The sequence below is a fragment of the Photorhabdus caribbeanensis genome (assembly GCF_018448885.1).
Taxonomy (GTDB): domain Bacteria; phylum Pseudomonadota; class Gammaproteobacteria; order Enterobacterales; family Enterobacteriaceae; genus Photorhabdus; species Photorhabdus caribbeanensis.
The window spans coordinates 1-57,671 of record NZ_RCWB01000003.1 but is presented as its reverse complement, the minus strand read 5'-3'; the positions used below and the strand labels follow the sequence as shown (position 1 = coordinate 57,671).

The following is a 57,671-nucleotide window of genomic DNA, read 5'->3' as shown; positions in this document are numbered from 1 at the left end:
TATATTTGCTCGACCACAATTAGGCTTAATAATCACACCATATGGAACAGAATCATAAAATTCTTCTAATTGTTTAATATCATTAATAAAAGTATATCGAGGCGTCTTAATATGTTGCGCCGCAAGCAGTGGTAATATCCGAGTTTCTTGTTGACGAAATTGATATTTTTCAATACCTGCAAAACTTAATTCGGGATCATCACCATAAACGTTTAATTTCTTCGCGATAACAGCCGCATACCCAGATACCGCATCCATAAAGGGGAGAATAGCCGCACATGTCATATTAAGTTCAGCAAGAACTGCCATCACACGATCAACATAATTTTCTGTTCGTACAGGAATATGATAGACAAATGGTGTGATATCTTTCTCCTCACCGGACAACATATCGCTAATAATCACCAACTCAAGAAAGTAATGATATCGAATATAGTCACGAATATTAACGATTTCACTCAGCCTTGCCGGAAGATAATCAAGCACTAATAAATATTTTTTTGAACTCATATTTCCTCCATTATTGACTATTATGCAGATTAAATTTAAGTGAACGATAAGGATTAATAATGAAAAACATTAATAAAACAAATGCAGAGAATATCAGATAAATACTATTGTAGGAAAAATAATTCAGTAAATTAGCACAAATGAAACTGGTTAAAGGTGTGGCTAACTGATTCAAAACCAACACCACACCAAGATACTGAGAAAAACTCTGCTTCGGAATAAGACTTGCTCGATAAGAGCGGGAAAAAAGATTAAAACAACCTTCCGCACCAATAACCAGTAAGAAACCTAATGTGTAAACCACAAATAACGGCCCAGTAGCAAATAGTGTTAGACCACATAATGCAATCAGAAAAGCCGTTATACCAACGATACGTACATCAAAAATTCGGCACAATTTTGGCGCAATAAAAAATACACAACAATTCACCAGCCCCGCATAAGCCAAAAGCTGAGCATAACTCCCCTCCGGCTGTGAAAAAACGCTGGTGATAACATAAACTGCCGTTGACAGAATAGCGCCTTGCATCACATTCATCAGAAATGTCAGGCTAATGACGCGTAGCAAGGATGGATTTCCCATCAAGAATTTAAAAATGGCCGGCAGATTATAACTTTCTCTATTAGCGTGTTCTTCAATCTGGTTTTTCTTTTGTAGCTGAAACCATATCAAGCTACTGATCAAAAAAGGAAAAAATGCAAATGCAAATACGGCATAAATACTGAATTTATAAACCAGCAAACCGACAACCGCCGGAGCTGCAATATAAGTAAACTGTTCAACAAATTGTAAACGAGAGTTAACAGAAGGTAATTCTACTGCACTCATGTTCTTAGAGACAAAACCTTCAAGGTTGACATATCCCGCCCCACTAAAAAAGGATAAAACACATGAGAGAGGAATAATGATATATACAATGCTATTATCAGAATATATAAATGAAAGGATAAAAAGAAATAAGCAAACTAATGATCGAAGAATATCACTCAGGAATAACATAATCAACGTATGCATCCTGTCGCCCATCCAACCAGAAATGGGGAGTGAAATCACCCTGAATAACCGTTCAAGCCCAAAAGCAAAAGATGAAAGTGAAGCGCTATTAGTTGAGGTAAATACTAATACAGGCACAGCGAACATAACAAATGCCTCTGAAAAAACAGAAAAAAAACGAGCCAATATGATCCTATGTATCATTAATATTACCTCAACCTTATTATCTATCCCATTAGGCTATTCTATTTATCAATTTAGCACTGAGCAAGGCTCAAATCGATTACATCAACTACGCCTATTGGGATAGATTTTTACTATGCAATAATTAATGAATAGATTTAATCAAATAATTCCCCAAAACTAAATAATCAATATTTGTTTTCATGAAAGTTTTAATGGCATCATCAGGTGAACAAACGATCGGCTCGCTATCGTTATAAGAGGTGTTCAGCAGCAAAGGCACACCCGTTTTCAGATAAAATGCCTCAATCAACTTGGCATAATCTGGATTTGATGCACTATCTACCACCTGAACTCTGGCAGTGCCATCTACGTGAACCACAGCCGGAATTTCCGATGCTTTATCCACTTTAGCATCCATCGCTAACAACATATATTTTGCAGCTTCCGGTAATTCTTTCCGAACATGGAACCAATCAGCAACATGTTGACGTAATACACTCGGCGCAAATGGTCTAAACATTTCACGATGTTTAACTTTACGATTCATTAAATCCCGAATATCTTCATTTCTCGGATCGGCCAACAAACTACGATTACCCAATGCCCTCGGCCCAAATTCCATCCTCCCCTGGAACCAGCCAACAACATTATTTTCAGCCAACAAGTCTGCGACAACTTCATGAATATTCTCTTCATATGTCCAGTCCAAACCATGAGCCTTCAAACTACGCTGGTAATCATCTTCACTATATCCCAGACCCCAATAAGTATGAGTCAGAGGATAACGTTGATTATTTTCAAGAATATGATGCCAAATAAATAGTGCGGCGCCTGTGGCAGTCCCGCCATCATGTGCAGCAGGCTGAACAAAGATATCTTCAACATCTAGTTCTTCATATAATCGCTTATTGGTTATGCAATTCAATGCAACACCACCCGCAAGGCAGAGCTTATTCGTTGCTGTTTCCTGCAAATAATGACGAGCCATATTTAACACTATTTCATCAGTTATTTGCTGGAGAGAAGCAGCAATATCATAATATTCTTGCGCCACCTCTCCACCTGGGACTCTTTTCACAATACCAAACAAGGATTCCAATTGAGAAAATTCTTGGGTGCGGAAATTGAGAGTAGTGTTATCGATCGTAAACTCACCTTTCTCATAAATCTTAACTAATTGTCGGAACGCCGGCATAAAACTCTCAGGCTTACCATAAGCAGACATTCCCATCACTTTACAAGCATCGTATACAGAGAAACCTAGGAATTCTGCCAATTTCTCCCACATAAAACCAATTGAATTAGGATATTCAATGGTTTTAATTTTTTCCAGACTATTACCATTGCCCAGATATACCCCTGCGGTATTATCCTCTCCAACACCATCAAGTGATAAAGTCAGCGCTTTATCAAATGGCGAAACAAAATAAGCAGATGCCGCATGAGCAGTGTGATGCGGAACCCAATGAAATTGACCACGGAATCCCATTGACTGCAAAATTTCGGGTACTGAAGTCGTTTTGCGATAGAAAATAGATTCACCCGATACACTTCCCCAACTTCCTTCATGAGTGACTTCATCAATAAAGATTGATTTTCTTCGTTCTATCGGATCGATAGAAAACCCAATATGACTCACATCTTCTAGGCTAATACCCGCAAAGTCTAATGCAACTTCAATAGAAGCCAATGGCAACTCATCAGGATTATCAATATTTGCTGGTTTTCCGTGTTTTCTTCTATTTAAACGCTCTTCTTCGATGGCAAAAATAGTTTCTCCATCTTTTAATAGGCAAACAGCCGACTCATGGTAAACTGAATTTATACCTAAAATATACATGACTTATTATCCTCCCATTATAATTATTTAATTTTTAATACTAAGCAGCGCAAACTACCACCACTCTTTAGGAATTCACTCATATCGCATTTAACCACATTGTAACCATAATTATGTAATTGACGCTCAACTTCTATAGAACAATCATGCATGAGAATATCCTTACCTATTGGGATATTATTACAGGAAAATAATTCCCTAGCGTCATGTTCTGATATTGATATCCTACGTTCAAACGTTTCAATAATATAATCTTGGCTCTCTTTAGTAAATGCCTCTGGATAGTAAATAACGGTATCTTTATCAATAAATGAGAATGCCAGAGCCACATGAAAGAAAGTCTTATCCTGAATATGCAGTTCACCTTTAACTTTAAGTTCTGGGTAGACTTTCTGAATTGTATTTACTGCTTCTTTATCTGAGCGAGGACCATAACCAAATATGATATCATTCTCCCAATAGATAACATCTCCAAGCCCTTCAAAATAGATACCTTCATCAACACGATATATCTCATAACCGAGATTTTCCAGATAATCGATATAATACTGGCTTTCCCCTTGGCGTTCAGCGTGCCGGAAATTACTAGCAAGGAATTTATTATTATGCACCATACCACAATCACCTGAGAAAGTCATATCAGGTAAACCATTAACAGGATCAATAGTGCGGATAGTGATGCCACGTTCAGTCAACCGTTCATAAAGAAAATCCCATTGTTGCTGTGCCAATTTTTTATTGACTCTATTATTAGGGTCCATCCAATCATTGATAACGTATTCAATATCGTAAAAGTCAGGTTTACACATTAATAATTCTTTAATCATAACATTTGCCTCATCTTAGATTTAGCACTTTGCTTAGTATGAATATTAAATATTTTTGCAAATCCCTCCGCATCGTTTTGGCTATACAAATGCCCACAATTATATATTGCTAAATTATCATCATAGATAGTCGTCTTTGAAGTACGGGAACAAACGTTGGCATATTTATAGCCTAATTCAAGCTTAATCTCACCATTGACATGTTGATTCATGCTATCAATAAAATGGTTTAAATGAGTTAATAAGGGATCATACCAAAGCCCAGAATAAACTAATTCAACCCATTTTTTATCGATTATCTCTTTAAACCAATTCTCGTTACGATTACTACAGTAACATTCCAAATCACGATGAGCGGTAATTAAGATATGTGCAGCAGGTGATTGATAAATTGCGCGTGTTTTCAAACCGACAATGCCATCTTCAACAATATCAAAAATGCCGATTGACAGTTTTTTACCAATTTCATTTAATATTTCAATAATTTCATATAATGATTTCTTTTCGCCGTCGATCGATATCGGTATTCCATTCTCAAAACCTAATGACAAAAATATTGGCTCAGTGGACGATAATGCATGCTCAAATAATTTCTCTTTGACATCTTCAGGAATTAACATTTCTGGTTCTGCCAACGAACCACATTCGACACTTAATCCCCATATATTTTCACTGGTAGAATAAGGGTTATTACAACCAAATTCTTGAGGAATACCATAATTCATAGCATAACTATTTACGATATTTTCGTCGTATTTAAAATCTCTCAACGAAGCAATAGGTATTTTATTCAGAATTTCTATATTCATATCCATTCTGACTTGATCATTACCTCTGAATTGATGAGCAATATAATCAATATTGAGCTCATTGGCTACTTCAACTGCCGCCTCCGCAATTGCAGGCCGGGAAAGTGCAGCGCTGAGAAAATAACCACTTTGATAAATAGCATTCGCTTTTATCGCTTTTGTCAGGAAATGTTCAGCATATTGCGCTCGATAATCTTTATAGATAAACTTATCAGCACCGGCAACCATGCATTCCAATTCAATATCTTCAATGTCTCTTACCTGTCCTTCATCAATATAAAGAGCAATCACCTTTTTATATTTAGATTTAAGACTTCTTATGATAAGAGGATTATAGAGGCGATTATAGTAAATCACCAAAACATGATCAGAACTCATTTAATACGCACCCCATGTTTGTAATAATTTCTTCTAGCTGAGGTTCTGTTCTACTTTCCTCAACTAATTCTGAGAAATTATTTTCAAATAACCAAGTATCATTATAAATTGTGTCGATATAACGTTCTCCACTATCAGGAATAATGACAACAATATTATCTCCAGGTTTAAAATCATCCAGGTGATTTAATGCTGCGCTTACCGCACAACCTCCCGTTCCACCAATTAAAATACCTTCATTTCTGGCTAATTTTCTTGCTATACGAAATGCATCAATATCTGCAACCTTCAAGGTAATATCGATGTTGCTACGATCCAGAATAGAAGGTGTAAACGTCAATCCCGCGCCTTGTACCAAATATTTCCCTGATTCACCACCGAAAATAACTGACCCCTCAGGTTCAACACCATAAATTCTCACTTGTGGATTTTTCTCTTTCAAATAACGGGAAATCCCAGTAAGAGTTCCACAACTCCCTGCTGTCGCAAAACAAGCCGTCAAATCATTGCCAAAGATTTCATACAACTCACGCCCCGTGGATTGATAATGCTCATCAGGATTAACCTGATTTTCAAATTGCATAGGACTAAACGCATTCGGATAAGCTCTTATAATCTCTTTAGTTAAATCAATGCGATGTTTGACAGTATCCGTTCCCGCTTCAAATTCTGGTAGGAAAATGATTTCCGCACCAAATGCTTTTATTTTATCGCGTTTTGCTGGCGGCACCATGCGATCGAAAACCGCAATAAATCGATAACCTTTGACAGCGCATGCCATTGCCAGACCAATTGCCGTATTACCCGATGATGGCTCAATAACCACCATTCCTGGTCTTAATTCTCCCTGAGCTTCAGCCCTTTCCAACATAGCAACTGCAATACGATCTTTAATACTCCCACCGGGGTTAATATTCTCCATTTTGAGAAAGACATTAATACCTTTAGTATATCTATCATTCAACATAACTACCGGGGTATTACCTATAGTTTGTAATATGTTTTTACCAAGTCTCATACCGGCTTTATCCCTTATGTCTAGGTTAATATGAAGAACAGATAATGATGATAAGGTATTTTTATTAACAGATAAGTAAATCAATTCAATATCTAATGTATCTATTAATTTATTAATGAAACCATTCACTTTATAAATAACTATGGAGAATAACTTTACTCCTATTAACAACAAAAGCTTTTGTTTATGTTTTCACACAAGGGTTAATTAACAAAAATGATAATTATAAAATTACACTTAAAAGTCTACTGTCAACTCTGACAGTTATATCAGCAAAATCTTATATAAATTTTTGATATTATCATTTAATAATAAGGATATATATTCCCATCATTAAATCTTCTTATATAAAATCATGTTAAATAAATTATCATTATAAATAACCGCAATTACATAAGAATATATTTTTAATTATTATAAAATAATCACACATGTAATTAACCAGATTTATACGTAGATATATCAAAATATTCTATGGAAAATTTCCATATTACAACAGAATTAACAACACCGATATTTTCTAATAATAAGAAATACGAATTAAATTATTTTCAGATAATAATCTGATAATGAATAATATTTTCAATATAAAAAACGAAAAATCAACAATAAGAAAATCGTTCAAAAGGCAATATTACAAAAAAATAGACAAAAGAAACTCTGATTCTATAAACGACAAAATAAGAGCAATAAATGTAAAATAAGTCAGGTCACTATCTAGTTACTAGGAATTATCAAAAAAAGCCTTATAAATTAATGAAAGAATGGTACATTGAAACAATAAAAAACGCCGGCATTGCCAGCGTTTTTTACTTGTTAGCATCAGTTAATCAGAGATTAAGCTTCAGCAACAATGTTAACGTTCAATTTAGCGAATACATCGCTGTGTACCTGGAAGTTAACTTCGTGTTCACCAGTAGTACGCAGAACGCCATTAGGCAGACGCACTTCGCTCTTAGAGACTTCAACGCCCGCGGCAGTAACTGCATCAGCGATATCACGAGTACCGACAGAACCGAACAGTTTACCTTCGTCACCCGCTTTAGAAGCGATAGTAACGGAACCCAGTGCATTAATTTTCTCAGCGCGAGCCTGTGCTGCTGCCAGAACGTCAGCCAGTTTAGCTTCCAGTTCAGCGCGGCGTGCTTCGAAGAATTCGATGTTTTTCTTAGTTGCAGGAACAGCTTTGCCCTGTGGTACTAAGTAGTTACGGGCATAACCCGGTTTAACGTTAACTTGATCACCCAGGCTACCCAGGTTTGCTACTTTATCAAGCAGAATAATTTGCATTACCTTATCCTCTCAGAGTCGTTAATGGACTGTGCCGATTACTGATGACGATCAGTGTAAGGCAACAAAGACAGGTAGCGCGCGCGCTTGATAGCACGAGCGAGCTGACGCTGGTATTTTGCACGGGTGCCAGTGATACGGCTTGGTACAATTTTACCGCTCTCGGTGATGTAGTTTTTCAGCGTAGCGATGTCTTTATAATCAATCTCTTGAACGCCTTCCGCGGTGAAACGGCAGAACTTGCGACGACGGAAATAACGTGCCATTTGGCTAGTCTCCAGAATCTATCAATTCAATCTGCTCGGCATGAAGAACCAGTTTGTTAAGACCATTGCGACCTTGATGGCAACTAATGAATCCTGAAACGGTTAATCGACTGCCGACCGTTATACTGTGAGTTAAAACTTGTAACAATTGTCCGCTGGCAATAACGGGCATTCTGCACCATGCTTGCCTGCTCAGACCGGCTTCCTGTTGCTGTGAACGGTGCTCAAGCACAAACTGGCAATGAGGAATGCCGGCAGGACTGACTTTTCGAATGGGAACTTTGCACACTGTGCCAGAAAGCACCAAACGATTCGTTGTCACAGTTATTACTCTTCAGAATCCCCAGCTTCTTCAGCATCCATATTGGCGTCTTCCAGAGAGAAGTCACGGCTGCGACGTTCATCTTTGGCTTTAACCATTGGAGATGCTTCAGTTACCGCGTGCTTAACGCGCATAATCATGCTGCGGATAACGGCATCGTTGAAGCGGAAGTTAGTTTCCAGCTCATCAATCACTTCCTGCGGCGCTTCAACGTTCATCAGAACATAGTGAGCTTTGTGCAGTTTGTTGATTGGGTAAGCCAGTTGACGGCGGCCCCAGTCTTCCAGACGGTGAATCTGACCTTGCGCGTTAGCGATAGTCGCACTGTAACGCTCGATCATGCCCGGAACCTGTTCGCTTTGGTCAGGATGGACCATAAAAACGATTTCGTAATGACGCATTAGAATTGCTCCTTACGGATTATTCAGCCTCCTGTCAGGGTCAACCGCGGCCCGTGGAGGCAAGGAACTTGTTTAAGTGCGGCTGAAAAATTGACGCGTAACTATACCTACCCTGCATCAAAAACTCAAGGAATGAACAATGCAAAAATACTTTTGTTGCATATTGTCAGATAGGTGAGCTATAACGAGCTACGCTGACGCACCGCTTCAAACAGGCAAATTCCGGTAGCAACAGACACATTCAACGATGAGACAGAACCCGCCATTGGAATGCTAATCAATTCATCACAGTGTTCGCGAGTCAGGCGACGCATCCCTTCACCTTCCGCTCCCATCACTAACGCCATAGGACCAGTTAGTTTGCTCTGATATAGCGTATGGTCAGCTTCACCTGCTGTGCCTACCACCCAAATATTGTATTCCTGCAATAAACGCAAAGTACGGGCAAGGTTGGTGACTCGAATAAGTGGTACGCTCTCCGCAGCACCACATGCCACTTTCTTCGCTGTGGCATTAAGCTGGGCGGAACGGTCACGAGGAACAATAACAGCATGTACACCTGCTGCATCAGCACTACGCAAACATGCCCCCAGATTATGGGGATCTGTCACACCATCAAGCACTAACAAGAAAGGGGTTTCCACTTGCGCCAGTAAATCTGGCAGGTCGTTCTCTTGGTACTGACGCCCTGGTTTCACTTTAGCAATAATTCCCTGATGCACCGCGCCTTCCGTTTGATTATCCAGCCACTGACGATTTGCCAGTTGGATAGTCATCCCGATGCTTTCCAGCGCATGAATCAATGGTGTCAGGCGGCGATCTTCACGTCCTTTCAGGACATAAACTTCGACAAAACGCTGAGGATCGCGCTCCAGTAACGCTTTAACGGCATGAATGCCATAGATAATTTCACTCATAATCTTCTTATTTTCACTGTTATACAGCACTGACGAATACTGTGAGCCTATTCGGTAAGCTCCATCTATTCAGTGGGAGATTAAAATATTCAGGCTATCCTGCAAATTAGGATAGCCCTTTGATTATTTATCTGCGCTTTTCTTAGCCCGCTTGGCTTTGAATTTAGCGGCAATTTTCTGAGTCTTGGCAGAAAGCGTTTTACTCTTTTTCTTTTCCACTTTAGGTTTATCCGCCGATCTCTTTTTACGGACAGCACCATCAGGCTCAAAGTGAGTCTCTTTGCGATAACCTCGCCCTTTTTTCTTACTGTTCCCGCGGCCAGGTTCTATTTTTTTCGCTCTATCACGCTCTGTTTTGCCTACATTCCGGGCTTTTCGGGTGGTAGAAAGCAGCTTAAAGTCAATATTACGTTCATCCATATGAACCGCTTCCACACGAATTTCAACTTCATCCCCTAACCGGAAAGTTTTACCCGAGTATTCACCCACTAAACGCTGGCCGACATTATCGAAATGATAATAATCATTACTCAATGTGGAAACATGCACCAGGCCGTCAATAAACAGATCATTCAAGCGAACAAAGAAACCAAAACCTGTCACACTGGTGATAATCCCAGTAAAAGTATTGCCCACCTGATCCTGCATAAAATCACACTTTAACCAATCGGCAACGTCTCTCGTCGCTTCATCTGCGCGACGCTCTGTCATGGAACAGTGTTGGCCCAGTTGTAACATATGTTCCATATCACTGTGCCATCCACCGGTCGGTGTTCCACATTGCTCAACAATATCTTGCTGTTTCGCCAGCAGATATTTAATCGCTCGATGCAATACTAGATCAGGGTAACGGCGGATAGGTGAGGTAAAATGCGCATAAGAATTTAATGACAGACCAAAGTGCCCCAGGTTTTCCGGATCATAAATTGCCTGTTTCATTGAACGTAGCAATAAGGTTTGCAATAGCTCATGATCCGGGCGTTCAGCCACTTGGTGCATCAGTTGCGCATAATCCTTTGGCGTTGGTTGCATGCCACCAGGCAGCGTCAACCCTAATTCGCCGAAAACCGAGCGCAGGTTAACAATACTCTCTTCTTTTGGTCGATCATGAATACGGTAAAGTACTGGTTCCCCATTTTTTTCCACAAAACGCGCCGCAGCAATATTCGCCAGAATCATGCACTCTTCAATCAGCTTATGCGCATCATTGCGAACAATCGGTTCAATTCGCTCGATACGACGTTCAGCATTAAAGATAAACTTCGCCTCTTCTGACTCAAACGAGATTGCGCCACGTTGCTCACGAGCATTTTCCAATGCTTGATACAACTCATGTAAATGCTCAATATGCGGAACCAGTGGCTTGTAATGCTCACGCAGCTCTTCATCACCCTGCAACATTCGCCATACTTTGGTATATGTCAGACGAGCGTGAGAATTCATGACAGCTTCGTAAAATTTATAGGATGATAACCGCCCCTGCGCCGAAACCGTCATCTCACACACCATACATAGGCGATCAACCTGCGGGTTCAGAGAACAGAGGCCATTAGAAAGCACCTCCGGCAACATGGGAACAACCTGAGATGGGAAGTAAACCGAGTTACTCCGGTTACGTGCTTCAGTATCTAATGCCGTTTGTGGACGTACATAGTAACTGACATCAGCAATGGCAACCCATAAACGCCAGCCACCGCTTCGCTTCCTTTCACAATAAACGGCATCATCAAAATCACGGGCATCTTCACCATCGATTGTCACCAACGGCAGAGAGCGCAAATCAACACGGCCTTTTTTTGCCGATTCTGGTACCTGCTCATCCAAGGAAGCAACCTGGTTTGCCACCTGCGGCGGCCAACTGTGGGGAATTTCATGAGTACGTAAAGCAATTTCCACTGCCATATTCGTGCCCATCTTTTCACCCAATACTTCAACAATTTTACCAACAGCCTTTGTGCGACGCGCCGGGCGTGTGATTAATTCGACCACCACCACATTCCCCATGCGAGCCCCACCGCTTTCATTTTGCGGGATCAGGATATCAAAGCTTAAACGGCTATCATCCGGCACGACAAATCCCATGCCAGAGTCAAGAAAATAGCGGCCAACAATCTGGCTGGTCTTAGGCTCCAATACACGAACGATACGCGCTTCATTACGCCCTTTGCGATTCTGAGGCAATGGTTGTGCCAGCACAACATCACCATGAATAGCTATTTTTAGCTGCTCAGCAGAGAGATAAAAATCATCTTTGTAACCTTCTACTCGCAGAAAACCATAACCATCTCTATGTCCAATAACCGTACCTTTCAATAAATCTAATCTTTCCGGCAAGGCATAGCATTGGCGACGAGTGAAAACCAGTTGACCATCCCGTTCCATAGCCCGTAAACGACGACGTAACGCTTCAATATCTTCATCGCTAATCAGATTCAGTTCTTGCGCCAGTTCCTGGCGACTTACCGGTACAGTATGTTTAGCAATAATGTCTAAGATATACTCGCGGCTCGGAATAGGTGATTCGTATTTTTCTGCTTCACGCCCCAAAAAAGGATCTTGTGACATGGCTGTTCCTCCGTTGTCATCAGCAGGCTGTTTGCGCCATTTATTCATTCGGTCAGAAGCAGCTTATAAAGGGGGACATTATCTTCAATCATATCAGCTAAAGTATGCTGATCCAGCTCTTCTAAAAACCTTTCTATTGCCTGATTTAAGACTACCTTCAGACGACACGCAGACGTGATATGGCAAGATTCCTGACTACAGTTAACCAATGATAATGGTTCGAGCGCGCGAACAACATCGCCAATTCTGATATCCCTCGCTGGCTTACCTAAACGGATTCCGCCGTTTTTACCACGAACCGCAGCCACAAATCCTAAGTGGCTCAATTGGTTAATGATTTTCACCATGTGGTTACGAGAAACACCATAAATATCAGTAACTTCAGAAATACTGGTCATCCGGCTTTGCGGTAAAGAAGCCATATAAATTAGTGCGCGCAAGCCATAATCTGTAAAACTCGTTAACTGCACATCAACCTCTGGATAATAAGATATAAATTAATATATCCGAGAACAAACTGAAAAAATAAGCAATTGTTCAACTTATATACCATGAATCGGCCAAAATCATGTTGCTCCCCTAATCATTAAGCAAAAAATGCCACAATAAATAGCAAAAAACCGGGCTGAAAAGCCCGGCTTTACCTGATCATAAGCACCATCAGGCATCAAACGGATCACGCAGAATGATAGTTTCTGAACGATCCGGGCCTGTAGAAATAATATCAACCGGAACACCGGTCAACTCTTCTACACGTTTGATATAGTTCAATGCTGCCTGAGGCAATTTGCTATGCTCTTTCACGCCGAAAGTGCTTTCATTCCAGCCAGGCATAGTCTCATAAACAGGTTCAATACCTTCCCAGTCATCCGCAGCCATAGGTGTCGTTTCAATCACATTGCCATCAGACACACGATAACCAACACAAATTTTTACTTCTTTCAAACCATCCAGTACGTCCAACTTGGTCATACAGAAACCTGACAGTGAGTTGATCTGTACTGCCCGGCGGATGGCAATGATATCCAACCAACCAGTACGGCGGCTACGCCCAGTAGTCGCACCAAATTCTTGGCCTTTTTCGCGCAAGTAACTACCAGTTTCATCAAACAATTCAGTTGGGAATGGACCCGCTCCGACACGAGTAGAATATGCTTTGATGATCCCCAAAACATAATCAACATAACATGGACCTAAACCAGAACCTGTTGCAACACCACCCGCCGTCGTGTTGGAAGAGGTCACATATGGGTAGGTACCGTGGTCAATATCCAACAATGTGCCCTGTGCACCTTCGAACATAACCAATTCACCTTTCTGAGTTGCTTTATACAACAAATCAGAAACGTCAACGACCATATCCGTCAGAATATCGGCAACAGCCATGATTTCATCCAGAGTTTTCTGGTAATCAACCGCCGGCTCTTTATAGTAGTTAACCAGTTGGAAATTGTGATATTCGATAATTTCTTTCAGCTTAACTGCGAACGTTTTCTTATCAAACAAATCACCAACCCGCAGACCACGACGAGCAACTTTGTCTTCATACGCAGGACCAATACCACGACCGGTTGTACCAATTGCTTTTGCACCACGCGCTTTCTCGCGGGCATTATCCAATGCAACATGGTATGGCAAAATAAGTGGACAAGCTTCTGAAATGAGCAGACGCTCGCGAACAGGAATACCACGGGATTCTAACGCATTCATCTCTTTCATCAGCGCATCAGGCGCTAATACGACGCCGTTTGCAATGATACTGATAACATTTTCACGCAAGATCCCTGATGGGATTAAGTGGAGAACGGTTTTTTCACCGTTGATAACCAGTGTATGACCAGCATTATGGCCCCCTTGATAACGAACAACATACTTAGCTCGTTCAGTCAGCAAGTCGACGATCTTGCCCTTGCCCTCGTCACCCCATTGGGTGCCCAATACGACAACGTTCTTACCCATTTCAAAATTCACTCGGTTGCTTAAAAATGGATTCTAACATCTCATCCCACACCTTTCAGTAACTTTTATCACATCCGTTATTTTTGTTAGCCACCAGACATGATAAGGCCCGCCGGATGCGGGCCTGACTTATATAACCGTCGCCTTTCAAGTTGCCTCTTTGTTGGCTGCACTCACTCACCCCGGTAACAGAGTTATCTATGCTCTCGGGGATTCGCTCCCTTGCCGTCGCGATACACCTTGAAAACCATAGGGTATAGATTCAGCACCTATTAGTTATTAGTGCTGAACTGATCGCTTTTCAGGTGCTTTCATATAGCGGAAGAAATCAGCTTCTGGGCTTAATACCAGAACATCTTTCCCGTCTTCGCTAAAGCTTTTCTCGTAAGCACGTAAGCTACGGATAAAGGCATAGAAATCTGGCGCTTGGCTGAATGCATCAGCAAACAGTTTAGCGGCTTCTGCATCACCAGAACCACGCAAAGTCAGCGCTTCACGCTCCGCTTTTGCACGGATTTCAATAACTTGCTTATCTGCTGCTGCACGCAGTTTTTCTGCTTCTTCCAAACCTTGTGAACGATGACGACGAGCTACCGCTTCACGCTCAGCGCGCATACGCTGGTAAATCGCTTCTGAAACTTCCAATGGTAAATTGATCTGTTTGATACGCACATCAACAACTTCAATACCCAATGCCGCCATACTATTCGGATTGATAGCAAGTTGTTTATCCGCCGTTTCTCGTTCTACACGAGCCGCCGCTGATGCAATAGCATCATCCGCTTCAGTTGTACTCGCAGTTTCCTTATCTGTTGTACCTTTATTAAGCGCATCACGAACATCTGTGGTCAATTGACCACGGGAGTCCGTTACGATGCCACGCACATCTTTACGGCCAATCTCAGAACGCAAACGGTCACTGAATTTACGCTTTAACAATACTTCTGCTTGAGAAATGTCACCATTACCGGTTGCCAGATAATAACGGCTGAAATCGTTAATCCGCCATTTCAGGTAAGAATCGACTATCAGGTCCTTATTTTCACTGGTTAAGAAACGGTCGGCCTGAATATCCATAGTCTGAATACGAGCATCCAAGGTTTTTACCGTTTCAACAAAAGGTATTTTGAAATGTAGCCCCGGCTCATAAACAATCGGTTTATTTCCCGAATCACGCAGAACTTTACCAAAACGCAATACAATGCCACGCTGTCCTTCCTGCACAATAAATATAGAGGCATAAAGAGCAACTAATGCCGCGACAATAACAAAGACTAATGACTTACGCATGATTATTATCTCCCTACCCTGATAATGTCATTACGCAGATTATCTGTCCGGTTATAATTCACTCCCCGGCCTGAATTTGAAGGCAAAGTTGGACGAGTAACCCGCGGGTCAGAAGCTACTGTATTATCTGCTTGCACAGTTCCCTCTTTTTTAACACCAGAAGCATCGCCACGTAACATTTGCTCTAATGGCAATACCAACAAATTGTTGTTGTGATCATTAACAATAACTTTGCGGGTACGGCTCAACACTTTTTCCATCGTTTCAATGTACAGACGCTCACGGGTAATTTCAGGCGCCTCTTTATATCTAGGCAGCATTTTGGCAAAGCTTGCCACTTCCCCCTGCGCTTCCAAGACTACACGAGCCTTATACGCTTTCGCCTCTTCAATGATACGTTGCGCATCACCTTTCGCACGTGGCAAAACTTCGTTCGAATAAGCCTCTGCTTCACGAATAGACTGCTGTTCATTTTCACGGGCAGCAATAACATCGTCAAAAGCGGCCTTAACCTCTTCCGGCGGACGAGCAGCCTGGAAGTTAACATCCAGCAAGGTTATTCCCATTCGATACGGAAGAATCGTCTTTTCCAACTCGCGCTGAGTATCATCACGGACAATCATACGGTTTGCCGTCAAGATTTTATCCATCGTATATTTACCAACAACGCCACGCACCGCGCTATCCGTTGCCTGACGCAAGCTATTATCAGGACTTGTCACGCTGTAAAGATAAGCGGCAGGATCAGTCACACGATACTGCACGTTCATCTCCACGCGAACAACGCTTTCATCTGATGTCAGCATCACGCCGGCGGTTGCCAATTCACGCACAGATTCCACGTTAACTGGAACAACTTCATCAATGAATGTCGGTTTCCAGTTTAGACCTGGCTGCACAATATGGTTAAACTTACCCAACCGGGTGACAACACCACGTTCTGTTTCTTTAATCGTATAAAAACCGCTAGCGGCCCAGATCACGACAACAGCAGCAGCGACAAGGCTAACAATACGCCCGCCAAATTTTGCCCCTTGGTCAGAACCATTACCACCCTTGTTCCCACCAAAACCCCCGAGTTTACTGCTCAGCTTACGGAACAGATCGTCGAGATCAGATGCCCCACGGTTTCGACCACTTTTGTTCCCGCCGGAATTGCCGCTATTATTGCTGCTCCCCCACGGGTCGCGGTCTTGTCCGTTGTTTCCGGGCTGATTCCACGCCATGTTTTAGCTCCATTCTTTTATGATTGGTTTTTCAGGCCAAGAGCCTCTTATAAACAAGCCGACTCTCAATCACATAAGTTTTCTGATATTCACCTGACAGGCGCATCAGACAACATAATCAAACAAATCCTGTTCTTGTTTGCATAGACGGCGCCAGTCAACAATCGGCATTCTCACTTCGATACCAACTTTACCGTCCTCTTCTATCCACTCTTTCTCTATGGCTTGCAGTTGATAGAAGCGGCTGCGTAAACGGCCTGCTTCCGGCGGCAAATGCAATTCGTAGTGTGCAATTTCACCCGAAAGACGCTCAGTTAACGCTTGTAACAATAACGGGATACCTTCACCGGTTTGCGCAGACAACCAAACTCTAACCGGTAAGTTATCTTCGTTGCGATCAATACGCGGAGTGAAGCTTTCCAGCATATCAATCTTATTCATCACCAACAGCACCGGAATTTGATGCGCTTCAATTTCTTCCAGTACGCTGTCAACAGCAGCAATATTTTCGTCGATGCGGCTATCCGCAGCATCAACAATATGCAGCAACAATGTTGCCTGCCGGGTTTCTTGCAATGTTGCTTTAAATGCCGCCACCAGATCATGAGGCAAATGGCGAATAAAGCCAACCGTATCAGCCAGCACCACCGTACCAACATCATTAACTTCAATCCGGCGCAACGTTGGGTCCAGCGTAGCGAACAATTGATCAGCCGCATAAACCTCAGCAGCCGTCATGCGATTAAACAAGCTCGATTTACCGGCGTTGGTATATCCCACCAATGAAACCGTCGGTATATCCGCTTTATTTCGCGCTTGACGCCCCTGTTCGCGCTGTTTCTCAACCCGGCTCAGACGACTCAGGATCTGACGGATTTTATCCCGTAATAAACGCCGGTCCGTCTCAAGCTGCGTTTCCCCCGGCCCTCTCAAACCAATCCCACCTTTCTGACGTTCAAGGTGAGTCCATCCCCGGACAAGACGGGTAGAAAGATGACGTAACTGCGCCAACTCTACCTGTAACTTCCCTTCGTGAGTCCGCGCCCGCTGGGCAAAAATATCCAGAATCACACCGGTGCGGTCGATAACTCGACACTGACAGAGCCGCTCAAGATTGCGTTCCTGTGCAGGGCTGAGTGCATGATTAAACAACACAACATCAGCACCACTAGCCTGCACCGCCTCAGCAATCTCTTCCGCCTTACCTTCTCCAACAAAATATTTCGGATGAGGGGCTTTCCTGCTCCCCGTGACAATTTGCACAGGAACTACACCAGCAGAAGTTACCAGTGATTCAAACTCACTGAGATTATCTGTGTCTTTATCCTGCGAGAAAAAAACATGCACCACAACGGCTTGTTCGCCGCCTTCATAACGTTCAAACAAAGGTGCGACCTCTCAGGCTGAGTAAAAAACTACAGGAAAAAACATAGGTAAAACCCCCTACCTATGTTTTTCTTCATTCTATTACTGCTCTCAAGCTTATTCAGTACCATCACTTTCCTGTTGTGCTGCCGGAGCAGAAACGCCACCAGAATGATAATTACCTACGCTCGCCCCTACACTCGTATTGCTACTGTGATGAGAAACTGGGCGGGAAGGTACAACAGTAGAGATGGCATGTTTATAAACCATCTGGCTAACTGTATTCTTCAGTAAAATGACAAACTGGTCAAAAGATTCAATCTGACCCTGCAATTTGATGCCGTTGACCAAATAAATAGAAACCGGGACCCTTTCACGCCGCAATGCGTTCAGGAACGGATCTTGCAAAGATTGCCCCTTAGCCATTCTATATTTTCCTTATTTTGTTGTTTTTAACTAAGAACCTAAAGGTTCGAAAAAATGAACTACTCAAAAATTGCGCTTTGGTACTCATCAATTGTACACAATCAATAAACCTATGCACTAACAACCTGCATAACTGTGCTTAAAGCTTGCTCTGGTTGAGAACTATCCAACCAATGAACCGACTTCCAACCTCTGAGCCAAGTTATCTGACGCTTTGCCAACTGGCGCGTCGCACAAATACCACGATAAATCATTTCATCATAGTCAATTTCGCCGGAAAGATAAGACCACATCTGACGATAACCAACACAACGAATAGAAGGTAAATCCACATGCAAATCATGACGAGCATAAAGTGCTTTAACTTCCTCTTCAAACCCTGATTCAAGCATTTGATGAAAACGCGCTTCAATGCGTTGATGAAGAATCTCACGTTTCACCGGCGCAATAGCAAATTGATGAACATGATAAGGCAGCGATTCTCCTGATAATTTAGTCAGTTCTGTGAGAGTCTTACCCGAAATAAGAAAAACTTCCAGTGCCCGAGAAAGCCTCTGTGGATCATTAGGATGAATTCTTAACGCTGCTACCGGATCAATCTTTTGTAATTGCTGATGCAATGCATCCCATCCCTGTTCTGCCGCTTGTTGTTCTATTTGCACCCGAATAACGGGATCAGCAGAAGGCAAAGGCGATAAACCTTCAAGTAACGCCTTGAAATAGAGCATCGTTCCTCCAACCAACAGAGGAATACGACCAGAGGCGGTAATTTCTGCCATTTCCTCCAATGCATCGCGACGGAAATCAGCAGCCGAATAAGGTTGAGAAGGGTCCAGAATATCGATTAAACGATGAGGCGCCAACGCTTGCTCTTCGGTTGTTGGTTTAGCGGTGCCAATATCCATTCCACGATAAATCAGCGCAGAATCAACACTGACCAGTTCCACTGGAAGATGCTGGCGTAAAGCGATAGATAACGCTGTTTTGCCTGAAGCCGTCGGCCCCATAACAAAAATTGCCGTTGGTAGATGTTGAGTTTTCTGATCACTCATGAGTAAGAGATGCCACCACTGCTTGTAAATCAATTAATTGTAATAACCCATCTGGTGGAGATTTTACCAGTTGTGGGCAAAGACGCTCAACATCAGCTAATAACTGTACCGCCTGCGCAACATTCCATGTTTCATATTCACTGCCGATATGACGAGCAAGCCAAGTTACAACCTGTTCTGTCGATGCTGATGGCTGTTGTGCTAAATAACCTAGCAACTCAGGAATTAATTTAGGCAGATTTTGTTGACGTAGTGGTAACGATACCGCACGTAGTGTCGCTTTTCCATGAGATATAGAGGCTTCAATACCAAAAGAACCCAATAAGTCACTATAGCGATTTAAAGCGTCAGCTTCCTCTTTACTTAAAGCGAGTTTCAACGGTATCAACAGCGGCTGCGATTTCAGCCCTTGCTCTGTTGGTGTTAACTGTGCTCGCCTTAACCAGCGTTCAGCTACCAGCAAAGATAACAACCCAATTCCCAATGGAGATTCAATCAGAGCATAGCACGATGAATATATACTCAATACCTTACCAAAACTATGGCTGCTATTTTTAACCTGAACAGGTACCGAAGTAACCTTTTCTGCCATAACCGGAGCGATTCTTGCCGGAAACAGCTCTCTTTTTTCTTCAGCTCCGGGAACAGACTGCATCAGCTTCTGATACACCTCACCCTGACGTTTCTGATAATGGTCTCCATGATATTGGCGATTTTCACCGCCGCGAGAACCCCCTGCACTCCCTTTACTTGACAAAACCTCTTGCGGTGACGATGTTGTCGTGGGTGTGGCATTACTTTGCCGGGAAAAATGATTTTCCCCTGCTGACGGACGGTTTTCCGGCTCCCATGCCGGAGCAGGTTCACAGCAAGCCAAATCTAATTCAGCGCCGCTTCCTCGCTGTTTTAATACGGCCGTTACACCTTGATAGATAAAATCATGTACCAAACGGGCTTGGTGGAAACGAACTTCATGCTTCGCGGGATGCACATTCACATCCACCTGATGCGGATCAACCTCCAAATATAAAACATAAGCAGGCTGTTGTTCTCCTCGGAGCAAATCTTGATAAGCCTGACGGATAGCATGATTAATTAAGCGATCACGCATCATACGTCCGTTTACATAACAATATTGAATATCTCCACTCGCCTCAGGATTCATCGGGTCAACCACCCATCCTTTGATCGATAAATCGTCATGCTGCCAGGAAAGAGAAAGCGCCCGTTGCATAAAAGCGGTACCGCAAATGGAGGCTAACCGCCGCTCGTATTGTGATTCATCTTTCGCTGGCCGGTATTGGCGCACTAATTTACCGTTATGATGCAAATTGATTAATACATCCAGACGCGCCAATGCAATACGTCTGACAACTTCATCAATATGACCAAATTCCGTTTTTTCTGTCCGCAAAAATTTGCGCCGCGCCGGTGTGTTATAAAACAGATCCAGCACTTCGACAGTACTGCCTACTGGGTGTGCCGCCGGCTTCACCGTCACCGCCATATCCCGCCCTTCCGCGTAGGCTTGCCAAGCTTCATGCTGTTCTTCCGTACGGGAAGTCAATGTCAGACGCGAAACTGAGCTGATACTCGCCAGCGCCTCCCCACGGAATCCCATACTAATAATAGCTTCCAAATCATCGAGTGTGGCAATCTTACTGGTTGCATGACGAGCCAACGCTAGCGCAAGATCTTGATGGTTAATGCCACAGCCATTATCTCGGACACGAATAAGTTTTACCCCACCGCGCTCAATTTCAATATCAATACGGCTAGCGCCAGCATCAAGGCTATTCTCCACCAACTCTTTTACTACTGATGCTGGACGTTCTACGACTTCGCCAGCCGCAATTTGGTTTGCTAATTGAGGAGGTAGGATCTTGATCGCCATATTTAACCTTTACTTCTTGGCGGTTTTAGGTGCCGCCTGTAATGGATTCGCTAGAAAATAGTTGCGCAACCCCCGATGGATAGCACTTGCTAGCTTATCCTGAAAATCATTGGAACCAAGCAGTACTTCTTCTGCTGAGTTACTGATAAATCCCGTTTCCACTAAAATTGAAGGAATATCCGGTGAGCGCAACACACCTAAGCTGGCATGTTCTGGCGAACGTTTATGTAATAAACCGACTTTTCGCAACTCACCTAAAACCTTTACTGCAACGTTATAACCTACCCGTTGGGAGTGACCAAATTGCAGATCCAGCACCGCCTGGCTTAAATAGGGGTCAGTACCATTTGCCAATGCATCCCCTGCACCACCCAATAACTCAGACTGTTTCTCATGCTGCTCAAGCCAATTACCCAACTCACTGTTTGCACGCTTGTTTGACAACACCCAGACAGAAGCGCCACGCGCACTACGATTAGGGGCAGCATCTGCATGAATAGAAACCAGCATATTCGCGCTATGTTTACGCGCAACCTCAGAACGACCAGCAACAGAAATAAAATAGTCTCCGTTACGGGTCAAAACGGGTTTGAACATAGGATCATTGCGTAACAATGCTTCAAGTTTGCGCGCTACACTGATAGTCACATTCTTCTCTTTCAATCCACGTTGCCCAATCGCACCGGGATCTTGACCACCATGTCCTGCATCAATAGCGACAACTACTCGCTGGCTGCCCTTAGAAGTTGCTTGCAAAGCAGTCTGCTTTGTCGTCTGCAATTTGTTGTTAGTAAGTAATGGCTTACTTGTAGCTGCTTGTGAACTCTCTCTAAAAACAGACTTACCTGTCGATACCCCAGAAGCCCGCAGGGTAAAAATCACCCGATATTCACTACCCGACTGCTGTACTATAGAATTGACTTTAACTTTATTATTTAGTTCAAATACAATTCGTTTTTTTTGTCGATCAGGTGACTGGCTGGAACGGATTTTCATCACTAAATCCTGCCCCGGTAGATTCATGGGTAAACCAACAATTTTTTCTGATTGATGGATATCTACCACTAAACGCTCTGGCGAATGCAATGGAAAAAAACTGTAATTAGGGCGACCACCTGAAAAAACCATCGTCACTTTAGATTCATTTATGCTGTTACTGACGTGAATATTGGATAAAGTCGCCGCTGTTGCAGTTGTTGCCACTAAACTGCTTATCGTAATAAACAGCCAGCCCATTACCATAAAACTGACTTGCCATTTCTTTATCATTTTTGCGACTAAAGGACGCGTCATGGTCAGGTGATCTCTTATAAATATTTCAAATTATCTAACAAGCTCTCGCCATATTTAGACAAAGCAATAAAATGTGCCTGTCGCCCTTCTGGCTGGTAACTCAAATGTAATTCAATATCTGCGTCCGGTAATACGCCTTCTCCTTGCTGAGGCCATTCCACCAGACAAATGGCATCTTGATGGAAATAATCACGTATTCCCATAAATTCCAACTCTTCTGGATCTGCCAATCGGTAAAGATCGAAATGGTAAACCGACATCGGAGTTAAAGCATAAGGCTCAACCAAAGTATAAGTTGGGCTTTTTACATGTCCTTTATGACCTAAGAACTGCAAAAAACCACGGCTAAACGTAGTCTTACCAGCCCCCAAATCGCCATACAAATAAATTACACTACCACTATTACAAGCAGCAGCAACCGCGCTTCCAAGAGAAACTGTCGCATTTTCATCTTTAAGTGATAAAACAAGTTCTTTCATCGAATAATATCTGTTGTTTTATTAATTCATCAGCTAAAACGATAACCCTAACACACCTCTATTATCAACATTTAACATCTTCTGCTCAGTTTCATTATCAAACCCACTATTTTTGGCCTGAAACAAATTATGCTATACTGCAACGCCTTGCAGTATAAACCGATTTCCATCATGACAACGCCTCTCGATCTTAATCTTTTAGCCGCCAACATCAAACAATGGGGTCTTTCTCTTGGTTTCCAACAAGTTGGCATTTGTGATACTGATTTATCAGTAGAAGAGCCAAAACTTCAAGAATGGCTGGATAAACAATATCACGGTGAGATGGCATGGATGAAACGCCACGGCATGATGCGTGCCCGCCCAAACGAACTTTTGCCGGGGACATTGAGAGTTATTAGTGTAGGAATGAATTACCTCCCTGCTAAAGCTTCTTTCGCCAGCACGCTAAACGATTCTGAACTCGGTTATATCAGTCGTTATGCCTTGGGAAGAGATTATCACAAATTACTACGCCAACGTCTTAAGAAACTCGGGGAACAAATCCAAAACTATTGCCACGACTTCGAATATCAGGGAGTCTTTAATTTTCGACCTTTTGTTGATTCAGCACCTATAATGGAACGCCCACTCGCCGCCAAAGCCGGATTAGGCTGGGTCGGTAAACACTCACTTATCCTTAATAGAGAGGCTGGTTCATGGTTTTTCCTCGGGGAATTGCTGATTAATCTTCCCCTGCCGATAGATCCTCCACAAGCAGAGCAATGTGGACGCTGTGTCGCCTGCATGACAACCTGCCCAACTGGTGCAATTATCGCCCCTTATACTATTGATGCCCGCCGTTGTATTTCCTACCTCACGATTGAATTAGAAGGCACTATTCCTGAGGAATTTCGTCCACTGATGGGAAATCGTATTTACGGTTGTGATGACTGCCAGATTATTTGTCCTTGGAATCGTTTTTCCCAATTGACAGATGAAGATGATTTCAGCCCTCGTGCAACATTACATACACCAAAGCTATTGGATTTGTTCAATTGGAATGAAGAGAAATTCCTACGAATAACGGAAGGTTCTGCAATTCGCCGCATCGGCTATTTACGTTGGCTACGTAATATTACTGTTGCTTTAGGAAACGCACCGTATCAGTACGATATCGTTCTAGCTCTGCAACAGAAACTTGGATTGAACACCATGCTAGATGAACATATTCATTGGGCTATTGAACAGCAAGTCATTCGCCGTAAAACGAATACTATTAATGTACAAACACCACAACAGAAACGACTTATTAGAGCAATAACCAAAGGCTTACCCAGAGATGCTTAATTATTAGCCATCTTTATAACGTATAAAAAGATTCAGATAATTTTCCTGTGAATAAAATAAAAACCCCTTGCTGATCAATGCTCAAAAAAAGCGCAAGTGATCAATATGTCATTTCTTAACAAAGGATCATTCCGAAAAACTATCAACGAGTTACAAAAGGAATACTCATTTTATAACATTCAAAATCAGAAAAATTCAGACGCGACAGCCTGTGGATAAGTCTGTGTGATAATTTTAAAGCATCATACTTATTTACTGAGAAACCAGCTTCCGAGCTGTGGATAAAAAATTGAAATCTGTACTATGAAGATATAACCCAAAAATCAAATCTAAAATAAGTGAGCACAACTACTGAGGAAGAAACTTGGAGCGGGAGATAAATTCTTTGAATATCATCTAATTCATTGATTCAACAGATATTTTTCCCATACCTCACTGACGAAAGGAGTGCATTATGTACTACCAAAAAACGTTTGGCAAGCAGAAGTTGAAAAAATATTTTGCAATTAAAGAATAGTACTTTCTTTACCCCCTATAAATATCACACGATGAGCTAAACACAATCGGAATACAAGACTTGGTGATGCCGAGAAATACAGAGAGTTTACAACCAAACAATACCCCTTTAGACATAAACATCACACAATATCGGTTAAGCCAGAGCACAGATTCAGACATTCAGCCAAAGCCTTCACTTGATCCACTGTCATTGCAGTGAGATTCTTTTTCGTGATCAAGGAGGATCTGAATAACCATGAGGAACCAATAAGCAAGCAATTTTCATGTGCGCCAACCATATTGGATGTCGCACCGCTATTGAATGCAAATAACAGTAAGATAACTCACTAGCAATGAGGATTGAAGAATGAAAAGATTTACCAAAATTGCAGTAGGTTTTCTAGCATTAACCACGGCTCAGATCGCCTTTGCCACTACCAGCATGTGGTCACAAACGAGCCGTGCCCCAAATGTTTATGCTGCTGGCTACACCAACTCAAATTTCTTTACCACGCCCTCTTCGGTACCGACAAGGGCAACTATCACGACAGTATCTTGGAATATCGGTTTATATAGCAATGGTGCGACAACTCAGACTTTCAACGTTTGTTACACCCCACGATATTCATCCACTCCATCGCAATGCCTGGATGTCTCCGGTGCCCTCAATAGCACCACAAATGCCTTTAGCGGCCATGATGCCAAAGGTTCCTTTAGAATTAGCGGGGTTCTCAACGGAGGTACTTACCCCGTTTACCCGTCCCATTACAATATGATCAAAGTTGATTATCAGTATTAAGCAAACCGACCTGAAGCCTCATGGCCTCAGGTCAACGAGCTCCCTGAAAGCCAAGGAGACAGCCGAAGAACCCATCACGCGAAACTTTTTAGTCGCCAATGCGATAAATGCTTTAGCGGCCGGTGACGATTGACGTTCATCAAACACAGCCAACCCGACATGTCGTTTCACTTTTGGATTCAGCGCTTTTTTGACATAGTGAACATCACGAGCCAGCGGCAGAGATGACTCGGCAACAATTGTCACCGCATCCCCGCGTTCAACCGCAGCCAAAGTACTTAACAATTGAGACGTCCGATAACGAATATTAGGTTGCAACTTTGCCGATAAAAAAAGCCTGGAAACCAGTTCAGCCGATCCGGCTTCTGTCAATGCGAATGGTCCAACACACAGATCCTTCAACGTTACCGAATCCTGTAATACCAAAGGATGATCTATCGGTAACAAAGCCACCATCTGATCTTCAAGAATCGGGTAAGTGTCGAATTGATCTTCCGGCAATGTCACAAATCCCACATCTACTCGCCTATCCATAAGCCACTGCACAACCTGCCTGTCTGGTCCCTCATCAATATGGACCTCAATTCCGGGGTAAAGCCTGCGATAATCAGCCAATATCGTTGGCAACAGCCACAAGGATGAAGTCGGGCCAAACGAGCCGACTCGCAACGTACCTCGCTTCATTCCCCGTGCATCTGCTGCCTCCTGCTGCATGGTCTCAGCCAAGCCAAGAATAGCTTGGGCTTTTTGAAGCAAACTTTCCCCAATATCTGTCAGTTCGACAACTCCTTGATGCCGATGCAGTAGCTCTACGCCAAGCTCCTGTTCAAGGAGTCTGATGGCATGGGAAACCCCAGACTGAGAGATCTTGAGCTGGGCCGCCGCTAAGGTAAAGCCCTTCCGTTCGGCAACAACAGCAAAAATTTCGAGCTGAGTTAAAGTCATTATCTCCCCCCCTTGAGTAATCACTCATTTCCGCATGATCATACATCTGAATAAGTATATGCAATGCGGATATAAAACAGTAGGCGAGGTATGCTCGCCGAACGCTCAACAGAGTTTCCAAACCATAATTAATTAAAAAAGGGGATTTTATGAGTTACCAATGGTCTTCTGATGGTTCATCTTCCATATGGCCGGAGATAAACAGCACGTTTTTATCCCTCCGTGGATTTTCAGACGAATTCATGCCAATGAATGACACTCAGCGAACCTACAAAAAACTCCTGATGGGATTTGATGCAATTACCTCTTGCGAGATGAAAGAACTTTATAAATTTAAAATCACATTAACTCAAATGAACGAGCACGACCTCTCTCTCCCCGAGCTTTGCCTTATCCATAAAGCATTTAGCGCATGGGTAAAATTTGATTACGAGAACGCGAGATCGCTTCTGACCCAACATATTCGAGCATACCCATCGGATATTGTCGCGATCTTCTTTATACACATGCTTGATTTCTGCACTGGCAAAACAACCAACCTTCGGTCTCTTCTGCCTTATTGTGACGAACATATTGTTAGCACTCACTACCTCTATCCATATTATCTTTCCATAAAATCATTCGTCCTTTGTGAAGCTCAATGTTTTGATGATGCCCTAGAGGTTGGTTTTAAATCTGTTAAATTAATGCCGGACAATATCTATGGCATTCATGCCGTCGCACATGCCCTGCATGAGCTAGGTCGCTGGAAAGAACTTTGTCACTTCCTGACCAACTGCAAAGAACATTGGATCACCAACGCCGGAATGGGAATGCATGTATACTGGCATCTCGCCATTGCGTATGAACGATCCGATGAGATCACGCTGGCACTGCAAGCTTTTGATGAATTATATGCGCTAAAAGACAATCCATTTGCTAAACAAGATTTGGACGCCGTAGAATTCTTGTGGCAACTCAGACTCAAATCTGCTGACGCTAGCTTCCAACCAATATGGGAGCGCCTTGCCGTTCTTTGGACAGGCAGCATCAGCGCCTCCACCTCTTACTTCCACAAGATACATGCAGCACTTGCTTTTTCTGCGACAAATCAGTCTCTTCTTATTGAAAAGTTAATCGCAGAAAGCGATGGATTTGGCATCGAACCAGACACACATTCCACAGGGATAGACGTCCTTAAAGCGATTTTATTATTTACATCCAGGCACTATGAGGAGTGCCTAAATAAACTCCGTCTCAGCCATGAGAAATGGTCATTATTGGGAGGTAGCCGCGCTCAACGTGAAATATTGGACCAGACTATGGAATACGCCGCCTTGAAAGCATCTTCCACTCTATAAATTGCGACATTGACAAACATGAAAAGCAACCACGCATCAACGCAGTCGATCAACAACTACTCAACCTATATCAAGCTGTCTCTTGTGGCTATCATCTGGGGCGGAACATTTGTTGCAGGTCGATACATTTCTGTCGAGACACCACCCTTGTTATCAGCAAGCCTCAGATTTATTCTTGCGGGCATAACGCTCATTATCTTCCTCGTTTTATCAGGAAAAATGTTCGTCAAGATTAATCTATCCCAACTATTGAAAATCATTGGACTGGGCCTCTGCGGAATATACGCCTACAACCTTTTTTTCTTTTATGGTCTGCATCACACAACCGCCTCCAGAGCTTCACTTATCGTGGCACTAAATCCAGCAGTAATGGCGATTTTTTCATATTTCTTTTATAAGGAAAGACAATCGTCACTGAAAATACTGGGAATTATTCTTTGTCTGCTCGGAGCAATGATCGTAATTTTTAGCAAAACGCCACAACTGACGATTGGAGAAGAAGGTAACTGGTTAGGTGACACTTTAATCTTTGGCTGTGTTTTAAGCTGGGTTGCTTATAGCGTCTTCTGCAAGAACATTGTGAACCAAATCGGCCCGCTACATACCGTTACATACTCCATCCTGGCAGGCGCTATCATGCTAGCGGTAACGACCATTTTAACAGGTCAAATGAGTTTATCTGCAATACATGCATTATCCATGACTGATCTCTCCAGCTTACTTTATCTTGGCGTAGTAGGTTCAGCGGTGGCCTACATCTGGTATTACGACGGAATCCAAAGAATTGGTTCCACTCGCTCCGGTGTATTCATTGCACTTAACCCTTTGACCGCGGTATTGCTCGGAGCAGTACTATTAGACGAAAAATTAACATTCCCAATGTTCATCGGCGGTGCTCTCGTCATCGGAGGTATCCTGATTTGTAATAAGAGATCAACCGGTAAAAAACTAGGCTAAAGAAAAAGCCAGATTAGAATAAAAAGAAGATAAAAATTAGAAGCGTCAATGTTAACAGTATTTCTTGATAAAAACATTTCTATTGAAAATATCGCTAAGATTGTGGAGACTACTCCAAAAGTAGTTGAGAGGATTATCAGTAAGATAAAATAGATAAAGGAGTGCAAATAGTGTATTTATCGGAAATTTCAGTGAAAAACTTCCGTTTATTGGAAGATATTTCTGTTAAGTTAGAGAAAAATATTACTTTAATTGTAGGTAGAAATAATAGTGGAAAAACTTCTTTTACCCATCTGCTAGGCTATGTCTTTTCTGATAAAACACCTAAAAAATTAACTTTATGTGATTTTTCTATTAGCTGCATCGAAATATTTAAGAAAATAGCTTTCTGTCAAAAAGAAATATCTGTTGATAGAATTCTTTCTATGTCACGAAAATTCCCTCAAATTACTATCGACTTAGTGATTGACTATTCTGATAACCAAGATGACTATCCTGTTTCTTTGTTACCTTTTCTTATTGATATTGAAGCAGGAACAACATTAGCAAAAATAAAAGCCTCATATAATATTCCTAGTTCTGATAACTTACTGGAGTTTATAAGTAATCTAAAAAACATTGCAACACAGGATAAAGAAGCTAAGACTACCTTTCTAGATTCATTATCTGAATTAATTCAAAAATATTATTCATGGAGCATTATTACTGTTAATCCTAATGACAAATCAGATATAAGATCATTAGACTTTAGTAAATTATCAAGTTTAATATGTGGTTATTTTATTTCAGCTCAACGTTCTTTAGGTGATTATCAAAGCAGCGAAAAAGATTCTATTGGTAGTGTCATAAAATCTTTGATAACTAAAAGACCTGAATCAGAGAAATCGAAAAGTGATTTAGCAAAAGAACTTAATATTAGACAAGGGGAATTAACTGAAATTTCTCAACAAGAAATAGACAAAATGATCCCAAAAATCGCTTTTCTAGGTTCTGATCATATAGAAAAGATTGCCGTTGACGTACAGTTAAATATTGATAATTTTTCCCCTCACCTAAGTATGAATTACTTGCAGGGTAATTGCGGAATGAAATTACCAGAACATTATAATGGATTGGGTAGGAGAAATTTGTTACTTATCAGCATTAAATTAGTTGAATATATACAAGATCATAAATTTAATGACAAACATTCCGATATAAATATTATTTTTATAGAAGAGCCTGAAGCTTATTTTCATCCTCAAATGCAAGAAACATTTATAAAAATGTTGTTTTCCTATAAAGAAGAATTAGAAAAAACGTATTTAAATAACGAAAAATGGCCCGTGCAATTTGTAATTACAACACATTCACCTCATATTGCCAATAAAGAAAACTTTCAAAACATTCGTTATTTTAAATCTGTTAACGATACAAATATAAACAGAAAAACAATTATTAAAGATTTAAGTCGTTTTTCTGATTCATCTGAAAACCTTAATTTCCTAAGGCAATATTTAACACTAACAGTCTGCAATTTATTTTTTGCCGATAAACTGGTTTTAGTTGAAGGAAGCACAGAAAGAATTTTATTTCCCAAATTGGTCAAGATTTTTGAAGAAGAAAAAAAACAAAGTTTTCTGTCAAGTCAATATATTGCTACTTTAGAAGTTGGTGGAGCACATGCAAATATTTTTTATAATTTAATAGATTTTTTAAAAATTCCAACATTAATTATTACCGACTTAGATTCAATTGATTCTGCTATTGAGGGTTCCGACAAAACTTGTTGTGTCAGTAAAGGAAAAAGCACTTCAAACCCCTGTATAAAAAATTGGTTTAAAGATAATACCACACTAAAAAATAATGATTATTCACCAAATTCGCTAATTAAATGTAAACCAGAAGAGAAAATAAATGGATATAAAAAAATAACTTATCAAATTCCAGAAAAAGAGGATTTACCATGCGGTCGTAGCTTTGAATCTGCCTTAATGCTTGCTAACTTGGATTTATTAAATATTAACGAAACAGATGTTGTAAAATTAGAAGAAATAATCTGGAATAAAACACAGAATTTAAATAGTAAGAAAAAAATCGCCTTAGCTTTTGAATATGCATTCAAAAAAGATACCTGGAATATTCCAAAATATATTAAAGAAGGTCTGACCTGGTTAGAACAACAAGGAGCTCATCATGACTATGACTGATGCCGAAATTGCAGCTCAAAAAGCTCAAGAAGAAGTTTATAAAAAGATAACTCAACATGAATCCTTTGTATTGGAAGCTGGAGCCGGTGCAGGAAAAACATACGCACTGATTAAAACATTAAAATTTCTTATAGAAAATAATGAAAATGAATATAAAAGAACTGGAAAAAAAATAGCATGTATAACATATACCAACAGGGCAAAGGATAATATTGAAAGCAAAATAAAATTTAACCCTATAGTTTTAGTCAATACAATTCATAGTTTTTTTTGGTCAGTAATTCAACCCTTTCAAAAAGAACTTAAACATTACGTTATTAATTCCCCGGATTGGAAAAAACGTTGGGATTTAAAATATGCCACTTTGAATGATAGTAATTTCCCTTCTTCCTGGAGTATTGAAAATATAAAAGATTACTCTATTCAATATACTATCATGGCAAATAGAATTGTTGACCCTAAAAATAAATCAATTATTTTACATCATGATGATATTATTTCTTTTTCTACACTTCTTTTAAAAAGAGAAAAATTTCGAATTATATTAAGATCTGCCTATCCTTTTATCTTAATTGATGAATATCAGGATACCAATAAGTATTTAGTAGAAGCTCTAATATCTGAAATAGAAAGCAATAGAATATCACCCACAATAGGTTTTTATGGGGATTCATGGCAAAAAATATATGATGATGGTATAGGTGAAATAAAATCATCATACATAACTAAAATCGATAAAAAATCTAATTTTCGTTCTAATGGATTGATTATAAATATTTTAAATAAGATAAGGCCAGACTTAGAACAACTTGGTAATAATAATAGATCTGGAATAATCAATATTTTTCATACTAATAGTTTTAACGGAAAAAGACGTGATGGTACTGGTGGAGGACATTGGACTAATGACTTACCTGAACAAGAAGCGACTAATGCTTTAGAAATGATAAAAGAAAAATTAAATTGGAATTTTGATGATACAGAAAATACAAAAATTTTATTGTTAACAAATAACATTATTTCTAAATATGGTAGTTACCACAATTTATTAAAGTGCTTTAAATATCCAGATGATTTATTAAAAAAGAATAATAAATTTATAAATTTTTTCTCTAGTGTACTAGAACCTGTTTTTTTAGCATATCAAAATAAACGATATGGAGAAATGTTTGCAATTCAAGATAATTATTTTACCCCTCCAATGAAAAGCAATAGAGATAAAGAAAAACTAAATAACTATTTGCAATTGTTATTAGAATCAAGAGAAAAAACTATTTTTGATGTTATAGATACACTTATAAATCAACCTGTTCCATTCCCTAAATTGCCAGATGAATTAGAACAAACACATACTTTAATAAAATCACAATTGGATTTAAATGAAACAGAACTATCAACAAATCAAAAAACATATAAAAACATGTCTGTAATTAATTATCAAGAAGTGATTAATGCGCTTAATTATATTGATAACTTAACACCATTTAGTACACAACATGGCGTCAAAGGAGAGGAATATGAAAATGTTTTGATTGTTTTAGGTAGAGGTTGGAATAAGTATAATTGGGATAAATTTTTAACTTGGTCGAGGACAAGTAATGTGCCTATAGATAAACAAGATACTTATGAAAACAATAGAAACCTATTTTATGTTTCTTGTTCAAGAGCAAAAACCAATCTTTCCCTTTTATTTACTCAAGAGCTCTCTTCTAATGCTTTATATCAATTAGCTGAGTTTTTTGGTAAAAATAATATTCAGGATTTATATGAATAATTTTTATGTTTTCAACACTCACAAACTTATTAAGCTAATAATATAACGCTCTCTGCTGTATAGGTAACAGCCCACGTGTTAGCAGGAGTTAAAGCACGTGTGGATGTTCATTCAGCTCTTGCTAAACGGAGACTTAAAGAACCCACCTCTGGGTTTCCCCTGTCAGTAAAAGCGAAAATGCCATAATTTAACGCCATGCGGTTCATTCGTAATGATAAGCCTCGCTAATCTTTAATATTTCAAATGTGTAGTTCGGAAAATATCAAGAGCCTAAACCGGGCAAGGGAAGACAATGCATGGACTAGGTATAAGAACAAGTACAGGTAACATAACGATATACTTATTTGGAAAAGTGATGTACTTAAAGTACATAGTAATTAACCTAAGGTTTGCTTAAGAAGGGAACTAAGTGCCTGAGGCACGATCAAAGTTTTTGTCAAAGAAAACAAAATCGTGGAGATCCTCAGGTATGTTTAATTTAGAAGAACTTTACTGCTGCGTCGATAACTTTTGTCAAAAATTTATTCCTCTCTGGCATCAACAGTTAATTGAAAATGGCTTGCTCAAACGTCGCCGCGAGGCTTCCCTTTCTCTCAGTGAAGTGATAACGCTCCTCATTTTATTCCACATGAGCCATTATCGTGATTTTAAAACGTTTTATATTCAGCATGTCAAACACTATCTTAAGACCGATCCCCGGTTGGTCAGTTACGCCCGGATGCTAACCTTGAAGCAAAGGGCACTCATTCCTCTCTGTGCTTTTCTTTCGTCACGCAAGGCTGAAACCCAGCGGATCGCTTTTATTGATTCAACCCAAATTGCCGTTTGCCACACTCTCCATAATTCCCCGCCATCGCGTATTTCAGGGCGTCGCACAGCGAGGGAAAACCAGTACCGGCTGGTTTTATGGCTTTAAACTTTATCTGGTTATCAATGATTGTGGTGAACTTCTGGCGGTGAAGTTGACCTCAGGAAATCAGGATGATCGCCACCCCGTCAAAGCGTGGGTACAAGGGTTAACCGGATGTTTATATGGCGATAAAGGGTATTTGTCGCAGGCTTTGTGCGATGAACTGGAAGCAGAAGGAATAACGTTAATCACTCATGTCCGTAATAACATGAAGGGAAAAGCATTATCTCTCTGAGATAAGCTGATGTTAAGAAAGCGATTTTTGATAGAAACGATCATGGATCAGCTTAAAAATATTTCTCAGATAGCGCATTCAAGACACCGCAGTCAGCTCGGTTTTTTATTGGAAATCGTCGCTGGCCTAATTGCTTATACATTCCAACCTAAAAAACCGAGCTTGAATTTACAGGATTGTGATATCGCTATTTTTAAACGAAGCTGAGGTTAATTAAGGAGATGTGAATGGCATCCTTAGATCAATAAAATTCTAATACTTTGATTTCAAATCATTTTTATACTTTATTGACTGCCTAAATTCTGAGGCTTGGAGCGGGAAACGAGACTCGAACTCGCGACCCCGACCTTGGCAAGGTCGTGCTCTACCAACTGAGCTATTCCCGCATTACTGACTGGTGATAACCTGAAATAATAGACTAATCCCAAGAAATCAATTGCGAATCTAAACTTGGAGCGGGAAACGAGACTCGAACTCGCGACCCCAACCTTGGCAAGGTTGTGCTCTACCAACTGAGCTATTCCCGCGTCACTGGCTGGCTAACAATAACCAGAAACAACATACTGATTCCAAACCAAAATTTGGAGCGGGAAACGAGACTCGAACTCGCGACCCCGACCTTGGCAAGGTCGTGCTCTACCAACTGAGCTATTCCCGCATATCTTTTAGTATGCCATCCATACCTTGTGAAATTCATCATCGGTATGGGGTGCGCATTATACGAAAAATCGTTGCGCCCGCAAGCCTTTCAACGCAAAAAAACAAACTTTTCGGTCAAATGACGATTTAAACGCCAACACAGGTTAATTAATCGCCACGCCGAGTTGGCGTTATCATACCAACAGAAAATAACACTCTTTAACTCACAGTTGAATAAAGTGTTCCCGATAATAGGCTAACTCAGCAACTGATTCACGGATATCATCCAGCGCCTGATGAGTATTCTGTTTCTTAAACCCAGTAAGGATTTCCGGCTTCCAGCGACGGGCTAATTCTTTAAGTGTGCTGACATCCAAGTAGCGGTAATGAAAATAAGCCTCCAATTCTGGCATATAACGAAACAAGAAACGCCGATCCTGACTCACGCTGTTACCACAAATAGGGGAAGCACCTGCCGGAACCCATTTCTCCAAAAATTCAATCGTCGCCTTCTCTGCCTCACGCTCATCAATTTTACTTGCTTTAACACGTTCAACCAGCCCACTCCCCGTATGGGTACGCACATTCCATTTATCCATCAGAGCAAGTTGTTCATCAGACTGATGAACCGCAATGACCGGCCCTTCCGCCAAGATATTTAAATTCGCATCGGTGACAATTGTCGCAATCTCAATAATGCGATCCCGCTCTGGATCTAAACCCGTCATTTCCAGATCTATCCAGATAAGATTGTGCTCACTTTTTGACATGTTATATCCTAGATTGGAGAGATAGTTCTTATTAATGGTGTATCATAGCGCTTTTAAGTAATAACAGCGATATACCCTATGGATTTCAAGATGCATCGCGACGGCAAGGGAGCGAATCCCCGGGAGCATAGCTAACTATGTGACCGGGGTGAGTGAGTGCAGCCAACAAAGAGGCAACTTGAAAGATGACGGGTATAAATGTGGAACAAGTGAGGTTCGGTGGCTAAGCATAAACTATCCAAAGGCCAGCAACGGCGGGTACAGGCAAATCATCAACGCAGGTTGAAAAAACAGGATAATAAACCTGAAATGGATGATAGCCAGTTAGGTGAACCTCAGGAAGGGCTTGTTATCAGCCGTTTCGGCCAACATGCTGATGTCGAGGCAGCAGACGGTTCTATACAACGTTGTAATATTCGCAGAACTATCCGCTCATTAGTAACTGGCGATCGGGTGGTATGGCGTCCTGCGCTGCAAACACAAGCCGATGTTAAAGTAAATGGTATTGTTGAAGCTGTTCACGGACGTACTTCCGTACTTACGCGGCCTGACTATTATGATGGTATCAAACCTATCGCCTCCAATATTGACCAGATAGTGATCGTGTCAGCCATTCTTCCTGAATTGTCACTCAATATTATCGATCGCTACCTTGTCGCCTGTGAAACACTGGGCATTGAGCCATTGATCGTATTGAATAAAATTGATCTGCTGGACGAAGAAAGCCGTGAATGGGTCAACGAAATCATGTCCACATACCACAACATTGGTTACAGAGTATTGAAGCTCTCAAACTATACTGGCGAAGGTATGGAAGAATTAACGAAGATACTTGCAGGTCGAATCACTATTTTTGCCGGTCAGTCTGGTGTAGGTAAATCAAGTTTACTCAATACACTCCTGCCAGAAGATGAAGCAGAAATTCTGGTCAATCAAGTTTCAGATGTCTCCGGTTTAGGTCAACACACCACAACAACATCCCGTCTTTATCATTTTCCACATGGCGGTGATGTTATTGATTCTCCTGGTGTTCGGGAGTTTGGCCTGTGGCATTTAACACCGGAGCAGATAACTCAGGGTTTTATCGAATTCCGTGATTATCTGGGTGGTTGTAAATTCCGTGACTGTAAACATCGGGACGATCCGGAGTGTGCGTTACGGAAAGCAGTGGAAGATAACGAAATAACTCAAGAACGCTTTGAGAATTATCACCGTATTCTCGACAGTATGGATCAAATTAAACCACGCAAAACTTTTACAGATCACGATAGCTAACTGACATTAAATGAAAGGGCGGGTACAATACCCCCTTTTGTCTAATTTTGCCAATAGAATCCAAGAGGTTGACGTGCTGGATAACATTAAAATCAGGTTGCATTATTTACTGCCTAAACAGGGAATAACTCACCTGGCGGGCTGGTTTGCCAACAAAAAAGCTGGCTGGTTAACTCAACTGGCAGTCAAAGCGTTTGCCCGTGTTTATAAAGTGGATATGAATGAAGCGAAAGCGCCTGAGTTTTCAGCATACACCACATTCAATGAGTTCTTTATCCGCCCATTAAAAGATGATATTCGCCCAGTTGTCAGCAATGAACACCAATTAGCGCTACCTGCTGATGGTACTATCAGTCAGTTAGGCAATATCCGGACATACCAGCTCCTTCAAGCCAAAGGGCACCACTACACGCTTGAAGCTCTACTCGCCGGTAATCACCAGTTAGCCGAGATATTCCGTGATGGGCAGTTTGTAACGACTTACTTATCACCTAAAGATTATCACCGTGTACACATGCCTTGCGATGGATTACTGAAAGAGATGATCTATGTCCCTGGTGATCTATTCTCTGTCAATCCATTGACTGCCGCCAACGTGCCAAATCTGTTCGCTCGTAATGAAAGAGTCATCTGTCTGTTTGACACTCAATTTGGGCCAATGATACAGATTCTGGTTGGTGCAACTATCGTCGGCAGTATTGAAATGGCTTGGTGTGGTACGGTTACACCACCACGGGAAGGCATTATCAAACGCTGGACTTACCCCGAAGCCGGCGCAACTGGCGCAATTTCTTTCAAGAAAGGTGAAGAAATGGGGCGTTTCAAATTGGGTTCTACCGTCATTAACCTGTTTGCACCAAATCAGATACAGTTAGCTGGGCATTTAAGCAGTGGCTCAACAACCCGCATGGGTGAACTGTTAGCCCAAGCTATTTTGTCCGAAGAACCTACTGACAACATAAGCTAACCCCTTTCCAAGGAGAGCCCTTTATCGTGCGCCTGATTATCAGCTTACTGCTTAGCCTGATCATTATTAGCCCGGTTTTTGCTGCGATTCCACTTGATGAGAACCAGCTCAAACAAGAACTGAAACAAATCGAATCCAGCAAAAACCCGCAGGATGCAGAAGTTGCTCAGGCGTTACAAGGCGCTCTCAATTGGATTGCTGATACTAAATCTGCTAATGACAGAACACAGAAATATCAGACCACCATTGATGATTTTCCTAAAATCACGAAAGAACTTCGTCAAAAACTACTCTCTGAAAGTGATACTCCTCGTCCAATTCCCGCTAACCAACCCATTGCAAACATTGAGCAACAGATCATTCAGGTCAGCAGTCGGTTGCTAGAACAAGCAGGACAATTACAGCAAGAGCAGGACAAAGGACGGGAAATCAGCGACTCTCTCGTACTATTACCGCAACAACAATCAGAAGCGCAACGCCTGCTAACTGATGCATCCTCTCGCCTGCAATCGTTAGGAACACCATCCACTCCATTAGCAGAGGCTCAATTTGCCTTAGCTCAAGCCGAAGTCAATGCCCACAAAGCAACAGTCAATGAACTTGAAATAGCTCAACTTTCCGCTAACAATCGGCAGGAAATTTCCCGTATGCGGGTTGAACTGTTCAAAAAGCGCTATCATCGACTTGATCTTGAGCTGCAACAACTCCGCAGCCAACTTAATGCACAACGCCAGCAAAAAGCAGAATTAGCCTTAGAACATACCGAGATGCTGGCGGAACAGAGTGATCAGCTGCCAAAATTTCTGCTTGATGAATTACAACTGAACCGGAATTTATCTCAGGAATTAAATCAGCAAGCACAGCGAATGAATATCATCGGCTCAAAGCAACGACAAGCCGCCAGTGATATCATTCAGGTCCGGCAAGCATTGAATACCATTCGTGAACAAGCACAATGGCTCGGTGGCTCCACAACGCTTGGAGAAGCGCTCCAAACTCAGCTTGCCCGCTTGCCTGACATGTCTAAACCACAGCAACTTGATCGGAATATTGTCAAATTCAGGGTCGATCGTCTGAAATACGAAGACATGCTGGATCAGTTACAAAAAGAGACAAAACCCGTACAGCAAAGCAACGTTGCGTTAACTGCCGAACAAGAGCGGATTTATGATTCTCTTACCCGCACCCGCAAAGAATTACTCAATTCATTATTATCTGGCTATGACAGTGAAATCCTTGAATTGACCAAACTGAAAGTCGCTACCAGTCAGCTAAATGATGCGCTAACAGAAGTTAAAGAAGCCACACACCGTTATCTATTCTGGGTCGCGGATGTTAATCCTGTTTCGCTCAATTACCCAATCAGTGTTGTACAGGATCTGACCCGTCTATTATCGCTGGATACTTTCTCTCAGTTAAGCGGCGCCCTACTCGTCATGCTGACCACTCAGGATACGCTGCTGTACTTATTTGGCACGCTATTCCTGGTTGTATTCAGCATCGGCTCTCTCCGCCATTATTACGCATTCCTTGAACGCGCGAGTAACCGTATCGGCAAAGTCACCCATGATCACTTTTCCCTCACTTTACGTACCGTATTCTGGTCGGTTGTTGTCGCGTTACCTTTGCCGATGCTCTGGTCCGCAATTGGCTATGGGTTGCAAAGCGCCTGGCAGTACCCTATGGCGACCGCTATCGGTTATGGCGTCAGTGCGACAACCCCTGTTTTATGGATCTTCATGCTGAGTGCCACGTTCGCCCATCCAAATGGATTATTCATTGCCCATTTCCGTTGGCCGGAAGAGCGCGTCAAACGGGCATTACGATTCTACCAGCTATCTATCTTTGCCATTGTGCCGTTGGTCATGGCATTGATAACTTTTGAACATTACAGTGATCGAGAATTTGCTTCCACACTCGGCAGGCTCTGCTTTCTCATCTTGTGCGTCTCCTTAAGCCTGATCACTCATAGCTTGAAACGGGCAAAAATCCCGCTCTATCTGGATAAAAATGGCTCCGGCGAAAATGTTATCAATACCGCTCTCTGGTGGATTTTACTCTCTGCGCCGATAGTCGCAGCGCTAGCTTCCATACTGGGATATTTCAGCACATCACAAGCATTGCTGGGGCGTTTAGAAACTTCCGTTGCTATCTGGTTCTTCCTGCTGGTTGTTTACCATATCATCCGGCGTTGGATGCTGATTCAGCGACGCCGTATTGCCTTTGACCGGGCAAAACAACGACGGGCAGAAATTCTGGCTCAACGAGCCAAAAGCGAGGATGACTCAACGGGTTCAAGCAGTATCGAAGGTGCCATCGAAGTTGAGGAACCCATTATTGATCTGGATGCCATCAGCGCTCAGTCATTGGGATTGGTCCGTTCAATTCTGACTCTGCTTGCCTTGGTTTCACTCATTTGGCTGTGGTCAGAACTTCATTCCGCTTTCTCATTTCTAGAAAATATCCGACTGTGGGATGTCACCACGACAATAAACAATGTAGAAACTGTTCAACCCATCACCGTAGGTTCTGTCTTGATTGCTATCTTGGTGATTATTATCACCACTCAACTGGTGCGTAACCTGCCCGCACTGCTTGAGTTGGCCTTACTACAGCATTTGGAACTTACACCCGGTACCGGCTTTGCCATCACTACACTCACCAAATACACCATTACTTTGATTGGTGGTCTGGTAGGTTTCTCTCTGATTGGTATTGAATGGTCAAAATTACAATGGCTTGTTGCTGCATTAGGGGTTGGATTAGGGTTTGGCTTACAGGAGATCTTCGCCAATATTGTTTCCGGCCTGATGATATTGTTTGAAAAACCGATCCGTATCGGCGATACCGTGACTATCCGCAACCTGACCGGCAGCATCACCAAGATCAATACACGAGCAACAACCCTTTCGGACTGGGATAGAAAAGAGATCATCGTTCCTAACAAAGCCTTTATTACTGAACAGTTTATTAACTGGTCATTATCTGACACCATCACTCGTGTCGTGCTGACAATTCCTGCACCGGCAGAAGCTAGCTGTGAAGAGGTTACGCAAATCCTGTTAACCGCCGCTAAACGCAGCACTCTGATCCTTGATAACCCGGCGCCTGAAGCCTATCTGGTTGATCTTCAACACGGTATTCAGATATTTGAATTACGTATTTATGCTGCTGAAATGGGGCATCGAATGCCTGTCCGCCATGAAGTCCATCAGCTTATTTTGCAAGGATTCCGCGAACACGGCATTACTCTGCCATTCCCGCCATTTCAGGCGAGTATTGATGTCATTGGTCGGGATATTCGCAGCGCGACGACCAATATGTCAGGCCGTAATCCGCCACGTCAACCGGGTAGTTTGTAAGACAATGAAGTACTGAGCACCCGTACTTGAATCAACTCCCCCTATTTCGGGCAGATATGGCCTTTTACCGCCATCCTATGCCTGAAATAGGCTTTGCGTGTTGATAGCAAATCAGGGCAAGCGGACAGTAATTGTATTCGGTTAATGCCCGGCAGAATTTTTACACTAACCAACCACCCGATTGACGCCATGAATGACCGCTGGCAAGTCGTCTCTTCCCAACATACCGGGCATGTCCCCGCCGTTTTAGGCGATAACGGAACCGGCACTACCCTGAATTCACACACCCGGTTCATTCCAGGCCGCAACGATTGGCGTCCGCCATACCGCTATAAACCATTGGCCGACGGTGACGAAGTTGCAACGGTTGTCGGAACCGGCACTGAAGAAATTTACGTCAACAAAGATGGCGCGGTTCGCGTTCATTTTCACTGGAACCGTTATGATGCACCTGACGACCAAGCTTCTTGCTGGGTGCGGGTTGCACAAGGGTGGAATGGCAACGGATTTGGTTTTCTGGCAACACCGCGAGTAGGTCAGGAAGTGATTATCTCCTATCTCAACGGCGATATTGACCGGCCTATTATTACCGGATGTACTTACAACGGCCTTAACCGCCCGCCGCTGAATTTACCCGCGGAAAAGACGCGCACCACGTTCAGAACCAAAACGCATAAAGGTAACGGCTTTAACGAATTACGTTTTGAGGACGCAAACGGCAGTGAAGAAGTGTTCATTCATGCTCAACGGGATATGAATACGCAGGTTCTGAATGATGAAACCCATAATATTGGGCATAACCGGACACATCATATTAAACATGATGCCCATTTACGCATTGATAATGAGTACCGCGTACAGACGGGAAATGACATTTCCCTATCTACGGGGCAAAAACTCCATATCAAAGCAGATGACGCCCTGTTAACTCAAAGCGGCAATGAAATTCACCTAAGTTCCGGTGCTAAAGTCGTGATTGATGCTGGCAGTGAACTGACCCTACAGGCCGCCGGGCACTTCCTTAAAATCGATGCGGGCGGTATTACCAGCAGTGCGAGTATTAACTTTGGCAGTGGATCACCCGGCAGCGGCTCAGGTTGGGGTGGCAAGCTACCGGATAGTCTGGATAAATTGAAACAAGCGAGTGTCGTACAGGTAGAAAAAGCCCTGACGGCGCCGTTGAAAGAAATCTGTCTGACCTGTCTGCTGAAAGCAGAACAGGATGGCACGGCAATGGTTATCAGGGGGCAGTCATGACACCGGAATTACAGAAAAAATGGAGTGAATACAGAGAAATGCATCCCGAAATGAAATGGTATGCCTTAGTCAGCGGCCTACAGTATGAACGTCATTTTGCTGAGGAGATTAAGTATATCGTCGGCACGAATAATCCCCTGTTCCGGCAATACCCGGATGCCAAAATTGCGTTCGCGGGGCCGTGGTTGTTTGATATGGCTTATGCGAAATCATGGGAAGAAAAGTTATCTGCGCTGGAAAAGGTTGCACCTTCGGTGTCCTGGCTACACACCACGCTATCTTTGGACAAACTAACCCGTCATCTTGAAAACTACCTGAATGTTGAGCTGGAAACGGGGGAAACGGCATTGCTGCGTTTTTACGATCCCCGCATCTTGCATCAAATCCGGGATATTTTCAGCCCAGAGCAATTGTCGGCACTCACTGACGGTATTCATGAGTGGGTGTATTCTTTTGATAATAATGATCATTTCGTAAAAGGGGCCTAACGATGATAAAACTCAGCAAGGAGCAGGTCGCTAAATTTATTGATGCGGAAGATGAGGCTTATGTGACCCAGATCCGACAACGTATTCTGGCTGAGCACAGTGGGTTAATCGAAAATGAAAGCGAACACAGCCTGCACGAACGATTAAAGAAGGCTTATCTGGACTTGGTTGAGATGGGGTTCAAGGATGAAGCATTGATCCGCTCTTACTTACATTTCGTTGCGTTTAACCGTGATTTTCACGACTCGCCAGCAATCCAGAATATGTTGAACGCCGGGGATAACCCGGAACAACAATACCGTGATTATTTGCGAGTCATGGATAATTTATTGAAAAGGAGAAATTAACATGCCATTACCACTTCTTGCGCCAGCGGCTCCCGCTCTTTTAGCTGCGGCTGAATGGACACTGGCTGCTTGTGCAACAGGATTAGCCGCCGTTGGTGTGATGGAAAGCACCAAAGATAAAGAAGGTGAACAAGACAAGTCAAAAGCGGATACACAAACAATTGCTTCGTCCCGTACCGAATGTGAGAAATGTCCGGCAATTGGCAACGTTACAATGGTTTGGGAAAAAACCACATCGTATTCAGAAATAACCATTGCCTACCAAACAAAAATTGCCGGGACGATATACAATCCTGAATTAAACCTAATTGAAACTTGGTTATGCATGGATACAAATTTTGATGGTTGGAAACCTGCACAATGCTTATTTCTTGAGGCCAAAGCTAAATATGATCAGTTTTTCAAAGATGGAGTGCCTATAAGTTGGTGGAAAATAAGTAAAAGCGGGGATAGATCCATGACGACTCAAGTAGAAAAACAGCAAGAAGTATGCACTACATTAAATGGAACCCCAAATTCTCACTGGCATTTTATGCAACCTATAAGCTATGCCTATTATTTAGAGAAATTTTCTATTTATCCCAACATTAAAGTATTTCACACTATTTAACATCTAAGTAAAGGTGAAAATAAATGACTACATTATCATTAAACATGAAATTATATACAGATTGGAAAGAACCATTAACTCCAACAATAGTTATTACCGATTTATATAAAATCACACAACAAGTAGATATATTTTTTAGACGCCATAAAACTTGGTATTTACCAGGAGATACTCGTCAAGAATCTTTACAACATATTGCTTTTGATCAGCAAGGAGCAACAAAAGAAGCAATAAAAGAGTTTGAAGAAGATTATACAGAAGAAAATCCTATAGTTATTAAAGGGATTTGGGATGGTGAAGATGATGACCATTCATGTTCAATTTGTTATATGAATTATCGTCGAGATCGGTTAGGACAAATCCAAATAGATTTTCATATATCTATTGAAGAAAATGAATTTCAGCTATCACGATTAATCAACTTTATTAATTTTCTGATTTCTACTCATAATGCACCTTACATTATGGTAGAAAACAATACATATAGAATCAAAAGAAAACACGTTTTCCCAGATCGTTTAAGTGCTGGCTGGATGCTCTACTTACCAATTGAAATAGACCCGGCTTTAGTTCCAATGGCAGAAGAAATAATATCTATTTCTGATAAAAATGACAAAAAAGGCTCGTTAATTATTACGACAAAAGATATCTTTGATATTGAAAACCAGGAGCATATCAATAAAGCCAATGATATTGAAATATGTTTACGGGATTTACAAATACTACCATTGATGACAGAGTTATAAATATGACAAACAAAGCCGTAATACGATTAAACGATCTAACCGATCATGGTGGTAAAGTCATTACCGCCATTGATAATTACATGTATCAAGGCGTGCCTGTTGCCGCTAAAGGTGATTTAGTAAACTGCCCTAAGTGCAAAGGGGTTTTCCCTATTGTAGAAGGTAGCAATGACTTAAAGCATCAGGGAAAACCTATTGCATTGGAAGGTATGCAAACAGCCTGTGGCGCAAAACTGATTGCCAGTCAGAAAGATTTTCTCGCTTAATGAGACGACAATCATTTTGGCCTATTTAAGGCAACACTGACGCGCTACGCTTGTCTTCTCCGTTTTACCGGGCTAATACATTAATCCGGTAAAATGGAGAGCCGAGAAAAATACCGTGATTATTTGCGAGTCATGGATCATTTATTGAAAAGGAGAAATTGACATGCCATTACCCCTTCTTGCGCCAGCGGCTCCCGCTCTTTTAGCTGCGGCTGAATGGACACTGGCTGCTTGTGCAACAGGATTAGCCGCCGTTGGTGTGATGGAAAGCACCAAAGATAAAGAAGGTGAACAAGACAAGGCAAAAGCGGATACACAAACAATTGCTTCGTCCCGCACCGAATGTGAGAAATGTCCGGCAATTGGCAACGTTACAATGGTTTGGGAAAAAACCACATCGTATTCAGAAATAACCATTGCCTACCAAACAAAAATTGCCGGGACGATATACAATCCTGAATTAAACCTAATTGAAACTTGGTTATGCATGGATACAAATTTTGATGGTTAGAAACCTGCACAATGCTTATTTCTTGAAGCTAAGGCGAATTACGATCAATTTTTTAAAAATGGGGAACCTAATGGTTTTTATCGTAAGGTAAAGTTAGGTAAGAAAAAACTGTCTGGACATGATAGTATGTTGAAGCAAGCCAGAAAACAAAACGAAGTATATATCGCATTAAATAACATTCCAAAATCTCACTGGCATTTTCTACAACCTGTATCTTATTCATATTTTAAAGAGGCTTTTGCTCCATATCTCAATATTAAAACTTTTAATACTATGATGTCTTAATAACCAGAATAACTTATAGGAGAATTGAAATATGTTCATTATACACCCAAGAATAAAATTATTTTATGATCTTAGAGAAGCCATCACACCGGAATTAGCTTTGGCCGATACGTATCAGTTAATGAATCATATCAATAACCTCAGTAATAATTCAAGTGGTTGGCATTTACCTGGATATAGTGAAGAAGAAATTAGAGAAAATAACGTATTTAATGAAAATGGCATTACTGAGTATGCTTTAAAAGAATTCAGGGGAATTTATGAGGATGGCGGAAGATCTATTATAGTGTCACTGTTTGATAATCCTATAATTGATAACTCTGAAAGTGGAAAATTAGAAAATAATATTACATATATTGGCCAAGATGATATTCATTCCAACCCTAATAGATTGGGGAAAACTAATATATCTATTAACCTTGCACTTGAAAAAGAAAAATTCAACACTAAAAACTTTATCGATTTTATTAAACATTTAGTTTCTCATAGATATTCTCCATTTATTATGATAGATACTAGAGGCTATAGATTAAATCAAAAACAAATTTTCCCAGACAGAATAAGTGCAGGTTGGATGCTCTATTTACCAATAGAAATAGATCCGACTTTAGTTCCAATGGCAGAAGAAATAATATCTATTTCTGATAAAAATAACAAAAAAGGCTCATTGATTATTACGACAAAAAATATCTTTGATATTGAAAACCAGGAGCATATCAATAAAGCCAATGATATTGAAATATGTTTACGGGATTTACAAATACTACCATTGATGACAGAGTTATAAATATGACAAACAAAGCCGTAATACGATTAAACGACCTAACCGATCATGGTGGTCAAGTCCTTTCTTACGGCATTTTCTATGTTTCCTAACATTACGGTATTTAACACTAAACTTTAATCATTCTCACAAAAGGACAATTAAAAATGTCAATGATCTTTTCAAGAATAAAATTATTCCATGACTTAAATGAGGCTTTAACTCCTGAAAATGCATTACTTGATTTATATCAAATTACATGCAAGATAAATAAGTTAACAACTAGAAAAAGTGGTTGGTATTTGCCTGGTTATACTCAAGAAGAGAGATTAAAAAATAATGCATTTGATGAAAATGGACCTACTAAATATGCTATAGAAGATTTTAAAGAAACTTATGATGAAAACTCTGGATTTATTGTGAAATCATTATCTGATGGAGTAGATGAGAACAACAACAGTATTCTATATATGGGTGAAGATAAAATCCATGTTAATCCTGTTAGATTAGGTAAAACTAATATATCTATAAGCATCAATTTAGATAAAGATAAATTTAATTTTCAAGATATTATTGAGCTTTTAAAAAATTCAATATCCATTCGGAACTCTCCATTTATGTTAGTAGATACAAGAGGTTACTTGTTAAAACAAAAACAAGTTTTTCCAGATAGGGTTTATGCCGGTTGGATGCTCTACTTACCAATTGAAATAGATCCGACTTTAGTTCCAATGGCAGAAGAAATAATATCTATTTCTGATAAAAATGACAAAAAAGGCTCATTGATTATTACGACAAAAGATATCTTTGATATTGAAAACCAGGAGCATATCAATAAAGCCAATGATATTGAAATTTGCTTGCGGGATTTACAAATACTACCATTAATGACAGAGTTATAAATATGACAAACAGAGCCGTAATCCGATTAAACGACCTAATTTATGCGTATTTCTCTAGAGCATTTACTAAATTTAATAACATTAAAGTATTTAACACTGTGATTTGATAGTTGTTTGATTATATTAATTTTTCGTAAAAAGGTAAAGATATGACAACAATATACCCAAGAATAGAACTATTTCACGATCTAAACGAGAGCATAACACCTAAAGAGGCATTGAATGATTTATATCCGGTGGTGCAACAAGTAAATAAATTATCAAATAAGCAAAGTGGTTGGCATTTACCTGAGAATTCTTTAGAAGAGAGATTGTTGTACCGAGCATTTGATGAAAATGGACCTACTGAGTACGCATTAAAACATTTTGAAGCAACTTTTGATGAAAAGTCTAAACTTATTGTTAAATCTTTATCAGATGGAAATGATGAAGACAATAATAGTATTTTATATACAAGCGAAGATGAAATTTATAATAATCCTATTCGGTTAGGGAAAACCAATATATCAATTAACATTAGTCTTAAAAAAGAAGATGTTAGCTTTGAGAAATTCATAGTATTCATTAAAAATTTAATATCTAATTGTAAATCTCCATTTGTTTTAGTAGATATAAGAGGTTACTCGTTAAAACAAAAACAAGTTTTTCCAGATAGGGTTTATGCCGGTTGGATGCTCTATTTACCAATAGAAATAGACCCAATTTTAGTTCCAATGGCAGAAGAAGTAATATCTATTTCTGATAAAAATGACAAAAAAGGCTCATTGATTATTACGACAAAAGATATTTTTGACATCGAAAACCAAGAACATATCAATAAAGCCAATGATATTGAAATATGTTTACGGGATTTACAAATACTACCATTAATATCAGAGATATAAGTATGACAGACAAAGCTGTGATCCGTTTAAACGACATAACCGATCATGGTGGTAAAGTCATTACCGCCATTGATAATTACGTGTATCAAGGCGTGCCTATTGCTGCTAATGGATATTTAGCCAAGGCTTTTGCTAAATTTATTAACATTAAAATATTTAATACACCTTAAATGTGGATATTTATTTTAAAATTAGGATTAAAAAGATGAACATAATACACGCTAGAATAGAAATGTTTTATGATTTAAAAGAAAAGATAACACCGGAATTAGCATTGGATGACACATACTGCATCATGCAACAAATAAATAAAGTATCTAATAGTTCAAGTAGATGGTATCTACCAGGATATGATCTAGACGAAATAAAAGCAAATAATGTTTTTGATGAAAGTGGTATTACTGAATATGCCAAAAATCAATTCAAAGAAAGTTATGATGAGAATTTTAAATCTATCATAAAAACATTATTTGATGTTCCAGGTGATGTAAAGTTAAAAAATAGAATCATGTATTCAAGCCGTGACTATAGTAATAGGCTAGGAAAAACGGATGTAAGCATTGCTCTTAGTTTTGAAAAAGAAAAATTTAATCATTCTAAGTGGATTGATTTCGTAGCTTCTTTAGTTAGCAACCATTACTCTCCAATAATCATGGTGGATTCCAGAGGATATTCTCTAAAACAAAAACAAGTTTTTCCAGATAGGGTTTATGCCGGTTGGATGCTTTACTTACCAATTGAAATTGGTCCGACTTTAGTCCCAATGGCGGAAGAAATAATATCCATTTCTGATAAAAATGACAGAAAAGGCTCATTGATTATTACAACAAAAGATATTTTTGACATCGAAAACCAAGAACATACCAATAAAGCCAATGATATTGAAATCTGCTTGCGGGATCTACAAATATTACCATTGATGACAGAGTTATAAATATGACAGACAGAGCTTTAATCCGTTTAAACGACCTAACTGATTTAGAAAAATCATCTATCCACTCCAACATTAAAGTATTTCATACTCCCTGTTATCCGAATAATTTCTAATAGGAAAAATGAATGACTATTTTATCTTTAGATATAGAAATATATACAGATTGGAAAAATCCATTGACTCCAGACATTGCAGTTAATGATACCTATAAAATCGTAAAACAATTAGAAGATATCTTCTTTGGATACTCTAAGATATGGTACTTAGGCGGAAATAGCCGCGAAGAAGCATTAACTCGGGTAGCTTTTGATGATAAAGGAATAACAGACGAATGTATAAGCGACTTTAAAGAAAATTATACAGAAGAAGATCCTACAGTTATATCAGGCGTCTGGGATGGAGGCGAGGATGGGCAAGCATGTTCAATTAGTTACTTTAATTATCATGTTGAAAGACAAGGCCAAACAAAAATAGAGATTAATATATCCATTAAAGAAAAAGAGTTTCACTTTCTTAAGTTGATTGATTTTATCAAGTTTCTGGTTTTTAGCCATAATTCACCTTATATTATGGTAGAAACTAATAATTATAGAATAAAAAGAAAACAAGTCTTCCCAGATCGTTTAAGTACTGGCTGGATGCTCTATTTACCAATAGAAATAGACCCGACTTTAGTCCCAATGGCAGAAGAAATAATATCTATTTCTGATAAAAATGACAAAAAAGGCTCATTGATTATCACTACAAAATATATCTTTGACATAGAAAACCAAGAGCATATTAATAAAGCCAATGATATTGAAATCTGCTTGCGGGATCTACAAATATTACCTCTGATAACAGAGATATAACTATGGCAAGCAAAGCAGTTATCCAATTAAACGACCTAACTAACATTTAAGCAAGGGTGAAAATAAATGACTACGTTATCACTAAATATGAAATTATATACAGATTGGAAAGAACCATTAACTCCAACAATAGTTCTTACCGATTTATATAAAATTACACAACAAGTAGATATATTTTTTGGACGCCATAAAACTTGGTATTTACCAGGAGATACTCGTCAAGAATCTTTACAACATATTGCTTTTGATCAGCAAGGAGCAACAAAAGAAGCAATAAAAGAATTCGAAGAAGATTATACAGAAGAAAATCCTATAGTTATTAAAGGAATTTGGGATGGTGAAGATGATGACCATTCATGTTCAATTTGTTATATGAATTATCGTCGAGATCGGTTAGGACAAACCCAAATAGATTTTCATATATCTATTGAAGAAAATGAATTTCAGCTATCACAATTAATCAACTTTATTAATTTTCTGATTTCTACTCATAATGCACCTTACATTATGGTAGAAAACAATGCATATAGAATAAAAAGAAAACAGGTCTTCCCAGATCGTTTAAGTGCTGGCTGGATGCTCTATTTACCAATAGAAATAGACCCGACTTTAGTTTCAATGGCAGAAGAAATAATACCTATTTCTGATAAAAATGACAAAAAAGGTTCATTGATTATTACGACAAAAGATATCTTTGATATTGAAAACCAGAAGCATATCAATAAAGCCAATGATATTGAAATCTGCTTGCGGGATCTACAAATACTACCATTAATATCAGAGTTATAAATATGACAGACAGAGCTGTGATCCGATTAAACGACATAACCGATCATGGTGGTCAAGTCATTACCGCCATTGATAATTACGTGTATCAAGGCGTGCCTGTTGCTGCTAAAGGTGATTTAGTAAGCTGTCCTAAACGCAAAGGGGTTTTTCCTATTGTGGAATCTCGGTTCGACACTGGCTAGCAAAGTAAATTCTCCCATAGTGAAAGCACTGATGAATAGCACACAAGTGCCTGACATCAATACTGTGGTGGTCAGCCAGTTTTCCCGTGTTGCCGGTAGTGATTACTCTGCCATTCCCGCCATTTCAGGCGAGTATTGATGTCATTGGTCGGGATATTCGCAGCGCGACGACCAATATGTCAGGCCGTAATCCGCCACGTCAACCGGGTAGTTTGTAAGACAATGAAACACTGAGCACCCGTACTTGAATCAACTGGCTCTATTTCAAGCAGAATATGGCCTTTTACCGCCATCCTATGCCTGAAACAGGCTTTGTGAAGCAATTAATGTCGCGCCACAAGAGGTTTTCATGCCCTCCAGTGCGTACATTTGTCCATTGGAGCTGATTATTTTCGGCGTCCCTTCCACAATGGTTTGATTGCCGCCACATTTTGGACAGGATACAGCATCCCCAACCCGAGCCGCCTTCTTCCCTAACACATCAAAGCTTCCATCACCGGCTAACACCTTGCCGCCATGCGAAGTCGAATCACCGACCAAAATAATGGGACGTGACATATTTCCCTCCATTAACTCATGATTAAATATTAATTTCAGCTTCCAACATCTGGCTATCATGACGCCATCACTTGATTAAAGAAAACTTATCTAAATAAAACTCATTGAAATAAATTACATAATTATGTTAGTCGAACACCTAAAAAATTTACATTATTAACTGTTTTAAACAAAGAATTACACATAATTAAATTATCAACCTTGATATCCATCAGCTCAAAATATAAATTTACATTAATATTTGATCGGAAAAAAGACAAAGGTAGATATGAAAAATTTTGAAGATTTCTATCGGGAAGCACTTTCACAAATAAAGCATGATCTGAGTAACGCAGCGCAAGAGCATCCACACCTTGCTCCATTTACCTCCGAATCTGGCGACCCGGATGTTCTCCGAGTACTGGAAGGTTTTGCGCTTATTACTGCCGGTATTAAGCAGAAAATTGATGACGGTTTCCCGGAAGTCATTAACCCGCTTCTACGAAAAGTATGGCCGATACCTTTACATCCGATCCCTTCAACCAGCATTGTCCAGCTAGATATTCAACCGGGCAGCATGACTGAAATCACAAGCATTGCCAAAGGCAGTGAAATTTCCGCCATACAGCAGAATCAATCCATTACATTCAGAACCACTCAAGATATCAGTATTGAGCCTATTACCTTGATCCATAAAACGCTGACACACAGCGGAGACAAAAGCCTGATATCACTGACCTTTCAATATCATGGCCCAACTACCCGCTGGAAGACAGGGCAAGTCACGCTTTTTCTCGGAGAAGATCAAAAACTGGCGTCTTTACTGACCAAATACGTGGATCAATCGCTGAACAACACTTATCTGAAAACATCCCTGAAAGAGCAAGAAATGTGGCTGGCTATTGAGATCGCTCCACGCCTGAAAGAAAATTTGGTCCTGCCGAGACCACATGACTATTTCTGGCCGTTGCAGGTGTTATACGAATACCTCTATCTGCCACATGTTAATGACTTTATGTCATTTGATTTATCGGAAGAAATCGCTGAGCTCCCTTTGGGAGAAGATAAGCAATTTACCATTATTCTAGAATTTGACTGTAATATTCCCATCGAGGACATTACACCCGCATTTATTCCCCATTGCGTACCCGTTATTAACCTGGCTCCGGCAAGAACAAAACCGATAACATTTGAAAAGGGCAAATCGCGTTATGTATTAGCAGCGAATGAAATCTTTAGTATTGATAACATTAAACTCCAGTCCGATCCTGATGGAGCATCTGGCGGATATGCTCACAATGTTCCTCTTATCAATAGCGAGCAACTGGCCGCCTGCCATTTTGCCGAACCCGGTGACAACATATTACTTTTTAACCATATACGGGAAGAATCGCCATTTGGCGGCAATCAAATTAATCTCACGTTTTATGATCATCAGGCAAAACCCGTAACAGAACACCACTATCGCGAATTTTACTGCCAATATCACAGATATCATACGCAGGCACGGACATTGGGCATCGGGCAAATCTGTATACCCAGCGAGCAGATACCCAGCCATATTCAGGCCAGGAATATCGTGTCGGCGTCAAAAGATCTTCCTGCCGTCGTAAACAGTCATCAGCATTGGCCGATACTCTCTTTGTTATCGATTGGGCCATTTTTTCTCAGTCACATTGAATCAGTCAGATCTCTGGTCAAACAACTTGATACCTTCGCGCATCTGGACGCCCCGCGTAGTCGGCATATTCAGCGCATGGCCGATGGCCTCAGCGCTATCTACCTTGAGCCATACTACCATTTTGACAAGGGCATTCCTGTGAGAGGCCAAGCCATCACACTGCGCATGACACCAGAAAATTATGAGCATGAAGGAGAAATGTATGCTTTTGCCAAAACACTACACACCGCTTTCTCCCTCTGTTTTGTTGAAACCAGCTTTCACAGATTAACCGTTATCAATAACGACACCAATGAATACTGGGAATTTTACAATATGCCTGGGCATCAGAAGATCATGTAATTGAAGGAAACATTATGAAAACCGGACTCCGCTTTTCCTGCACCATCGGCAATCTGCCGCCCATGACTTTTGCGGTAGTGAATTTTACATTAGATGAAGCGCTTTCATCGTTATTTACCCTGTCTCTCACATTAGCGGCAAGCCGTTCAAATATAGACACGGACACCCTCCTGCTCCAAACCGTGCGGTTCACTGTCACCCGTGACGACATTCTGCAACGTGAAGTGAAAGGATTGGTTGCAAGTGCGGTTGTTGGCGCCACAAACCGGCATCAAACTCAGTATCACCTGACAGTCAGACCAGAAATGTGGCTGCTGACACTCGATCAGGACAGCCGTATCTATCACCAGCTCAGTGTCCCCGATATTTTACAAAACATCCTGAAACAGAAGAAACTCCGGGCCAATATGCATTTGAATAACCCACACTCAACGCGGGAATACGTCACCATGAAAAGGGAATCATCCTATGATTTCTTTACCCGCCTGGCCGCTGAGGAGGGGATTTTCTTCTGGTTCGCCGATGACGGGCTCTATCTGAGTGATAGCTACCTGAACATGAGAGCGCCGGATACGTTGATTTATAACCCGGACGTCACCAGCGCAGTAGAAGAAAATGTTATCTATAAATGGTCTCTTGGCTCCTACATGCGCCCGGAATCTACCGACCAAAAAGACAGAAATTATCACAACCCCAATTACGCTTTACAGCATAACGCCACGGATTTTGAAGCGGAGAACGGCACGCCATTTCATATTTTCGAAAGTTACGGCCGTTTTCAGAAAGACAAAGAGGGCATGCCGTTTACCCAATACCGGCTGGAAGCTTTGCGGGTTGACAGCAAATCAGGGCAAGCGGACAGTAATTGTATTCGATTAATGCCCGGCAGAATTTTTACACTAACCAACCACCCGATTGACGCCATGAATGACCGCTGGCAAGTCGTCTCTTCCCAACATGCCGGGCATGTCCCCGCCGTTTTAGGCGATAACGGAACCGGCACTACCCTGAATTCACACACCCGGTTCATTCCAGGCCGCAACGATTGGCGTCCGCCATACCGCTATAAACCATTGGCCGACGGCGACGAAGTTGCAACGGTTGTCGGGCCCGGCACTGAAGAAATTTACGTCAACAAAGATGGCGCGGTTCGCGTTCACTTTCACTGGAACCGTTATGATGCGCCTGATGATCAGGCTTCTTGCTGGGTGCGGGTTGCACAAGGGTGGAATGGCAACGGATTTGGTTTTCTGGCAACACCGCGAGTAGGTCAGGAAGTGATTATCTCCTATCTCAACGGCGATATTGACCGGCCTATTATTACCGGATGTACTTACAACGGCCTTAACCGCCCGCCGCTGAATTTACCCGCGGAAAAGACGCGCACCACGTTCAGAACCAAAACGCATAAAGGTAACGGCTTTAACGAATTACGTTTTGAGGATGAAAAAGGACGGGAAGAGATTTATATCCACGCTCAACGTGATCAACTGATCCAAATTAACCACGATAAGACACAAAAAATAGAGCACGACGAAAGTCACACGGTCATGAATGATCGTCGGCATAAAATCGGCAATGATGAATTTATCCGCATCATGAATGAACAACATATTCAGGTGGATAAAAATCAATTCGAAACCATTGAGAAAGACAAAATTACCCGGATTAACAATAGCTGGAAGGAAGATATCTACGCCTCCCATTTCCAACAAATTGGTGAAAACAAACAGTGTGATATCAAAGGCAATTACCAATTAAATGTCATTAAAGGCATTCACTCACACACCAAAATACATACCCTGCAAGCCAGCGATACATTGATCCTCAGAGGTAAGGCAGGAAGCATCACTCTGGATGCTCAAGGCATCACACTAAACGGCAACATCTTTCTGAAAGGCCCGGTGGTAGTGCAAGGAGGAAGCGCAGGCACCGTGCCAACATTGACCGGTGCAGCCAATGAAGGACAGCCCATCGCTCAGGATTGCAAAGGAAAAGCCGATGCACAGAAGGAAACATCAGAGTGAAAACGCTATCCTCATTTAATTCAGCCTATTACTGGGTTGCCAATTGCACCTACCAAGCGATAGGTAATGAAAAACATCCTGCCGGACAATATTCAGCCAAAGCATTAATCTATGCGCCGACTGAATATGAGGCATTAACGAATCTGTGCAATTACGTTATTGGTTTCGGAATAGAAAACGGTCAATACCAAGACATTATTGCCTTACAAACCTATTTGATGGAAAGCACGCTGCCCGAACTACGGTTAATACGCCATATCCAACAGATAAGCGATCAACACCCCGTAATATTGGTAGAACAGGAAAATGTTGACTCTCCGCTGCCAGCCGCTTGTGGTGATCTAATCTTGACACAAGCCACTGATACACCTGTTTATGGAGATAACGAACATCTCTACGCGGTCATTGATGCGGCAATATACCAACAGGCAGGACGATTTATCATTCCTGATCTGCTCGCTTCCTCCTTACGCTGGCAAGGATTATTTCAGGGAGAAACTCAAGTTTCACTGGAAGATAGCGCCCCTTATCTGGTTGAACTGCATAAAGACAGTAGTAATCAGCCAGAGCTACAGCGATACATTATGAATGCCGATAACCGGGCAGAGTTGAGCTTGTTTATCCACAGCGAACAACCTTTTGAAACGCTGCTGAATCATCTGCGTAAGTTCACCTATTTAAAAAATGAGCTGACTCAGACGTGGGCATTTTTCCGTTTCTATCATCCCAACACACTGACAACACTGCTTAATACCCTGTCCGACGGGCCATTAGCCCATTTTATGCAAGGGATCAACGCAATGTGGTTCTATGGTGATAAACCCGATACCCGCCACATTATCACCATCACCGAAAACGTCCGGCAGGCAAAACCCACGCCTGTCACGCTCAATCGCCGCTTGTGCGAACTGTTTGATCAACAAGCGCAACAACGCCTTACATTTAAAACCATTGATTTTATTCAGGAAAACCTGGCTGAACGCTGTCAGGTGAATAAAAACACCCTGCCTGCTTTTGTTTTACAGCAGACGAATCAAGCTTATCTGCAAGGGCTAACGCAACAGCGGGCCATACTCTATTATGTTGCCGCCAGGTGTTTAATGCCCGATGATGAAGTTCACTGGCAACAGTTTTGGGAGTCAGCCTGCTCGCAAACAGAAACGCAGGAAATACGGGCACATTCACTTTTCAAACAATGCGACACACTGACAACCAAGGAAATATTATGACCACTGACATTCAGGAACGTTTCGACAAATTAATAGAAAAAGCTTACGAAATGTTCCCACAAAATCTTGAAGCAGATACTTATATTCAGCCCTGTGACTGCGATGTTAAACCGATTTACCCGGTTCGCTATGCTTATGTGAACTTTTTCGGCAAGGAGCTGGAAAAACCAGAAGCACCGCCGGATATCCACACCCTGATGTTCTCTTCATCACTCCAACAAACCAAAGGCTATGCCGCCCGCCTGCTGCGTCCCGGCTGGATATACATCAAGGAAGAAGACCCGCTCACCACCCGCGGCAGCAAGGCCCGGGGCTATCTGCACATCTTTAAATACTGCGTGTCAGAGAAAGAAGTTAACGGTAAAAAACAGCGGGTAGAGAAATTTAAAAAATACATGTTCCTCAACCGCAGAGATGCCAGTGAAGGGCTTATCCCTGAGCCGGGCATTCGGGGCGAAGGTCATCCATTCCTGTTTGTCGCTAAAGATGTCATCAATATCAGTATCGCCTACAGTGAACACCCGTGGCACTCCTCGGTACTGGCTAAGATTGACAACAGTCCTGAACTGCGGCAAAAAACCATGCAATTCATCAACCTCGAACAGAAGCAATCCCCTTTTGCGGTTAACGCCTCAGACAAATATTTTCGAAAACTGATTGTCGATTACAAAATCCGGCAGGAACAGTTTGCCAATATCAAAGCCATCATTGAAAAAGACATCAATGAACTGGATTTGGCTGATG

The 57,671-nt window shown here is 41.1% G+C and carries 52 protein-coding genes, 3 tRNA genes and 3 pseudogenes (1 of these 58 running past the window's edge); 30 read left to right on the top strand and 28 right to left on the bottom strand.

Annotation, left to right across the window (positions count from 1 at the left end):
- The 22 genes from EAE90_RS03490 to tsaE all read right to left on the bottom strand — a co-directional run.
- Positions 1-510 carry the 5' end (the start) of an ATP-grasp domain-containing protein gene (locus tag EAE90_RS03490; RefSeq protein ID WP_214052293.1) on the bottom strand. Its footprint begins 786 nt before the window's first position, so only the first 510 of its 1,296 coding nucleotides appear in the window; it begins with the start codon at positions 508-510; its stop codon lies off the left edge, out of view.
- Between the two features lie 10 nt (positions 511-520).
- Positions 521-1,651: an MFS transporter gene (locus tag EAE90_RS03485; protein ID WP_246550335.1), complete on the bottom strand. Its 1,131-nt coding sequence runs from the start codon at positions 1,649-1,651 to the stop codon at positions 521-523.
- Positions 1,652-1,832: 181 nt separating this feature from the next.
- Positions 1,833-3,530: a carbamoyltransferase family protein gene (locus tag EAE90_RS03480; protein ID WP_214052291.1), complete on the bottom strand. Its 1,698-nt coding sequence runs from the start codon at positions 3,528-3,530 to the stop codon at positions 1,833-1,835.
- Positions 3,531-3,553: 23 nt separating this feature from the next.
- Positions 3,554-4,357: a dimethylarginine dimethylaminohydrolase family protein gene (locus tag EAE90_RS03475; RefSeq protein WP_214052290.1), complete on the bottom strand. Its 804-nt coding sequence runs from the start codon at positions 4,355-4,357 to the stop codon at positions 3,554-3,556.
- Positions 4,354-5,544 (bottom strand): argininosuccinate synthase, encoded by a 1,191-nt coding sequence (gene argG, locus EAE90_RS03470; protein ID WP_214052289.1) that lies wholly within the window; start codon positions 5,542-5,544, stop codon positions 4,354-4,356. Before argG ends, EAE90_RS03475 begins: the two co-directional genes overlap by 4 nt.
- Positions 5,534-6,733: a PLP-dependent cysteine synthase family protein gene (locus EAE90_RS03465; RefSeq protein ID WP_246550320.1), complete on the bottom strand. Its 1,200-nt coding sequence runs from the start codon at positions 6,731-6,733 to the stop codon at positions 5,534-5,536. The genes argG and EAE90_RS03465 overlap by 11 nt, the downstream gene beginning before the upstream one ends.
- Positions 6,734-7,399: 666 nt before the next feature.
- On the bottom strand, positions 7,400-7,852 hold the full coding sequence (gene rplI, locus EAE90_RS03460) for a 50S ribosomal protein L9 (RefSeq protein ID WP_036810089.1): 453 nt from the start codon (positions 7,850-7,852) through the stop codon (positions 7,400-7,402).
- 38 nt (positions 7,853-7,890) lie between these two features.
- On the bottom strand, positions 7,891-8,118 hold the full coding sequence (gene rpsR, locus EAE90_RS03455; protein ID WP_000135199.1) for a 30S ribosomal protein S18: 228 nt from the start codon (positions 8,116-8,118) through the stop codon (positions 7,891-7,893).
- 4 nt (positions 8,119-8,122) lie between these two features.
- A complete protein-coding gene (gene priB, locus EAE90_RS03450) occupies positions 8,123-8,440 on the bottom strand; it encodes a primosomal replication protein N (protein ID WP_011148645.1) in 318 nt (105 codons plus the stop codon).
- A 5-nt stretch (positions 8,441-8,445) separates the two neighbouring features.
- Positions 8,446-8,841 (bottom strand): 30S ribosomal protein S6, encoded by a 396-nt coding sequence (rpsF, locus tag EAE90_RS03445; protein ID WP_105397891.1) that lies wholly within the window; start codon positions 8,839-8,841, stop codon positions 8,446-8,448.
- Between the two features lie 179 nt (positions 8,842-9,020).
- Positions 9,021-9,758: a 23S rRNA (guanosine(2251)-2'-O)-methyltransferase RlmB gene (gene rlmB / locus EAE90_RS03440; RefSeq protein WP_214052288.1), complete on the bottom strand. Its 738-nt coding sequence runs from the start codon at positions 9,756-9,758 to the stop codon at positions 9,021-9,023.
- Between the two features lie 123 nt (positions 9,759-9,881).
- Positions 9,882-12,323 (bottom strand): ribonuclease R, encoded by a 2,442-nt coding sequence (rnr, locus tag EAE90_RS03435; protein ID WP_214052404.1) that lies wholly within the window; start codon positions 12,321-12,323, stop codon positions 9,882-9,884.
- A 44-nt stretch (positions 12,324-12,367) separates the two neighbouring features.
- Positions 12,368-12,793 carry a nitric oxide-sensing transcriptional repressor NsrR gene (nsrR, locus tag EAE90_RS03430; protein ID WP_214052287.1) on the bottom strand — a complete coding sequence of 142 codons (426 nt, stop codon included), beginning with the start codon at positions 12,791-12,793 and terminating at the stop codon, positions 12,368-12,370.
- A 190-nt stretch (positions 12,794-12,983) separates the two neighbouring features.
- A complete protein-coding gene (locus EAE90_RS03425) occupies positions 12,984-14,282 on the bottom strand; it encodes an adenylosuccinate synthase (protein ID WP_214052286.1) in 1,299 nt (432 codons plus the stop codon).
- Between the two features lie 279 nt (positions 14,283-14,561).
- Positions 14,562-15,572, bottom strand: a complete 1,011-nt coding sequence (gene hflC / locus EAE90_RS03420; protein ID WP_214052285.1) for a protease modulator HflC — start codon at positions 15,570-15,572, stop codon at positions 14,562-14,564.
- 5 nt (positions 15,573-15,577) lie between these two features.
- Positions 15,578-16,798 (bottom strand): FtsH protease activity modulator HflK, encoded by a 1,221-nt coding sequence (gene hflK / locus EAE90_RS03415; RefSeq protein ID WP_214052284.1) that lies wholly within the window; start codon positions 16,796-16,798, stop codon positions 15,578-15,580.
- Positions 16,799-16,903: 105 nt separating this feature from the next.
- Entirely contained in the window at positions 16,904-18,184 is a 1,281-nt protein-coding gene (gene hflX / locus EAE90_RS03410) for a ribosome rescue GTPase HflX (protein WP_214052283.1), read from the bottom strand.
- Between the two features lie 96 nt (positions 18,185-18,280).
- Positions 18,281-18,589 carry an RNA chaperone Hfq gene (gene hfq / locus EAE90_RS03405; RefSeq protein ID WP_011148654.1) on the bottom strand — a complete coding sequence of 103 codons (309 nt, stop codon included), beginning with the start codon at positions 18,587-18,589 and terminating at the stop codon, positions 18,281-18,283.
- Positions 18,590-18,699: 110 nt separating this feature from the next.
- A complete protein-coding gene (miaA, locus tag EAE90_RS03400; protein ID WP_214052282.1) occupies positions 18,700-19,641 on the bottom strand; it encodes a tRNA (adenosine(37)-N6)-dimethylallyltransferase MiaA in 942 nt (313 codons plus the stop codon).
- Positions 19,634-21,535: a DNA mismatch repair endonuclease MutL gene (gene mutL / locus EAE90_RS03395; protein WP_214052281.1), complete on the bottom strand. Its 1,902-nt coding sequence runs from the start codon at positions 21,533-21,535 to the stop codon at positions 19,634-19,636. Before mutL ends, miaA begins: the two co-directional genes overlap by 8 nt.
- Positions 21,536-21,544: 9 nt before the next feature.
- Positions 21,545-22,828 (bottom strand): N-acetylmuramoyl-L-alanine amidase AmiB, encoded by a 1,284-nt coding sequence (gene amiB / locus EAE90_RS03390; protein ID WP_246550317.1) that lies wholly within the window; start codon positions 22,826-22,828, stop codon positions 21,545-21,547.
- 14 nt (positions 22,829-22,842) lie between these two features.
- The gene (gene tsaE, locus EAE90_RS03385) at positions 22,843-23,307 is read right to left on the bottom strand and encodes a tRNA (adenosine(37)-N6)-threonylcarbamoyltransferase complex ATPase subunit type 1 TsaE (RefSeq protein WP_065392147.1); all 465 of its coding nucleotides are present in this window, start codon (positions 23,305-23,307) and stop codon (positions 22,843-22,845) included.
- A 171-nt stretch (positions 23,308-23,478) separates the two neighbouring features.
- Between tsaE and queG the strand changes: the two genes are divergently transcribed.
- Together queG and EAE90_RS03375 are read left to right on the top strand one after the other, a co-directional pair.
- Positions 23,479-24,636, top strand: a complete 1,158-nt coding sequence (queG, locus tag EAE90_RS03380; protein ID WP_214052402.1) for a tRNA epoxyqueuosine(34) reductase QueG — start codon at positions 23,479-23,481, stop codon at positions 24,634-24,636.
- A gap of 865 nt (positions 24,637-25,501) precedes the next feature.
- Positions 25,502-25,933: a flagellar protein FlhE gene (locus EAE90_RS03375; RefSeq protein ID WP_214052280.1), complete on the top strand. Its 432-nt coding sequence runs from the start codon at positions 25,502-25,504 to the stop codon at positions 25,931-25,933.
- 18 nt (positions 25,934-25,951) lie between these two features.
- On the opposite strand, the gene EAE90_RS03370 is transcribed toward EAE90_RS03375, so the two are convergent.
- Complete coding sequence (locus EAE90_RS03370) at positions 25,952-26,878, bottom strand: LysR family transcriptional regulator (protein ID WP_214052279.1); 927 nt, start codon at positions 26,876-26,878, stop codon at positions 25,952-25,954.
- A gap of 149 nt (positions 26,879-27,027) precedes the next feature.
- Between EAE90_RS03370 and EAE90_RS03365 the strand changes: the two genes are divergently transcribed.
- The 5 genes and pseudogenes from EAE90_RS03365 (at position 27,028) to EAE90_RS03345 (ending at position 34,490) form a co-directional block, all read left to right on the top strand.
- The gene (locus EAE90_RS03365; RefSeq protein ID WP_214052278.1) at positions 27,028-28,218 is read left to right on the top strand and encodes a tetratricopeptide repeat protein; all 1,191 of its coding nucleotides are present in this window, start codon (positions 27,028-27,030) and stop codon (positions 28,216-28,218) included.
- Positions 28,219-28,236: 18 nt separating this feature from the next.
- Complete coding sequence (locus tag EAE90_RS03360; RefSeq protein ID WP_214052277.1) at positions 28,237-29,175, top strand: DMT family transporter; 939 nt, start codon at positions 28,237-28,239, stop codon at positions 29,173-29,175.
- 161 nt (positions 29,176-29,336) lie between these two features.
- Positions 29,337-31,364, top strand: a complete 2,028-nt coding sequence (locus EAE90_RS03355) for an ATP-dependent nuclease (protein WP_339920682.1) — start codon at positions 29,337-29,339, stop codon at positions 31,362-31,364.
- Positions 31,351-33,138: a UvrD-helicase domain-containing protein gene (locus EAE90_RS03350; protein ID WP_214052275.1), complete on the top strand. Its 1,788-nt coding sequence runs from the start codon at positions 31,351-31,353 to the stop codon at positions 33,136-33,138. Before EAE90_RS03355 ends, EAE90_RS03350 begins: the two co-directional genes overlap by 14 nt.
- Before the next feature lie 469 nt (positions 33,139-33,607).
- Positions 33,608-34,490: pseudogene (locus tag EAE90_RS03345) on the top strand (IS982 family transposase).
- 103 nt (positions 34,491-34,593) lie between these two features.
- Here the strand turns inward: EAE90_RS03345 and EAE90_RS03340 are convergent.
- From EAE90_RS03340 to orn, 4 genes are all read right to left on the bottom strand, one after another.
- Positions 34,594-34,669, bottom strand: a tRNA-Gly gene (locus tag EAE90_RS03340).
- Positions 34,670-34,734: 65 nt separating this feature from the next.
- Positions 34,735-34,810 (bottom strand) — tRNA-Gly (locus EAE90_RS03335).
- Positions 34,811-34,865: 55 nt separating this feature from the next.
- A tRNA-Gly gene (locus tag EAE90_RS03330) sits at positions 34,866-34,941 on the bottom strand.
- Between the two features lie 205 nt (positions 34,942-35,146).
- On the bottom strand, positions 35,147-35,692 hold the full coding sequence (gene orn, locus EAE90_RS03325; protein WP_214052274.1) for an oligoribonuclease: 546 nt from the start codon (positions 35,690-35,692) through the stop codon (positions 35,147-35,149).
- Positions 35,693-35,911: 219 nt separating this feature from the next.
- On the opposite strand from orn, the gene rsgA reads away from it, so the two are divergent.
- The 19 genes and pseudogenes from rsgA to EAE90_RS24215 all read left to right on the top strand — a co-directional run bounded on the left by rsgA (position 35,912) and on the right by EAE90_RS24215 (position 51,329).
- Positions 35,912-36,967, top strand: coding sequence for a small ribosomal subunit biogenesis GTPase RsgA (rsgA, locus tag EAE90_RS03320; RefSeq protein WP_214052273.1), 1,056 nt, complete (start codon positions 35,912-35,914; stop codon positions 36,965-36,967).
- A gap of 73 nt (positions 36,968-37,040) precedes the next feature.
- Complete coding sequence (gene asd / locus EAE90_RS03315; protein WP_214052272.1) at positions 37,041-37,934, top strand: archaetidylserine decarboxylase; 894 nt, start codon at positions 37,041-37,043, stop codon at positions 37,932-37,934.
- Between the two features lie 26 nt (positions 37,935-37,960).
- Positions 37,961-41,296: a miniconductance mechanosensitive channel MscM gene (gene mscM / locus EAE90_RS03310; protein WP_214052271.1), complete on the top strand. Its 3,336-nt coding sequence runs from the start codon at positions 37,961-37,963 to the stop codon at positions 41,294-41,296.
- 90 nt (positions 41,297-41,386) lie between these two features.
- Positions 41,387-42,553: pseudogene (gene tssI, locus EAE90_RS03305) on the top strand (type VI secretion system tip protein TssI/VgrG); the annotation flags it as partial.
- The gene (locus tag EAE90_RS03300; protein WP_214052270.1) at positions 42,550-43,041 is read left to right on the top strand and encodes a DUF4123 domain-containing protein; all 492 of its coding nucleotides are present in this window, start codon (positions 42,550-42,552) and stop codon (positions 43,039-43,041) included. The pseudogene tssI (EAE90_RS03305) and the gene EAE90_RS03300, both read left to right, overlap by 4 nt.
- Before the next feature lie 2 nt (positions 43,042-43,043).
- Positions 43,044-43,388, top strand: coding sequence for a hypothetical protein (locus tag EAE90_RS03295; protein ID WP_214052269.1), 345 nt, complete (start codon positions 43,044-43,046; stop codon positions 43,386-43,388).
- Between the two features lies 1 nt (position 43,389).
- Positions 43,390-43,998 (top strand): restriction endonuclease fold toxin 5 domain-containing protein, encoded by a 609-nt coding sequence (locus tag EAE90_RS03290; protein ID WP_214052268.1) that lies wholly within the window; start codon positions 43,390-43,392, stop codon positions 43,996-43,998.
- A 23-nt stretch (positions 43,999-44,021) separates the two neighbouring features.
- On the top strand, positions 44,022-44,744 hold the full coding sequence (locus EAE90_RS03285; protein WP_214052267.1) for an Imm52 family immunity protein: 723 nt from the start codon (positions 44,022-44,024) through the stop codon (positions 44,742-44,744).
- A gap of 2 nt (positions 44,745-44,746) precedes the next feature.
- Positions 44,747-45,010: a PAAR domain-containing protein gene (locus tag EAE90_RS03280; RefSeq protein ID WP_113041683.1), complete on the top strand. Its 264-nt coding sequence runs from the start codon at positions 44,747-44,749 to the stop codon at positions 45,008-45,010.
- A 163-nt stretch (positions 45,011-45,173) separates the two neighbouring features.
- Positions 45,174-45,806: pseudogene (locus EAE90_RS03275) on the top strand (restriction endonuclease fold toxin 5 domain-containing protein).
- Positions 45,807-45,837: 31 nt separating this feature from the next.
- Entirely contained in the window at positions 45,838-46,593 is a 756-nt protein-coding gene (locus EAE90_RS03270) for an immunity 52 family protein (protein ID WP_214052266.1), read from the top strand.
- A 143-nt stretch (positions 46,594-46,736) separates the two neighbouring features.
- Entirely contained in the window at positions 46,737-47,471 is a 735-nt protein-coding gene (locus tag EAE90_RS03265; protein WP_214052265.1) for an immunity 52 family protein, read from the top strand.
- Between the two features lie 149 nt (positions 47,472-47,620).
- Positions 47,621-48,355 carry an immunity 52 family protein gene (locus tag EAE90_RS03260; RefSeq protein ID WP_214052264.1) on the top strand — a complete coding sequence of 245 codons (735 nt, stop codon included), beginning with the start codon at positions 47,621-47,623 and terminating at the stop codon, positions 48,353-48,355.
- Between the two features lie 2 nt (positions 48,356-48,357).
- On the top strand, positions 48,358-48,525 hold the full coding sequence (locus EAE90_RS03255) for a PAAR domain-containing protein (protein ID WP_422615975.1): 168 nt from the start codon (positions 48,358-48,360) through the stop codon (positions 48,523-48,525).
- Between the two features lie 35 nt (positions 48,526-48,560).
- The gene (locus tag EAE90_RS03250) at positions 48,561-49,289 is read left to right on the top strand and encodes an immunity 52 family protein (protein WP_214052263.1); all 729 of its coding nucleotides are present in this window, start codon (positions 48,561-48,563) and stop codon (positions 49,287-49,289) included.
- A 125-nt stretch (positions 49,290-49,414) separates the two neighbouring features.
- Positions 49,415-50,140 (top strand): immunity 52 family protein, encoded by a 726-nt coding sequence (locus EAE90_RS03245; RefSeq protein WP_214052262.1) that lies wholly within the window; start codon positions 49,415-49,417, stop codon positions 50,138-50,140.
- 66 nt (positions 50,141-50,206) lie between these two features.
- A complete protein-coding gene (locus tag EAE90_RS03240; RefSeq protein WP_214052261.1) occupies positions 50,207-50,929 on the top strand; it encodes an immunity 52 family protein in 723 nt (240 codons plus the stop codon).
- A 2-nt stretch (positions 50,930-50,931) separates the two neighbouring features.
- On the top strand, positions 50,932-51,111 hold the full coding sequence (locus tag EAE90_RS03235) for a PAAR domain-containing protein (RefSeq protein ID WP_214052260.1): 180 nt from the start codon (positions 50,932-50,934) through the stop codon (positions 51,109-51,111).
- 86 nt (positions 51,112-51,197) lie between these two features.
- Positions 51,198-51,329 carry a hypothetical protein gene (locus EAE90_RS24215; protein WP_281422301.1) on the top strand — a complete coding sequence of 44 codons (132 nt, stop codon included), beginning with the start codon at positions 51,198-51,200 and terminating at the stop codon, positions 51,327-51,329.
- Positions 51,330-51,405: 76 nt separating this feature from the next.
- Here EAE90_RS24215 and EAE90_RS03230 read toward each other — a convergent pair whose 3' ends face one another.
- On the bottom strand, positions 51,406-51,669 hold the full coding sequence (locus EAE90_RS03230) for a PAAR domain-containing protein (RefSeq protein ID WP_214052259.1): 264 nt from the start codon (positions 51,667-51,669) through the stop codon (positions 51,406-51,408).
- A 268-nt stretch (positions 51,670-51,937) separates the two neighbouring features.
- On the opposite strand from EAE90_RS03230, the gene EAE90_RS03225 reads away from it, so the two are divergent.
- The 4 genes from EAE90_RS03225 to EAE90_RS03210 form a co-directional block, all read left to right on the top strand.
- Positions 51,938-53,671 carry a type VI secretion system baseplate subunit TssF gene (locus EAE90_RS03225; protein WP_246550313.1) on the top strand — a complete coding sequence of 578 codons (1,734 nt, stop codon included), beginning with the start codon at positions 51,938-51,940 and terminating at the stop codon, positions 53,669-53,671.
- A gap of 14 nt (positions 53,672-53,685) precedes the next feature.
- Positions 53,686-55,698, top strand: coding sequence for a type VI secretion system tip protein TssI/VgrG (gene tssI, locus EAE90_RS03220; protein ID WP_214052257.1), 2,013 nt, complete (start codon positions 53,686-53,688; stop codon positions 55,696-55,698).
- Positions 55,695-56,927 (top strand): DUF4123 domain-containing protein, encoded by a 1,233-nt coding sequence (locus tag EAE90_RS03215; protein WP_214052256.1) that lies wholly within the window; start codon positions 55,695-55,697, stop codon positions 56,925-56,927. The genes tssI (EAE90_RS03220) and EAE90_RS03215 overlap by 4 nt, the downstream gene beginning before the upstream one ends.
- A partial coding sequence (locus EAE90_RS03210) for a toxin VasX (RefSeq protein WP_339920672.1) occupies positions 56,924-57,671 on the top strand: 748 nt, incomplete at its 3' end. The genes EAE90_RS03215 and EAE90_RS03210, both read left to right, overlap by 4 nt.

Bases quoted from the DNA above. Each gene is read 5' to 3' on its own strand.
- EAE90_RS03485 (WP_246550335.1), bottom strand. From the start codon at position 1,651: ATGTTCGCTGTGCCTGTATTAGTATTTACCTCAACTAATAGCGCTTCA.
- EAE90_RS03480 (WP_214052291.1), bottom strand. From the start codon at position 3,530: ATGTATATTTTAGGTATAAATTCAGTTTACCATGAGTCGGCTGTTTGC.
- EAE90_RS03475 (WP_214052290.1), bottom strand. From the start codon at position 4,357: ATGATTAAAGAATTATTAATGTGTAAACCTGACTTTTACGATATTGAA.
- argG (WP_214052289.1), bottom strand. From the start codon at position 5,544: ATGAGTTCTGATCATGTTTTGGTGATTTACTATAATCGCCTCTATAAT.
- rplI (WP_036810089.1), bottom strand. From the start codon at position 7,852: ATGCAAATTATTCTGCTTGATAAAGTAGCAAACCTGGGTAGCCTGGGT.
- rpsR (WP_000135199.1), bottom strand. From the start codon at position 8,118: ATGGCACGTTATTTCCGTCGTCGCAAGTTCTGCCGTTTCACCGCGGAA.
- rpsF (WP_105397891.1), bottom strand. From the start codon at position 8,841: ATGCGTCATTACGAAATCGTTTTTATGGTCCATCCTGACCAAAGCGAA.
- rlmB (WP_214052288.1), bottom strand. From the start codon at position 9,758: ATGAGTGAAATTATCTATGGCATTCATGCCGTTAAAGCGTTACTGGAG.
- rnr (WP_214052404.1), bottom strand. From the start codon at position 12,323: ATGTCACAAGATCCTTTTTTGGGGCGTGAAGCAGAAAAATACGAATCA.
- EAE90_RS03425 (WP_214052286.1), bottom strand. From the start codon at position 14,282: ATGGGTAAGAACGTTGTCGTATTGGGCACCCAATGGGGTGACGAGGGC.
- hflC (WP_214052285.1), bottom strand. From the start codon at position 15,572: ATGCGTAAGTCATTAGTCTTTGTTATTGTCGCGGCATTAGTTGCTCTT.
- hflK (WP_214052284.1), bottom strand. From the start codon at position 16,798: ATGGCGTGGAATCAGCCCGGAAACAACGGACAAGACCGCGACCCGTGG.
- hfq (WP_011148654.1), bottom strand. From the start codon at position 18,589: ATGGCTAAGGGGCAATCTTTGCAAGATCCGTTCCTGAACGCATTGCGG.
- miaA (WP_214052282.1), bottom strand. From the start codon at position 19,641: ATGAGTGATCAGAAAACTCAACATCTACCAACGGCAATTTTTGTTATG.
- mutL (WP_214052281.1), bottom strand. From the start codon at position 21,535: ATGGCGATCAAGATCCTACCTCCTCAATTAGCAAACCAAATTGCGGCT.
- amiB (WP_246550317.1), bottom strand. From the start codon at position 22,828: ATGACGCGTCCTTTAGTCGCAAAAATGATAAAGAAATGGCAAGTCAGT.
- tsaE (WP_065392147.1), bottom strand. From the start codon at position 23,307: ATGAAAGAACTTGTTTTATCACTTAAAGATGAAAATGCGACAGTTTCT.
- queG (WP_214052402.1), top strand. From the start codon at position 23,479: ATGACAACGCCTCTCGATCTTAATCTTTTAGCCGCCAACATCAAACAA.
- EAE90_RS03375 (WP_214052280.1), top strand. From the start codon at position 25,502: ATGAAAAGATTTACCAAAATTGCAGTAGGTTTTCTAGCATTAACCACG.
- EAE90_RS03370 (WP_214052279.1), bottom strand. From the start codon at position 26,878: ATGACTTTAACTCAGCTCGAAATTTTTGCTGTTGTTGCCGAACGGAAG.
- EAE90_RS03365 (WP_214052278.1), top strand. From the start codon at position 27,028: ATGAGTTACCAATGGTCTTCTGATGGTTCATCTTCCATATGGCCGGAG.
- EAE90_RS03360 (WP_214052277.1), top strand. From the start codon at position 28,237: ATGAAAAGCAACCACGCATCAACGCAGTCGATCAACAACTACTCAACC.
- EAE90_RS03350 (WP_214052275.1), top strand. From the start codon at position 31,351: ATGACTATGACTGATGCCGAAATTGCAGCTCAAAAAGCTCAAGAAGAA.
- orn (WP_214052274.1), bottom strand. From the start codon at position 35,692: ATGTCAAAAAGTGAGCACAATCTTATCTGGATAGATCTGGAAATGACG.
- EAE90_RS03300 (WP_214052270.1), top strand. From the start codon at position 42,550: ATGACACCGGAATTACAGAAAAAATGGAGTGAATACAGAGAAATGCAT.
- EAE90_RS03295 (WP_214052269.1), top strand. From the start codon at position 43,044: ATGATAAAACTCAGCAAGGAGCAGGTCGCTAAATTTATTGATGCGGAA.
- EAE90_RS03290 (WP_214052268.1), top strand. From the start codon at position 43,390: ATGCCATTACCACTTCTTGCGCCAGCGGCTCCCGCTCTTTTAGCTGCG.
- EAE90_RS03285 (WP_214052267.1), top strand. From the start codon at position 44,022: ATGACTACATTATCATTAAACATGAAATTATATACAGATTGGAAAGAA.
- EAE90_RS03280 (WP_113041683.1), top strand. From the start codon at position 44,747: ATGACAAACAAAGCCGTAATACGATTAAACGATCTAACCGATCATGGT.
- EAE90_RS03270 (WP_214052266.1), top strand. From the start codon at position 45,838: ATGTTCATTATACACCCAAGAATAAAATTATTTTATGATCTTAGAGAA.
- EAE90_RS03265 (WP_214052265.1), top strand. From the start codon at position 46,737: ATGTCAATGATCTTTTCAAGAATAAAATTATTCCATGACTTAAATGAG.
- EAE90_RS03260 (WP_214052264.1), top strand. From the start codon at position 47,621: ATGACAACAATATACCCAAGAATAGAACTATTTCACGATCTAAACGAG.
- EAE90_RS03255 (WP_422615975.1), top strand. From the start codon at position 48,358: ATGACAGACAAAGCTGTGATCCGTTTAAACGACATAACCGATCATGGT.
- EAE90_RS03250 (WP_214052263.1), top strand. From the start codon at position 48,561: ATGAACATAATACACGCTAGAATAGAAATGTTTTATGATTTAAAAGAA.
- EAE90_RS03245 (WP_214052262.1), top strand. From the start codon at position 49,415: ATGACTATTTTATCTTTAGATATAGAAATATATACAGATTGGAAAAAT.
- EAE90_RS03240 (WP_214052261.1), top strand. From the start codon at position 50,207: ATGACTACGTTATCACTAAATATGAAATTATATACAGATTGGAAAGAA.
- EAE90_RS03235 (WP_214052260.1), top strand. From the start codon at position 50,932: ATGACAGACAGAGCTGTGATCCGATTAAACGACATAACCGATCATGGT.
- EAE90_RS03230 (WP_214052259.1), bottom strand. From the start codon at position 51,669: ATGTCACGTCCCATTATTTTGGTCGGTGATTCGACTTCGCATGGCGGC.
- EAE90_RS03225 (WP_246550313.1), top strand. From the start codon at position 51,938: ATGAAAAATTTTGAAGATTTCTATCGGGAAGCACTTTCACAAATAAAG.
- tssI (WP_214052257.1), top strand. From the start codon at position 53,686: ATGAAAACCGGACTCCGCTTTTCCTGCACCATCGGCAATCTGCCGCCC.